The organism is Hyphomicrobium sp. LHD-15 (assembly GCF_031157355.1).
Lineage (GTDB): Bacteria > Pseudomonadota > Alphaproteobacteria > Rhizobiales > Hyphomicrobiaceae > Hyphomicrobium_C.
On the sequence record NZ_JAVIFT010000006.1, the window covers coordinates 170,119 to 226,193 of the forward strand.

Consider the following 56,075-nt stretch of genomic DNA (forward strand, 5'->3'; position numbering starts at 1 on the left):
GTCGCCCGTTTCACCGCACCCGAGTTCACATCCCTCTGTCCCGTCACCGGGCAGCCGGATTTCGCGCATATCGTGATCGACTACGTGCCAGCCGATTGGCTTGTCGAGAGCAAGTCTCTGAAACTCTACCTGGCTTCGTTCCGCAACCACGGCGCCTTCCACGAGGATTGCACGGTAGCCATCGGCAAGCGTCTCGCCGCCTTGCTCGAACCGCGCTTTCTTCGCATCGGCGGCTATTGGTATCCGCGCGGCGGCATTCCAATCGACGTGTTCTGGCAGACTGGCGATCTTCCGAAAGACGTCTGGCTGCCGGACCAGGGCGTCCCGCCCTATCGCGGCCGCGGCTGAGCGCCACTCTGCGCGGTGTCATCCCGGCCAAGCGAGGCGAAAGCGGAGCGCAGAGCCGGGATCTAGCGAAAGCTTCTATCGCAAAGATTTGAGCGCCTTCGGCGCGCAGCATGCGCTGGATCCCGGAAAAGGCTTCGCCTTTCCGGGATGACACAGAAACGGCGCAAGCGCACAGCCTAAGCCCGACCCTGACCAGTTGCCGGCTCCGCGACCGTCATGTCGTTACCGCGCCAGGTGAAGCCGTCGCCGGTCCAGCCCTTGAGCCAGACGAACGGCAGCGCGAGATCCCGCACCAGCCACGCGACGGGCGAAATCGGGCTGCAATGCCAGCCCGCCCCGCGAGCCAGCAACGCCTCCGTGCCGAACCAGACCACCGCCAGCAGCGCCGCCGCAGACAAACCGTCGAGATCCAGGACCGGCGCCCCAACCGCGGCAGCCACCAGCGGCGCCACGCTGCCCGACAACAGCTCCGGCGCATAGCACAGCGGGAACGTCGCCCGCCGCAGCCGCGCCCAACGGATCTGCCGATCGAGAATTTGCGGCCGGCTCCGCGTCCCGAGCGGCTGCTCGAACGGCGCATCGACGAGACGCACGCGAAGACCTTCCGCGCGCACCACCTTGGTCGCCGCGGCGTCCTCGGCGATCTCGACGCCAAGCGCCCGAATACCGCCAGCGCCGTCGAGAAGATCCTTCCGCCACAGCATCGACTTGCCCTGCGCGAACCCGAACCCGATCGTATCCGCGGCCAGTTGCCAGCGCGCCTGGTAGGTGTTGAGGAACGCGCACTCGACCTCGGCCCAGAAGCCGGACGGCCGACTGCCGATCGGCGGCGAGCAGACGAGGCCGGTATCGCGCCGCATCGCACTGAAAAGCCGGCTCACGTAGTCGCGCGGCATCAGCACGTTGCTGTCGGCGATGACGACCCAGCCGTGCTTGGCTTGCGACCAGCCCTTGATGATGTTGTTGAGCTTCGGATTGGGCGTGCTCTTGTCGTCGCCGATCAGAAGCCGCGCATCGATGTGCGGATACTCGGCGATGAGCTTGCGAACCAGCGGAACCGCTGCATCGCGTTCACGGGCCGAGCAGAACAAAAGCTCCACGTGCGGGTGCGCGAGTTCGAAGGTCGTGCGAAGCGTCAATTCATCGAACGGATCGAGACCGCAAACCGGCCGAAGGATCGTGACCGGGGGATGCGCGCTAAGAGGAGCGGGAGCGGAGCTGGCGCGCCGCACGCGCCGAAACGACATCAGCGCCGAAACGATATGCACCAGCGTTGCCACCGCTGCGAACACCAGGGCGGTCCATTCGATCACGGGCTTGCGCGCTCCCCTTGATTTGGCGTCTCGGCGATTGTGGGGATTCAAGTGACAAGCCGATGACGCCGCCGTGACGGTTCGATGACGGACGATCGCGGCGGAGCACCCGCGGCGCGGATAAAAAAAAGGGGACGCTCCGTAAGCGTCCCCTTCCAAGTCCGTGGGAGAAGTTTGCCCAAAGCGTCGAGTGACAAGCAAAGGACGGATTTATCTATCCGCGCAGCATTAACCCCCGTCAACGAAAGACGTTTCCGGCGCGCGGCGCCATTTCGCCGCGCACGCCTGTCACACATCCGCAATATTGGAAACCGTGCTCAAGAAGCGGTCACAGCATGCCCCTTCTCTCGCCCGGAAGTCGCCAAAAAACTGAGACGAACAGCGACTATGTTCGCCCTCACTGACGGATTCGCAAAATGAGGAGCGACAGCATGTCAGCGAACTTCGACGGTCTCGATACCGGCGACATTCTCGAGATCAAATACCGCGTCTGGCGACCGTCCGGCGCGGGTGAGGACGTTATGGAGCGCTGGGTAAGCGCAGCGATCATCGCCAACGAGCACGGCACCTGGCCTCTCGCACGTCTCGCCGACGGCCAAGTGACAGAGATCCGCCCGTTCATGACATGGCGCCGCGTTTTCACCGCCAAGCGCCGCGGCGTCGCCGCCTGAAAACGCCACGAGGTGGCGGCACCCTCTCGACGTTCAATCAGACAATCATTGCGTAGCGGTTCGAGGCGCTGACACTGGCGCCTCGGCCGGCGCCACGAGAACGGGGCGCTTCGGCGCCGCGCTGGCCTTTTGCGCGCGGCCCTTTGCCTTCGGCGCCACCTTGGCAGCGCTCCGTTTCGGCCGCGCACGGGCTTTGCTCGCCGGCGAAAGCGCGCCTATCTGCGTGGCCAATGCGGCCTGCTGCTTGCCGAGGGATTTGATCTCGCCCTTGAGTTTCGCAATCTCGGCAAGGATGAGATTGAGCTGTTCGCGTTTACCCAGCTTGTCGGACTTGCTCGCTTTTTTGCCCATCGCACGGTCCTCCAACCAACGAGAGAGGCCGCGAGCCTCGCATACTTTCCCCCCTAAAACGAGGCCGGACGGCAGGCGCACACTGAATAGGCAGCAAAACACCGGCGCTTCCCATGCAACGAAATCCATTCATGCTGCGTTCAACCGGCGGTCTTTAAATCTGTCACCTAAGGCTTTCCGACCGACGGAGGTGTCATGTCTGCTTCGTTATGGATTGGAGAGAGCGGCGGGGCTTGGAGCCCCGCGACGAGGGAGCCGGCCGGCCTGTTTCGGGTCCGGACGGAAGGAAAGATGATCGCGGCGATACCTGACGAGTTGATCATGGCCTATGCCGATGGCGAACTGGACGCCTCCCATGCAGCAAGCGTGCAGGAAGCGGTCCGCAACGACGAAGCCCTCCGCCGCCAGTACGAGATCTTCCGCGCGACACGCGCGATACTCGCGACGGCCTTTAACGATATCCTGGACGAGCCGGTTCCCGAAACGCTGAAGGCCGCCGTCACCGGAGCACGCCGCCCAAAATCGTCGCCGTAATCTGTCAAACGCCCACGGCTGACCAGAACCGGACGATGGCGTCGGCCGCTTCCTTGGGCCGTTCGACCTGCCACCAGTGTCCGCAATCGAGCCGGACCACCTGAGCTCCCGTCGCCTCCGCAATTCTGTCGGCATAAGCCGGGCCTGCGTAGGCGTCGCTCTCCCCCCACAGCGCCAGCCCCGGTACGTCGTGAACGTCGCGCCCGGAAAGATCCGGCGCCCATTCGCAGAACACGTCCCGCCCCGACCGATAGAGCGCCAGGATGGAGGCTTTCATGCGCGCGTCGATATCCTGCGCGGCAGCCTGCGCCTCGATCTCCGGCACGCCGGCCCGCTTCAGCATCTCGACCGCGAGTTCGGGCGTGAGCCGATCCATTGCCTTCTCTCCCGCGCCGGGCGTCTGCCAGAGGCGCGCCGTTGGGTGCCATGTGTAGTCGGCCGAATAGGGCGCGCCACCTCCGACCCAGCTGCGGATCAGATCCGGGCGGAGCGACAGCACCCGCAGCATCAGGATCGAGCCCCAGTCGTGTGCGATCACATCGCGCGGGGCCGGGATCGCTTCGAGCGCCGCGATCAGCCAATCGGCATACTCTTCCTTCGTGCCCTGAAAGCCGGGAGGCACCGCGCACCCGAAGCCGGGCAGCGACAGCGAGACCGCCTCACGTTCCGGCAGCAACGGCGTAAGACGCGACCACACGCGCGCCGTGTCCGGCACGCCGTGAATGAGTACTGTGGTCATCGTGGCTCCTTTGATCCCCCGTCGCGCCGATCCGGCAAGCAGCCCGCCCGAAGCTCAATACACGGAAAGTTAGGCGCGCTCATCCACACTGTCTCGATCGGAAAATCGGCTTCGATCTGAAAGCGCGGTGGGGACAAACGTGGACACGAGCCCCGAGCCCGTCCAAAATGCAACGAGCGAGGCCCGCCATGGCATCGTGGTGCTCACGGCACAAGGCTCCCTGAGCCGTATTGTCGTCAATGGCCTCACCGCGAGGCTCGGGCCACTGACGGTCATCGCCGAGGAACCTGAAAGCAGGTCGGCTGTCATCCGTCGCCGGATGCGCCTGCTGGGCCCGATCCACGCCGCCGGCCAGGTCGCACTAGGTTTTGCGCTACGTCTCGATCCCCGCCGCAGGCAGCGGCTCGACCGCGTGCTTGAGGAGCACGCTCTCGATACCAGCCCCGATCCGCTCGTCACGGTGCTGGCCGTTCCATCGGTCAACTCCGATCTCTGCCGCGCGCATCTGGCGAAGCTCGCACCGGCCGTTGTCGCGGTTTACGGAACGCGCCTCCTGAAACGCGAAACACTCGCAGCCGTCGCCGCGCCGTTCATCAACTATCACGCCGGCATCACGCCCAAGTACCGCGGCCAAGATCCAGCCTATTGGGCGCTCGCGACCGGCGATGCCGAGAATGCCGGCGTCACTATCCATCTCGTAGATGAAGGCGTGGACACCGGCGCGGTGCTCTATCAGGCGTCCGTGCGCTTCGCTCCAAGCGACACCATCGCCACCTATCAGTACGTCCAGGCCGCCGCCGCGCTGCCTCTCTTCGCGCGCGCCATTGAAGACGCCCTCGCCGACCGCCTCGCCCCGAGAACGATCGATCTTCCATCCCAAAAATGGTTTCCGCCAACGCTCTGGGGCTACCTCGCGACTGGCCTCACACGCGGCGTTTGGTAGGCCGCGCACCGGGCCCTCGCTCCCGCCTCTCGGCAACGTTTGCTCACGGTCAAAGCGCCCCATGGGCGGCGCCCCTATAGCATTGGACTTTCGCCAAATCCGTTCCGCGCACCTGGTGCCGACGGTTGCAGAGACACTGAGCCGGATGACCCTATGAATACTGTCCCGCGCAAAGAGCTTGCCGAGCAGGTCTATGAGGACATGCGCACCCTTTACGGGCTCGATCACTATCGCCCGTGGTCCGAGCTGGGACCCCTCACGCGCAGCCGGTTTTTGATGCTTGTGACCGAAATGGAGATCATCGGCCTGATCGATCCACAATATCCGGAGCACAATCCGTAAGTTAGCTTGCGCGCGATCAGCCGCACAGCCCGCCAAACCCGTAAATCTCAGGTTGCATTTAAATCTCGCGATCGCCTTTGCGAGGCCCAACGCCGCGCTTGCCTTTTTGTAGTAGCGCCCACTACAGTGCTCACTACATTGTAGTAGCGCGGTCGGGAACATTCGGCATGGCGGATCTTGGCACCAGCAAGAAGCCGGGCGACCGGCTCGGCGAACGCATTCGCACCCGACGAGACAGCCTGACCCCGACGCTCGCGCGCGTCGCTAATTTTCTGGAAGCAAATCGGATCGAGGCGCTGACGAAGTCGGCCGTCGAGCTCGCCGCCATAATCGGAACGTCCGATGCCACCGTGATCCGCGCCGTCCAGGCGCTGGGGTTCGAAGGCTTGAAGGACCTCAAGCAGGAACTCGCTATCTCGTTTGGACAGGGGCAGTCCGCCGCCGACAACATGGCACGGACCTTCTCCCGGATCGGCGACGAGCGGGATGCCGCCCTCGACCGCGTCTTCCAAGACCATCGCGAAGCTTTCGAGACCCTGACCTCGCCGGAAACGCGCCTGCAGCTGCTGCATGCTGTCGACGTCCTGGCACCGGCACGCAAGATCGGCGTGTTCGGCCTCGGGCCATCGTCTTATCTTGCAAACTATTTCGCACTGTTGGTGTCGCGCAGCGGCCGTCCTGCACGTGCGTACGATGGCAGCGGCGCGCCCTTTCCCGATCAGATCCTCGATCTGACCGATCGCGACGCGTTGGTGATGCTCGCCTATGGCCGCCCCTACAAGGAAGCGACCACTTTCATCGATGAAGCCCGTGCGCTCGGCAAACCCATCGTGCTGGTGACCGACACGCCTGGAACCGGCCTCACCAGATACGCTTCCGCCGTTGTAACGGTCCCGCGCGGACACACCGGGCTCGTCTCGCTTCACGGCGCAACGTTCGTGTGCCTCGAAGCGATCATGCTGACACTGGCGTCACTCGATCGGCCGCGCGCCATTCAAACCCTCGAGCGGCTGAACCATTTGCGCCGGTCGGTCGGCAAGACACCGCAATGAGCCGCAATCACCGACCCGCCGAAGTGTTTGAACGACGTATGTAACAAACTGTGTCGAATAGGCCTCAGCCTTCGTGCAATGCGGCAAAAGCCGCCTGGCTTTATTTACTACTACAGTACGCAAATCAAGCTGCCCCCCAAGCAAGTGCGCAAGCCAGTAAGCCGAGACGGCCTCAGCCAGCAAGCTTGTCGATCGTCGATGCCGCGGGACGCTGAGTTCCGCGGCATCGTCCGCGCCATTCAGGTTTGGGGGATTTTTTATGCGTCGCATCAAAGGCCGCAGGGCGGCCGCCATCGCAATAACGACAGTCGTTTCCGGAAGTTTCAGCGTTGCATCGAGCGTACTGGCACAGGAGCAGCCCAAGGAGTTGCCGCCTATCGAGGTGACAGCCCAGGCAAAGAAGAAAACCACCGTCGCGAAGAAAAAGGCCCCGACATCACCGGTGCCGCAGGCTCCCGCGGCCGCACCTGCGCCCGCCGAGACCGCAGCGAAAGAAGACCAGAATGGCGCCCTTAGCTCGAACGGTGGCGTCGACGGCTATCTCGCGACAAAATCTTCGACTGCCACGAAAACCAATACCCCGCTGATCGACATCCCCCAATCCATCACCGTCGTGACCAAGGAGCAGGCCAAGGACCAGGGCTCACGCGACCTGAACAAGGCTCTGACTTACGTGCCCGGTATCGTGATGGGACAGGGCGAAGGCCACCGAGACGCACCGACCATCCGCGGCGTCAGCACGACTGCGGACTTTTTCGTCGACGGCGTCCGCGACGACGTCCAGTATTTCCGCGACCTGTACAATATCGATCGCGTCGAAGTGCTGAAGGGTCCGAACGCCATGATCTTCGGCCGCGGCGGCGGCGGCGGCGTCATCAACCGCGTGACCAAGAAAGCCGACGGCGAGCGCATTTACGAAGCGACCACGACTTACGGCTCGTTCGACACCAAGCGCGTCGAAGTCGATGCTGGGCAGGCGGTGACGAACGACTTCGCCGTACGCATCAACGGCATGTACGAGGATTCCGGAAGCTACCGCGACTTCGTCGATCTGGAACGCTACGGCATCAATCCAACGGTCACATTCAAGCCCGCCGACAACACCAAGGTTCGCCTCGCCTACGAATACTTCAGCGAGGACCGCACGGTTGATCGCGGAATTCCGTCGAATTTTCTGACCGGCAAGCCCGCCAAGACCAATGAATCGACGTTCTTCGGCAACCCCGACGAAAGCTACATGTACTTCAACTCCCACGTCGCGACCGCGATCGTGGAGCACAAATTCGATAACGGCATCCAGATCAAGAACCATACCCAGTATGGCCACTACGACAAATTCTATCAGAACGTCTTCGCCAACAGCGCTCTGAACCAGCCGACGTCGATCGGGGGTGGCTATCCGACATCGAGCTTCATCCAGCTGGGAGCGTATAACCAGCTCACCGAACGCGAGAGCGTGTTCAATCAAACCGACGTCACCACGAAAATCGATATGGGCAGCGCCATTCGCCACACCCTCCTGGCGGGTGTCGAGGTCGGCTCTCAAACCTCCGACAACCAGCGGCATCCGGCGTCAGGCAACTATGGCGCACCGAGCTTCCCCAACTCGGAGCGAAACGTCCCGTTCGATAACCCGACAACAAGCGCCGGACCCGATTGGTCACTCGATCCAGGCCCCCGCCAGCACTCCGAACTCAACGTCGCTGGCGTATACGTTCAGGATCAGATCGAAATCACCAGGTATTTCGACGTGATTGGCGGTATCCGCTTCGATCGTTTCGACATGGACTACACCAACCAGACGACCGGCGACGGATTTGATCGCGTCGATGAGGTCTGGTCGCCACGTGTTGGTATTGTGTTCAAGCCGATCGAGGCCGTGTCACTCTATGCCAGCTACTCGAAGTCGTTCCTGCCGCAATCGGGCGAGCAGTTCGGGAGTCTGACGGCAACCACCAAGAACTTCGCGCCTGAGGAATTTGAGAACAAGGAAATCGGCTTCAAGTGGGAAGTCGCACCTCGCTTGCTGCTCACCGGTGCAATCTTCCAACTCGACCGCAAAAACCAGAGCGTCGCGATCGCACCCGGCGTTAATGAGATCATCGGCAAAAGCCGGTCAGAAGGCGGCGAACTTGCACTCACGGGATACCTGACCGACAAGTGGGAAGTTGTCGCCGGCTACGGCTACCAGGAAGCCGAAGTGGTCCAAGGGACACTGACCACCCCATCGACCACCGGAAACGAGATCGCGCTGGTTCCTCGCCACACGTTCTCGCTCTGGAACAAGTATCAATTCCTGCCGAACTGGGGTGCAGGCCTCGGTGTAATCTCGCGCAGCGACATGTTTTCGTCCACGGCAACCAATGCCGTCACACTCCCCGGCTTCGCACGCGTCGACGCCGCGCTGTTCTGGGACATCAACGAAAACTTCAAGGCCCAGCTCAACGTCGAGAACGTTTTCGATATCGACTACTACTCGACCGCGCACAGCGACAACAACATCACGCCCGGCTCACCCAGAGCCGCGTACTTCACTCTGACCAGCAAGTTCTAGATCACGCGGCGCGGCGACGAAAAAATCGCCGCGCCGTTATTTTGAGGCGTATAGCCCGGGACAGGTATCAGATGCTCGTCGTCTCTCGAACGTTTGTTGCGATCAATATCCTGACCTACGTCAGCAGCTGCCCCGATTGGACAGCCACCAATCACAGCATCGCCGAAGAGCTGGAGATCCCACATCCCTATCAGCGCAAGATTGCCCATCAGCTCGTCCAGGCCGGTTTCCTGGTTGGCCTGCGAGGGCGCACCGGCGGCCTCAAACTGGCGCGCCCGCCACAAGAGATCCGCGTCGGCGACGTCGTGACCGCCATCGAAGAGTCGAGAAGTCCTAGAGCAGGCACAAAAGGCGCCTATGACCTGACGGTGCTCATGGATGACGCAAACCGGAAATTCATCGAGATCCTGAACGAGCACAGCGTTGCCGATCTCGCCCGCGCCCGTCCGCAGAAAAAGCGCGTGTCCAAAGAGGCCGCGCGGCCGTCCTGGAAACGATCCGCCAAGCCACAGCAGGCCGGCGCACAGCTTGGCAGCAAGCGCTAAGCGGGATCGCTTCGAACCACATCAGAGAGATCGCATAACCGATCGAGCTCACACCGAGGGTGGCGAATGGGCTTTATTTCAACGCTCCAGGCTCTGGACTGACGTTCCATAGCGCCATGTTTGCTGCAGCCCCCTCAGCATGGAGTTTCCAGAACGCGTTAAGCCGCGCCGCGTCGTGATACTCCTCGATCCGAGATATTCGAGTGCGTCCATATGAGATGATTTGCCGGTAGCTCGCCTCGAGAGTGGCGCCGCTTGTGAGGCTTTGCATTTGTATGCTGGCTCTCGCATGCGCGAGCTTTCCATCAAACCTGAAAGAAATCAGTTGTGATTGGGAACGTGTCGTACGCAGCACTGCTTCTAGACTCTGGCGAAAAGCACCTTTTCCCTTGAACTCAATTGGTCCGCCATCGAGATTTCCGGCATTGCACCAGAACTCGATAGAATCGGCGAACTGATCAAGCATTCCATCGAGATTTCCGTTGCTCCACTCGCGATGAGCATTGGCGATGAGGGCGTGCGCTTCTTCGTCAGTTAGCATACACTTCCGTCCATCCTTGAGCCGCACCGGGACATGCGCGTCGGGGCAAATATTCAATGACTCGGCACGTCAGTGGTCGGACATAAGTTCGCAGCAAGGCGAAAGCAGGCGAGGGTAGCGTTCCGCCATATGGATCACGATCGCACCCGGCTCCAACGGAAGTGAGATCGCCCTCCTCATGCGTTGGTATCTGACCGAGAGAATGAAGCGCTAGATGTCGGAGTTCCTACGCGATCAGTGAGGCGGCAGCTGTCAGCACCGCGAAACTCCGGACTCCCGCTGTGTCTCGCTTGCTTCCCCGAAGCGTGCGCTATGGCACGAGAACCTAATGGTGATCGACTGCCGAACGCATTTGCCGGCAACGCCGAAATGCAGAATGGCGAAGCCAAAACCGGCTGACCCATTGAAGACACTGGTCGGAGCGGGGAGATTCGAACTCCCGACCCCTTGCTCCCGAAGCAAGTGCGCTACCAGGCTGCGCTACGCTCCGCCCGACCTTCGTGTCCAAGGCCTAAAACCACGCCAAACCGATCCGGCTCGACGGGCTCCATATGGCCTAAACTCATGATGTAGATCGTGTTTTATGTTTTTGATTGAAACAACCAAAAACGATCACGCTCTAGACGAGGCATGAGACCGCGCCGCGGCACCCACAGGGAAAACCGAAGCGCGAGGCGGCTTTATAGCGACAGGTCCGGGCCAGGGCAAGCTCATCTCGCACCTAGCCGGCAACTCCTTTGAGATACCGGAAAGCTGAGGAGGCAATGCGGTAGAGCGCATGCTTTGGGAGCAGGAAGTCGGAAGATCACAATTCCGCCGACGGATAGAGGCGAAGCCGTCCATTTCGCCGACCATCCGGCCCGAGCGCCGAGGCCGGCGCAATCGCGCGCCATTCAGCCGGGCGCAGTCCCTTGTGTGAACCGTACCAGCACCTTGCGAGCACCCTCGGAGCAGTGTACAGGGTCGCCTCATTGGGACGTAGCCAAGTGGTAAGGCAGCGGATTTTGATTCCGCCATTCGGAGGTTCGAACCCTCCCGTCCCAGCCAAACTTTCAATGACTTAGGCTTTGCATTCCACGCGACGAAGCCGGCCGTTTCCGCGCCGACCACCCGCAATACGCGCGCCCTCGCTTACGTCCGCTTTCTCAGCGCAACGTCGCAGTACAGGTTCTCGTGCAGACAGTACGCGACGATCTCCCACCCTTCGTTGACGCACATCTCGTTCACGGTCTGAACCACGCCGTAGGCGAAGCCCTCGTGGTGCGACCAGATGATGTAGTCGTTGAAGATGATGAGCCCGCCCGGCTTGACCTTGCGAGCCGCCGCGCTCGCGTCCGCCCGGACGTTTTCATAGAGATGGCCGGCATCGATGTAGATCCAGTCGAAATGGCCGTCCGGGAAGCTTTTGAGGGTCTCCGCGGAATCGCCCTCGTGCAGCACCACGGCAGGGTTCTCGCGCACGGCCGGGTTGCGCAGCTTGGCGAAGGTCAAATCGATGAGATGGATCTTCTCCGGCTTGACCGTCTCCAAGAGGAACGCCGAGAACTTCCCGTTCTGGACGCCCACTTCCGTGCAGATGCCGCCCTTCGGCAGGGTCGCGATGTAGTCGTAGCGCGACGCGAACACCTTGGCGGATGCGACGTGCTCGCTCCGGAGTGCGAGGGGCTTTTCCGGTCTCTTGCGGTCCAGGCGGCCACTTACCTTTCCAAAGGTCCCTGTCGCGCGCCGGACCCACCTGGAGACGTCGCGCGGAAGATACTGCCAGTCCATCGTAAATGCCCCTTGGATACACGCGGGAACGCCCCAGCCGCCGCAACGTAGGTCGCTCCAACTGGGCGAGCAAGCTATATCCGCCGCCCCCGATCGGGCTTGGATAGTCTGGGCAACTCCACACGGCAGCACCGCATTTTTTGCAGACGATCCGACGTCATCCAGCCTTGGTAGCCTGCGGCATAATTCAGCTCCCCCTAGCCATTTCTGCGCGGTTTTGCATCGCAGGTTCACGACATTTGCGGATCTGCCGTAAACGTATTGATGCTATAATCGACGCAAGCAGTCCTCTATCGGGCAAATGATGGACGATCCCGAAAAACGGCGTGCAGCAAGAAAACGGACGCTCAAGGGCGCATTGATCATCTTCAATGGCCGCACCTCGACGCTGTCGGCCACGCTTCGCGACATCTCCGACACCGGCGCGCGCCTCAGGGTTTCAAAGGACGTCGCGATGCCCGAAACATTCGACCTCGCGATCGACACGGATGGCCTCGAAGTCCCCTGCACGTTGGCTTGGCGCAAGGGCGAGGAGATCGGCGTCAGATTCACCGGCCCAGCCGTCAAGGTTGCGCCGAAACGCGCGCAGGTGGTGACCGCCCTGAAGCAAGGCGGCCAGCAGCAGCAGCCCACCTCGCTGCTCCGGCGCAAGCCGATTTCGTAAGCCGATCCGGCTCGCAAACCCGGGCAGCCCGGACAAAAAAAGCCGGGCAGCCAAAGCCGCCCGGCCCGAATTCCGCGTGAGAGGTGTTTACCTCTTTTGCAGCCCCTGCATGGCTTCGGCAACCAACCGGCCAATTTCCTGCGCCTGGAGCGCGTAGGCCTGCATCTGCGCCTGCGCGAAACGGCTCTGATGGGCCAATACCTCTTGAACGTCCTTTGCGCTGGCGAGGTCGCTCGCGAGCGCGAATGCGGCCTCCGCGTTCTGCTTGGCGAACTTCGTTGCACGATCCTGCACCGCGCGGAATCCGGCCGAAGCTTCGTTGGCTGGCAGCGACTTGGTCCAGAAACCCATCGCCTGCGTCATCGCATCCATGAACTGCCCATAGGCCGCGCGGGCCTGATCGACGTTCTTCTCAGCCAGGTCACGCATCTGCTGAGGGATTTCGAAGGGATTCTGTGACATGAAGTTTCTCCGGCTTGGGGGCTGTATTCTTAAATATGAGCTTGGGGCTGTCACTATATTGGTAGCGCCGATCGCGCGTCCCGCATACTGGCATCTTTTGACCCACGGCGTGAGACAACCGGGAACAAACTACTCCGGCAGCGCGATAAACTCTTCCCCGTCGCTGGGAACGGGCGCAAAACGCCGCGCTTTCCAATCCGCCTTGGCCGCATCGATCCGGTCCTTGGAAGACGAAACGAAATTCCACCAGATGTGGCGAGGACCGTCCATTGGCTCGCCTCCGATGAGCATAACGCGGGACATGGCGGTGGCCAGGATCGAAATTCGGTCCCCGGGCCGGAACACGAGCAGCCGCCCGGCCCCGAACGTTTGGCCCGCGATGTCGACCTCCCCGGCCGCCACATAGATCGCCCGCTCGTCGTAGTCGGGGTCGAGCGGTAGTATGGCGCCCGGCGCCAGCACGGCTTCGGCATAAAAGCAGTCGTGCGGAAATTCTGCCGGCGACCGTGCCCCGTAGAGGCTGCCCATGATCAGTCGCACCGTCTTGCCTTCACCCGTGATGCGCGGCAGCGATGCCGCCTCGTAGTGGGCGAACGTTGGCGCGGTCTCCTCGTGCGATTTCGGCAGCGCCGCCCAGGCCTGGATGCCGAACAGCCGCGGACCCTTCGCGCGCTCTTCCGGGCTGGTTCGCTCCGAATGCACGATCCCGCTCCCCGCCGACATCAAGTTGAGTTCGCCCGGCCGGATGGCCAGCTCCGTTCCGAGGCTATCGCGATGCATGATCTCGCCGTCGAAGAGATAAGTGACGGTCGCGAGACCGATATGCGGATGCGGGCGCACGTCGATGCCGGTGCCGATCAGAAACTCTGCCGGCCCCATCTGATCGAAGAAAATGAACGGCCCCACCATCTGCTTGGCGGCTGCCGGAAGCGCACGCCTGACCTCGAACCCGCCGAGATCTCGAACCCGCGGCACGATAATGTGCTCGATCGCATCGCAGGACATCGCATCACCCGGCTTGGGATCCTCGCAAGGCTGCCAGCTCATCACGTCCTCCTGCCTTCGGGGGCGAGCGCCGCGCGACCGGAACCCTGTCGCTGCTCTCTGGAAAAGATAAGAACTTTCCTCCCGAGATCACAAGACAAATGGCGCGATCACCTCGAGCCGGCTCCACCAGCCCCCGATCGCGCCCAAAGCGCCCCATTTCACTCGCTTACACCTGCTTCGAAGGCGTCCGTGTGACACGGCGCACATTGCGCAGGCTCGGAGAGGCGGGAGCGCCAAACGTGCGTCGGAATTCGCGCGCGAAGTGAGCCTGGTCCGAAAAGCCGGCCGCATGCGCTGCAGCGGTGAACGTGCTTCCCGCTGCCACCTCGCCGATCGCTGCACGCAATCGCTGCCAGATTCGGAAACGGCGAAATGGAACGCCGATCTCCTCGGCGAAGAGATGCTGAAACCGTGACGACGAAAGCCCCACCTTGCGGGCTGCTTCCGCCGCCGGAACTCCGTCCGACGCATTCGCCGAAAGGCTCGCCACCGCAAGTGAGATCCTGGGATCGAGCACGCGCCGCGCGCGCCTCTTGCCATAGCCGAGCAGACTATCGAGCGCGGTGCCGACATGACCCGCGCCATCGCGCGCTTCATAGAGCTCGCGGATCAGCGCGATCTCGCCCGCCTGCCCCACCAGCACACCGGCCTCCTCGTGTCCGTCGCGAACCAACGGCAGAAGCGCGCCCACTCCCGCTTCGGAAGGTTCGAGATAAAGGACGGCGAGCGGACTTCCACCGATATCGAGCTCGTAGCAGACGCCCGCGGGCAGAACGGCGCTCCGGCACCAGTGCCACGCACCACCCGCGATGCGGATCCGGAATGAGTCGTAAACCCCGGCCAGATAAACCGGCACGCTGTGCGCATGCGGAGCGTTGTAGGTCAGCGGCCCGACAAAAAGCCCACGCCCCGCATCGAGATGCCAGATCGGCAGAACAGGGCCGGAAGCGGCTGTAGCACGTTCGTACAAGCGCGGTGCTCCCGTGAAAGCTAGCGTCTCCTCAAACGCGCATAGCAATTCGAGGAGACGACCTCAATGTCCAACAGAGATTTCGCGATCGACCGCCGCAGGATGCTGGCCTCCGCGGCAGCACTGACGGCCGCGCCCCTCCTTGTCGGCGCCGGCCTCGCCACGCCAGCCCGCGCCGCAGAAGCGAAGCTCGGCGCCTGGCAGCCCCGCCATTGGCGCTATAAAGTGGGCGGCTTCGAGATGACGGTAATCGCCGATTCCGAAGTGTTCATCGATGGCCCCTACCCGATCATCGGCAAGAATGCCGAGGAGGCCGACGTCCGCAAGCTGATGCGCGACAATCTCCTGCCGGAAGCAAAGTACCAGCCGGGCTTTTCGCCAACCGTCATCAATACCGGCCGAGAGCTGGTGCTGTTTGACACCGGTAACGGCGAGAACGGCTTCGTGCCGCGCCCGAACGGCGGATGGCTGGCGGCAGGTCTCGCGCCCGCCGGCATCAAGCCCGAGGACATCGACGTCGTCGTGCTGAGCCACGGCCACCCCGATCATGTCGGTGGGATGATCGAAGCCGGAAAGCCCCTCTTCCCGAACGCCCGCTACGTGATCGGACAGGTCGAATACGATTTCTGGGCACCGGAAGGAAAGCACACAGGCGATATCGAAAAGTTCGCCGCAGTCTTCCGCGCCAACACCAAGGCGCTCGCCGACAAGTTCACCTTCTTGAAACCGGGCGACGAGGTCGTGCCCGGCATCCGCGCGCTCGAAGCTTTCGGACACACGCCCGGGCACTTGAATTTCCACATCGAGAGCGAAGGTCAGGCGATCTACTTCTGGGGCGACTGCGCCCACCATCAGGTTGCCTCGCTCATGCGCCCCGACTGGCACTGCGTGTTCGACGCCGACAAGGAGCAAGCGGCCACCACCCGCAAGCGCGTTTTCGACATGCTCGCCACCGACCGCATTCCGGTGATCGGCTATCACATGCCGTTCCCGTCGGTCGGCTACATCGAGCGCAAAGGGCCCGGCGCCTACGGCTGGCTCGCGCACACCTATCAGCTCAATCTCTAGAACAAAGGCCGCAAGCGGAAACGCGTAGAAGCGGCAGCGAGAGTTGCGCGAGCAGTCTCCCACGCTAAGGTGTGAGTTCGGAATATTCCCCGAACTCACAGCCCAAGCCGCGCTCGCAACGAAGCGAACCGCGGCATGGGCCTGTCCGGAAAAGGACGCTGCCTGGCCCTCATGATCGCCGCAACGATTCCACTCGCCGCCGTATCAATGATCGTATTTCCGATCGTCTTGGTGTGGTGGCTCACGCGCCGTCTCTCGATGCCGCTGAGCCTTGCACTGTGCGGTGCCGGCACGTTCCTCGTCGCTCAAGCGCTTCGCTTTCCGCTGCTGCAGGGCCTGACCTCGCTGTTCGAGACTGGCGCACTGCCGGCGCCACCGGCTGCCTATCTCCTTGTCTTCAACATTGCCGTGTTGTCGCTCACCGCCGGGCTCTTCGAGGAAGGCGCACGCTACGGCGCCTATCGCTACGCGATCCCCGAAGCACGCTCGTGGAATGCGGCGGTCACCTTCGGCGCCGGCCATGGCGCGATGGAAGCGGTCATCCTCGGCGGACTGATGGGCGTCGAATTCTTCGGGATGCTCGCTCTTGGAACGCCGGAAGCCACGCAAGGTGTCGACCCGGCTACCCACGCGCAGCTCGCCGAACAGACCGAACGCTATTGGGCACTGCCGGCGTACATGCCGCTGATCGGCGCCCTCGAGCGTGCATTCGCCATCGGCTTTCACATCGCGATGGCGGTCTTCGTTCTGCAGGCCGTTGTCCGCCGCAGCTGGACTTGGCTCGCGGCCGCCATTGCCGCACATGCCCTCGCCAACGCAGCAGGAGCCGTCGCCCTCGTACGATCTGGGCCGGTAGCCGCAGAAATCGTCGTCGCGATTTTTGCAGGCGCGGCACTCTACATCGCGTTCCGCCTTCGCAGGCCCGCAAACATTAGGTCCGACGCAGCCTGACCGGCCCTATTTCCAGACGCCGAACAAGCGACCGGGCGCCGCCTAGGCACCGCTTCCGGGATCGACTAACCTCCCGCCCGAAGCAAAGCCCGGGTTCCGATGTCCCACGAGTTGCAGTTCAAGACGTCCATGGTGTTCGAGTACGACCAACCGGCTCCGGTAAGCCCCGGCATCGTGCGCATCGTCGCCAACAATCCGAGCCCGTTAACCTTCAAGGGAACCAACACCTACCTCGTCGGCATGACCGAGCTTGCCGTGATCGATCCCGGGCCGCTCGATCCCGACCACCTCTCCGCAATTTTGAATGCGGCAGGCGGACGACCTATCCGCCAGATCCTGATCACGCATGCTCACCGCGATCACGTGGATGGCGCCAACGCCCTCAAGGAAGAAACCGGCGCGCCGATCATGGGCTTCGGACGCGACGAGATTCCAGCCGAAGGTCCCTCCGTCAATCCGCAAGGCTCCGAGTTCATCGACTACGTTTTCACCCCCGACGTGAAGATCGCCCACGGCGACGTCATCGCGGAAAAGGATTGGCGCTTCGAAGCCATTCACACGCCCGGCCACGCGCCCGATCATCTCTGCTTCGCCTTGCTTGGCCGCAACATCCTGTTTTCGGGCGATCACGTGATGGCCTGGAACACGACGCTCGTTGCCCCGCCGGAAGGCTCGATGGCCGACTACGTCTCCTCGCTGCAGATTTTGCTGGAACGGCCCGAGAGCCTCTATCTCCCCGGCCACGGCGGACGCCTCGACGAGCCCCAGCGCTCCGTCAAAGCCTATCTGCTGCATCGGCGCTGGCGCGAACAGTCGATCCTCGAAGCCATTCGCGGCGGCGTCGGCACCATTCAATCGATCGTGCCTGTGATCTATCCGACGATCGACCAGAAGCTGACGCGAGCCGCCGCACTGTCCGTGCAAGCCCACGTCGAGCATCTCATTGCCCGCGGTCTCGTGACCTGCGACGGTTCTCCGACTTGGGACCGTCCGCTTTCTCCTGCTTAGCGCGCTTACCGGCCTGGCGCGCATCCTGGGCGGTCGGAACCGTGGAATCGAGACGCGCCTGAATTTCCTTCATCAGCTCGCGCACCCGCTCCGCGTTGCGCCCCATGTCGCCGCGGCCGAACCGCGAGGCCGAACGGATATCGATCCGCGAAACGTCTCCCTCTTCGCCGACACGGATCGCCACGTCGTCGTAGAAACCCATGATCAGCGTGCGGTCGACGGCTTCGATCATGCCGGGCGTTCCAGCGCTGCCGTCCGGCGCATCCTCGCGCTCGATTTCCATGTGCAGCCGCTTCACCGCATCGATCACCAGCGCATAGACCTCCTCGGTCGAGCGCGAGATCACCATCGGCTTGATGTCGGGATAGGCGCGTGCCTGCTCGTCGGCAAACTTGCGGGGATAGGTGAGTGAATTGCTACCGGGCCCGCGCAGACGGGCGACCGCTGAGAATACGGGCGGGTTGTTGAAGTCGGTGGTGACGTCACTGACCTTGGGATAGTCGCGGAGCCAGACCAGGAACAAGAGCGGCGCGGCAAGGATCACCACGCTGAGGCACACCGCGAACATGACGCGCGCCGTCCCCGGCCGTCCCGTGTGCCAGATCACGGCCCCTGCCACCAGCGCGCACACGATCGAGAGCACGGCGACCGCAAGCCCAACGACAAACAGATTGAACGCGATCGGCGTCGGCATCCCGATGACGCGATGCAGGAACGCGGCGGTCAGGATGAGGCCGAACGAGAACAGCGCCGCGCGGCTGGCCCAGCGGCTGGCGGATGGCTCTCTCTCGGGGATTGCAAGCATGGGTGTTGGAAACCTTGCCAGTTCGGCGGACTCGCCCGAGGATAGCCTCGGAATCGGACGAAATGTAGCATCGCTCTTACGCCAGGACCGTTTGTTCCGACAGGGGGCGTCCGTGCTCGTGCGGCACACACTCAAACCTCAGAAAAAATTGCGCGATCGTCTTCTCCGAGAACGAGCCCCTGCACGCATCGGCCTTGCCGCCGTATTCGCCGGGGTCGCGTCCCTGTCCGCGACCGGAGCGGAAGTTTCGAGCCGTCCGCCACTCGGATTGACCGTCGCGATCCTCGATCTCGCCGAAGCGCCCGACTTGACACCCGCCGCCCCGCCCGAGCCGCCGGCCCCAGCCTGGCGCACGACGTTCGGATCCGAGCGCCAGACCCTGCCCGAACCCAAGAAGGTGTCCGACAACGGCCTGCTCGCTGCGCTGGCCGATAGCGACGCTGTGTTGATCCAGGGGGTCAAGGCCCCAGCCAGCCTTCGCAAACTCTTTCCACCGCGCACCTGGCGTTTGATCGTATCGCGCCGGATCGCCGCCTCCGAAAGCGTCACCGAGGGAGAAGCCGACCCGGCAAACGCCGATGCCGTCAGTGCCGAGCTCCCGGCTGCGACCGCCATCGCTGTAAAAGTGCGCGCTTCCCTGCGCGTGACAGCCCGCGCGCTGGCCTTGCGCACAAACGAACCGATGCCCGAGGAAGCCCCCGTTGCCAATCCGCCGCCCGCGCCGCAGGTGGCCGCGACCGCCGTTCGGCTCGTCGATCGCGGCCGGGCGCTCTGGGTCGCTTCCGTTGCTCTTCCACCATCGTGTGGCGCCGGCACGCCCGAACCGTGCCCCGCATGGGCGGAGCTCGATGCCTGGCGCGCCGCCAAACGCGGGGCCGGCGAAACCACCGTGATCGGCGGCCGCCTGACCGCAAAAAACCCGGCGGCTTTGGCGGCCGAAACGCCGCAGGCCTGCCTCTCGCACCGCATCGAGTCGGACCTCCAGTCGCAAATTATGCCGCCTACAGAACCAATTCCGTTGTCACAAACCGGAACCGGTTGCCTCTCCATCGTCCGCGTCGGCAGTTAGCCATTTTTGCCTATACGCGATGGAAATATCTTGCCGATACAGGCTATTATCCAGGAAAATAAAACGCTCACAACGCGGCGCAATTCCATGGCTTTCCGCTTCAAGCTCGACGAACCCATCGCGCAAAACTTTCATCGCATCGGCCTCGAGCAGATCCAGCGGGCGAGGAAACAGCTCGACGCCAACGTCGCGCCGGAAACCGAGATTCACGAAGCGCGCAAAAGCATCAAGCGCATCCGCGCCCTGCTCAGGCTTGCACGCGAAGGCCTCGGCGATCGCGTGTTCCGTGCCGAGAACGCGCGCTTCCGCACCATTGCGGCCCGCTTGGCACCTGCACGCGACGATCACGTCATCCTGCAGACAATTCTCTTGCTGGAAGCGCACGCCGACGGCGAAGCACGCGCCGCGCTCACGCGTCTCAGGACGGCAGTGATCGCGCACGGAAATGGATCGCTTCAGGAACGCGGCCAGGGTATCGCCGAAGCCAACACCGCGCTCGAGCGCGCCGCCCGCCGCTTCCGCCGCCTCGCCATCGAGCCCGACGATTTCGCAACCTTGGCGAAAGGGCTGACGCGCAGCTATCGCCGCGGCCTCAAATGGTTTGCGCAGGCCTACGCCGAGAACAACGATGAAGCTTTCCACGAATGGCGCAAGTGTGTGCAGGCTCATTGGCGGCATATGTCGCTGTTGTCCAAGGTCTGGCCCGCCGTGTTCGAAGCCCGCGTTGAGGCCGCTCGTGACTTGTCCCAGATCCTGGGCGAGGACCATGACCTCGCGATTCTGAAGGCCCGCCTTCCGATGCTGCCTGCCGGGACGTTGTCCGACGAGGAGGCTCGCGTCATCGAGCAGATGGTGCTCGTGCGTCAGCACGCTCTCCGCCGCGCGGCAGCACCGCGGGGGCAATTGCTCTACGCGGAAAAGGCCAAGGCCCACGGTCGCTGGATCCTGGCCCTCTGGGAAGCGGCCACCGCTCTCCGGCGCGGGGATACCGAGCCCGAAAGCGAGCAAACGTCGCCCCGCCTGGAAAACGGCTTCCCGCCCACTGCTCGCGCCTGAGCGGCAAAAAAATATCATCCATTCCGCCCCGGACCGCGTAGAAGAGAGGCCGAAATATCTGACGCGGGAGCCGAAAGCGGGAATGCCGCCCAAAATTGAAAACTCGATCGGGGAGAACCAAAGCCCCCTGCCGGACAAGCATCCGAAGGTTCGATACGGACGTATCGGCGTTCTGCTCCTGAACCTCGGCACGCCCGACGGGACGGACTATTGGTCCATGCGCCGTTACCTCAAGGAGTTCCTGTCCGACGAACGCGTCATCGAGGAACCGCGCTGGAAGTGGTGGCCGATCCTCAACCTCATCATTCTGACCGTTCGTCCCGGCCGCAAGGGTCGCGATTACGCAACGATCTGGAACAACGAGCTGAACGAGGGCCCACTCAAGACCATCTCGCGCAATCAAGCGGAAAAGCTCGCCAAGCGTCTCGCAGCCCATCCCAACGTGGTCGTCGACTGGGCCATGCGCTACGCCAACCCGACAACGGAAAGCCGGATCGAAGCGCTGCTCGCGCAAGGCTGCGACCGCATCCTGCTGTTGCCGCTCTATCCGCAGTACGCCGCCGCCACCACCGCAACCGCAGCCGACCAGGCCTTCCGCGCGTTGATGAAACTGCGCCGCCAGCCCGCCGTCCGCGTTGCCCCCTCCTATCACGACGATCCGGCCTACATCGCGAGCCTCGCCGCCTCGATGAAGACAAGCCTCGGTAAGCTCGACTTTGAGCCCGAACGCATCATCGCGACCTTCCACGGCATGCCGGAGAAGTATTTCGAGAAGGGCGATCCGTACCACTGCCACTGCCAGAAGACGTCACGCCTGTTGCGCGAGGCGTTGGGCTGGCCCGAGGAGCGCTGGCTCACCACGTTCCAGTCGCGCTTCGGCAACGATCCCTGGCTGCAGCCTTACACCGACAAGACCGTCGAACGCCTCGCCAATGAAGGCATCAAGCGGCTCGCGCTCGTCGCTCCGGGTTTCTCTGCCGATTGCCTGGAGACGCTCGAGGAGCTGGACGGCGAGAACCGCCACATCTTCGAAGGCGCAGGCGGCGAGAAGTTCGCCTATTTGCCCGCCCTGAACGACAGCGAGGAAGGCGTCGACGTGATCGAAGCCGTCGTGCGCCGCGAACTTTCGGGCTGGCTCTGACGCCCGCGGGCTTTTCCTTACTCGCCAGCCCGCCAAGGCGTGAGCGCCCAAGGTTGTATTTCCCTCAATCGACATCGAACGGCATCTTCAGCGCTGTCTGTTCCCTACGCGACTGCGCCGGGTAAGGATCAATTTACCTGTTCGCTGACGGCGCCCTCAAACGCCCATAGATTGGTAATACGTGGGCGCTAGAGCATTTTCCGACGAAGCCTGTCCCGGACACGATCCGGGATGGCCTCCGGTTCGTCGAAAGAAAATGCGACCCAACAAGAAGCTAGAGCGCGAATGCGCTCTAGGGCTGAACAATTAGTTTGATCGACGCGAAAGGGTTTTTGAGATGTATGGCGGCGGATTTGAGGTTTTTGGCCTCCTGTTGATCGTGCTGGCAGCGGCCGTGCTGTGGTCGACGGTCAAGGTCGTGCCCCAGGGCTTCAACTACACCGTCGAGAGCTTCGGGCGCTTCACGCGCACCCTGATGCCGGGCCTGCACTTCCTGGTGCCGATCGTCGAACGCGTCGGCCACCACGTGAACGTTAAGGAGCAGGTGATCGACATCCCGAGCCAGGACGTCATCACCCGCGACAACGCCATGGTGCGCGTCGACGGCGTCGCCTTCTTCCAGGTGCTGAACGCGGCCAAGTCGGCCTACGAGGTCGACAACCTCGAACACGCGATCGTCAACCTGACGATGACCAACATCCGAACCGTGATGGGCTCGATGGACCTCGACGAGCTCCTGTCCAATCGCGACAAGATCAACGCCCAGTTGCTCCATGTCGTGGATGCCGCCACCGAATCCTGGGGCGTCAAGGTCACCCGCATCGAGATCAAGGACATCGCACCGCCTCGCGATTTGATCGACAGCATGGCCCGCCAGATGAAGGCCGAGCGCGAGAAGCGCGCGCAGATTCTCGAAAGCGAGGGCCTCCGCGCCGCCGCGATCCTGAAAGCCGAAGGCGCCAAGCAGGCCGTGGTGCTCGAAGCCGAGGGCCGGCGGGAAGCCGCCTTCAAGGACGCCGAAGCGCGCGAGCGTGCGGCCGAAGCCGAAGCGACCGCGACGACGCTGGTCTCCAACGCCATTGCCGGCGGCAACGTCCAGGCCATCAACTACTTCGTCGCCAACAACTACGTGAAGGCGCTCGAAGCGCTCGCCTCGGCACCGAACCAGAAGGTGATCCTGATGCCGCTCGAGGCGTCGTCGGTGATCGGCTCGCTTGCCGGCCTCGCACAGATCACCGGCGAAGCTTTCGGATCCAAGGAGACGCCGCCGCCCGCCGCGCCCGCACGTGGCAGTGTTCCTTCGTCCAAATCGTAATCTGAGCTACAATTGCCGCGATCGGAGCCTAGGTTCCGATCGCAACACGACGGGCGCGACCGGACCGTAAGGCCCCGCGCCCCTCTTCAACCTCGGGATCCCGTCCATGTCCGCCCTGATCAGCCTCTTCGCCGACCTCGGCCCCTGGAACTGGTTCATCGCCGGCGTTCTGCTGATGGCGTTGGAAACGCTGATCCCGGGCGTGCATTTCCTTTGGTTCGGCCTCTCCGCCGTCGTTGTCGGTGTGCTTCTCTTCCTGCTCACGGCAGCCGGCCTCGGCGAGGCCCTGAGCCTGCCCTGGCAGCTCGTATTGTTCGCCGTCATCTCGGTCGCAACCGTGTTCTGGGTTCGCCGCTTCGCCAACGCGCAAGACGTTGAAAGCGAAGACAAGGACCTCAATCAGCGCAGCGCGCAGTATTTCGGCCGGGTCGTCGTTGTCGAAGATGCCATCAGCGGCGGCCGTGGACGCGTGCGCGTCGGCGATACCCTGTGGGCTGCGTCCGGCGCCGATGCCGAAAAGGGCACGCGCGTCCGCATCACCGGCGCCAACGGCACCGTCTTCACAGTCGAGCCGGCCTAGCGAACGCCCCGCAAACCTTAAGCCCTCCTTAACTGCCGCTCCCTACTGTCGCCCTAAGCAGTGTGCGTCGAATGCGGTCCTTTTCCTCATGAGGGCGCCACGCGTGGCTGTGGTTTGGCGGCTTGGCTTGATCCTGTTCGGCTTCGCAGCGGCAACGCTCGTGGCTGCGTTTTCGTATGCGCCCCCGGCCGATGCACAGGAACGCACGCGGATCGCGCGCCCCATCGCCGATGAGCCCGCCGCCGACTATGAAACGCCGCCGCAGCGGCTGCGCGATTTCAACTCCGATCCTGACGCCGCCGATCCCGAGGGCAACCCGGCGCCGGCTGACTCCTTCGGTGACCAGGACGACAGCCCCCGCCCTCCATCCGACAACAGCGCTGAAGGCGAACCCGCCGCCCCCGCCGATGGCGCGCCGACCTCCGACGGCCTGATCGACCTCTCCGAACCTCAGCCCCCCGAAGACGGCGCTGATCCGACCCGCGACACCCGTCCGCCGGAAGACGCTGCGGTATTCGAAAACCCACCGGCCGGCCCCGACCCGCTGCTGTTCCAGATCGAGGACGTCGATCCGGTCCAGACCGATCGCCGCCCGGCGCGTCTCGCACGCTTCGAGCCCTACGATCCGATCGGCATTCGCATCGGGAGCTTCGTGTTCTTTCCCGAAGCGGAAATCGCAGGCGTCTGGACCGACAACGTGTTGAGCTCACCTGACGCCCACTCCGACATCGCCGCCGAGATCCAGACCAAGTCGCGCCTCGTCTCGAACTGGTCGACGCACGCGGTCGAGCTTCGGGGTACCAGCCTTTCGAGCTTCTACGAAGACTTCCCATCCGAGGATGATCGCGCCTGGGGCATCGAAGCGCGCGGCCGGCTCGACATCACGCGGCGTACCAACCTGCAGGCAATCGCAAGCCACAACGTGAGCCAGGAATCCCGCTCGGCGATCGACGCCAACCAGGCCGGCGAACGCGCGGATGTGAAAACCGAACTAGCCCAGCTCGCGCTCAACCATCGTTTCAACCGCCTCTCCCTCCAGCTCCGCGGATCGGTGAGCGACACCACGTATTCGGAGACTGACAACCAGGACAACGCTGATCGCGACACGCTTGAAACCAAACAGGCCGTGCGCGCGAGCTGGCAATTCAAGCCGACGTTCTCCGTGTTCGCCGAAGAGGAGCTGAACCAGCGCAACAAGGAGGATCCACCAGCCGACGGAATTCCGCGCGATTCCACTGGAACGCGCACGCGCGTCGGTCTCGACTTCGGGGCAACCGGCGCGATCCTGCGTGGTGAAGCCAGCATCGGCTATGGCCGCCAGACACCCGACGACAACCGTCTCTCGGCCGTCAACGCGTTTCTGTTCGACGCAAATCTCGCCTGGCGACCGACCGAAATCACGTCGTTCCTGCTCACCGCCCAGAGCGATATTTACGACACGACAACGACGGACTCGGGCGGAGTGGTCTCGCACACCATCGGCCTCGAAGCGCGCCACGCGCTGCGCCGCTACGTGATCGCCTCGGCGGGCATCGTCTACACGCACTACGACTACAGCAAATCGCCCATCGAGGAGAGCGCGCTCACGTCCTTCATCGGCGGCGAATATTACGCGAGCCCGGAGCTGGTGCTGTTCACGCGCTACCAGCACCTTAGCTACGCCTCAAATCAGATCGATGCTGATTACGAGAGCGACGAGATTCGCGTCGGCGTGCGAGTCCGCAAGTAGCGCCCTTCCGCGCGAAGCTTGAGCCAGCCTCTCTTATGCTCAGCCGGAGCGTTGCGCCGCATTCCTCGCGGCTTATCTTGATCACTCGACTGATTCGCTTCGGGATTTGAGCCCATGTCGCAAGCTGAACGCAGGGAGCCAGCCATGTCAGACCGTACCCAATTCGCTGTCGGCCGCCACAAAGTTGCGATGCCGCGCCCCATGAAGCGATCGCTCCAGGTCGCATCCGCCGCGCTGCTGACAGCCGCAGTGGTTCTGTTCGTCATGATGATCAATGGATTTCTCGTCGGCCGTGGCGGCACGCTCGCAGGCGTCGACGTCTGGCTCGCCTTCATCAAGCGTAGCGACATCATCGGCACCATCATCCTCACCGCGCTGGTAACGACGGCATTCCTGTACTGGCAGCGCGATAAGGAGCGCCGCTAGGCGCACCTTTTTTCCAGACAAACAGCAAGGACGAATAGGATGAGCGGCAGCCTGCGGGCTGCCCTCATCTCGCACCAATTATCTCACACGACAGGCGGCGAACCGCCCGGCCCCGCAATGAGCGGCTCCGGGACCAGTGCCTCCGCCCGGCGCGGCGCATTCGCCAGACGCTCCTTCGCGAGCGCAAGCGACGCCACATAGTCGGGCTTGCCGCTGCCGAGCAACGGAACGCTCGGCACGACCAGGATATCCGCCGGCACCATCAGCTCGTTGGCACCTTTTTGGCGTGCAAAGCGTGCAAACGCGTCGCGCGTGACCGACGCATCCGTCGTCATCAGCACCAGCCGTTCACCCTTGCGCGCATCCGGCAACGAGACGACGACGCTGATCAGCGCCGGCCACAGCTCCGCCGCCAAAGCCTCGACCGCCGACAGCGACACCATCTCGCCCGCGATCTTGGCGAAGCGCTTTGCACGGCCCTTGATCGCGATGAAACCCTGATCGTCGATGGCAACAATATCGCCGGTGTCATGCCAGCCGTCCGCCGGCGGCTCGAGCACACCGGGGTTCTCTGCGCGCATGTAGCCGAGCATGACGTTGGGGCCACGCACGTAGAGGCGCCCTGCCCCTTCGATGCCTGGCACCGGCTCCAAACGCGCTTCCATCAGTGGTGACAGCCGCCCGACGGTGCCCGACTTGTTGGCCAGCGGTGTATTGATCGCGAGCACCGGCGCCGTTTCCGTCACGCCGTAGCCTTCGAGAATACGAACGCCGAACTTCTCCATGTAGATCTGCCGCGTGCGCTCTTTGACGGCTTCCGCGCCCGCGAGGATCAACCGCACGCGTGCGAAATCGTATGGGTGCGCCGTCCGCGCGTAACCGTTGAGGAAGGTATCGGTGCCGAACAGGATCGTCGCGTTGGAGCCATACACGAGCTCCGGCACAATGCGGTAATGCAGCGGCGTCGGATAGAGATAGACCGGCACACCGGCCACGAGCGGCATCACCAGCCCGGCGGTGAGGCCGAACGAATGAAACACCGGTAGCACGTTGAACACCTTGTCCTGCCCGTTGACCGCGACGCGCGTCAAACTCTGCATGGCGTTCGCCAGCATGTTCCGGTGCGAGAGCACGACGCCCTTCGGCAAACCTTCCGAACCCGATGTGAACAAGATCGCCGCCGGATCGTTCGGCCCCCGTGCTACCTGCTCCCGGCTACCGACGAGCAAGCCGCGCACCTTGTCGGCGAACGTGATGGTGGCGCGAACGTCTTCGAGATAGACGATGCGCCGCGTTTCCGCGAGCTTCGCCACCACCGTTTCGAGATGCGCTTTCTCGACGAACGCGCGGCTTGTCAGCACGACGTCCACTTTAGCCGCCGTGCACGCCGCATCCACGTTCTGGGGACCAGCGGTGAAGTTGAGCATCGCCGGCACGCGCCCGATCGTCTGCAGCGCGAAGAAGGTCACGGCCACACCCGCCGAGTTCGGCAGCATCACGCCGACTGCAGCGCCTTCCGGGGCGAACGCTGACAGTTTCGCGCCGAGCACCTGCGCACTCGTGATCAGCTTCCCGTAGCCGAGCTGCGTGCCGAGCGGATCTTCGATGGCGGGCTTGCCGGTGTCGCGCGTCGCCTTCGCTTCGACGAGCGCGGAAAACAGCGTCTGATCGAGGTTCGCGGTCTTGACCGCGGTTTCGACCATGATGTCCTGCAGCGCCATGCCAGCCGCCTGGCGTCGCGCCTTGCCGCGCAATCCGTTTGCAACGGAGAGCTTCACCGGCGGCAGGATCGTCACCGTCGTTTTCGGAAACAGCGCCTTCTTGGCCTGGAAGCGGTTGAGATAGCCGAAATAGCTGCGCTCCGGCCCATCGATGCGCACCGGAACGATCACCGCATCAGCCTTGTCGGCGATCATCGCTGTGCCGTCGTAGACCTTCATCAGACCACCGGTCACCGTGAGGCGTCCTTCCGGGAAGATCACCAGCGTCTCGCCGGCCTTCACCGCCTGGATAAGGTGGCGCGTACCAAGCGGCTTGGTCGGATCGATCGCATGCGCGTTGACGAGCTTGAGGAACGGCTTGATCCAACTCTTCTGCGCCATGCCGGTGTCGATCGCGAACGCGGCATGCGACGGCAGGATCGAATGCATGATCGGCGCGTCGAGCAGGCTCACGTGATTGGGCGCGATGATGGTGCGCGTGCCCTCGGGCGGCAGGTTTTCGTAACCCTTCACCTCGAGACCCATGAACGTCTTGAACAGGAACACGCCGACATCCTGGATGCCTTGCTTGCCCCAGGCCATGAGGATCAGAACCATGGCGGCAAGGTTGCCGATGCCGAGCAGCACCAGCAGAAAGCCGAGGCTCGCCCCCTGCCACTGCAGAAGCGCGACGCCGAGACTGCCCACGGTCATGAACAACGCCGACATCACGTTGCAGGCGCCGATGGTACGGGCGCGCTCATCGACAGGCGCCCATAGCTGCACCGCCGCGAAGGCCGGAACGATGAACAGGCCGCCCGCGATCGCAAGCCCCGCAAGGTCGATCAGAACGCGCCAGCCGGTCACGCCGCTGACCATCCCGGAAATCGTCAAAACCTCTGGCGACTTGACGATCCCGGCAGTCGTCCAGGCGAGATCGAGTGAGAACAGGCCCATCAACAGCGCGCCGATCGGAACCAGCGCCAGATTGGGACGCGTCTTGCTGGCCCGCGCAGCCAACGCCGAGCCGATCGCGATGCCGATCGTGAACACGACGAGCGCAAGAATGGTGATGCTTTCGCCGCCGCCCATGACATCCTTGATCAGCACCGGCAACAGCGATAGCACCACCGTGCCGACGAGCCAGAACCACGCGGTGATGAGACCGCCGACCCACAGACGCCTGTCGCTTCTCAAATGGCTGATGAGAGCGGCCGTCGACGTGATCGGATTGAAATCGATGGCGAGGTCTGGCGCCGCCGCCCCCATCTTGGGGATGAGCGAGGCCGAGAACCAGCACAGCACCGCGAGCCCGATGACGAGCGCGGCCAACACCCAAACGCCATTGGCGTCGGACGCGGCGAGCCCGCCGCCGATGGTGCCGATCAGGATGGCGGCGAAGGTCGCGCTTTCGACGAACGCGTTACCCGCCGGCAGCTCGCGCGGGGCAAGCAGGGCCGGCAGAATGCCGTACTTGATGGGGCCGAACAGCGCCGCGATCACGCCGTAGAGGCCGAGCGCCACGAACAGCACCGGCACCGAATGGGTGACAAACCCGAACGCAGCGATGACCGCGACCGGGATTTCCCAGCGCTTGAGCCGCTCCGCCACCACCGCCTTGTCGTAGCGGTCCGCCAGTTCGCCGCCGATGCCCGACAGAATGAAGAACGGCGCGACCAGGACCGCGCCCGCGAGCGCGACCAGCGCCCCGCCCGACTGCGAACCGATCTTGAAGAGGATCAGGATGACGAGCGCGTTCTTGACGAAGTTGTCGTTCAAAGCCGACAGAAACTGGCACCAGAACAGCGGCGCGAAACGGCGGCTTGTGATCAACGCATTGAACATGGACGCACTCTGAATACGGCCTGCGGGCCAAGGTGTAACACTGTGTAACAAACAGAGCGGAACCTAGGGGCCTGATCATGGTCAAACAACGACACTTTGTGGCCGGCCTCGGCCAGGTTGCATCGTCTTACTCAGGAATCCCCGACTAAGGTCGCCCGCATCTGAACACGCAACCCTGTCAAATCACTGATAAAGTCGCGTTAATTGACAGTCCGCCGCGGCGGGCGCCATGCTCTTCGTTTGCAGAACCGGGCCCGAAAGACTAAGTGAGCCCCGAAACCAGAAATACGACCGCCAGCTCATGACACCGGACACCACACGCCTTCGCGACATCGTCTTAAACGGCCGCCCACTGTCGACCGGCGCCGAGACGCTGGCTGAGTTGGTCACCGAGCAGGGCTTCGCGGGCGTCAAGGTTGCAACGGCCATCAACGGGGAGTTCGTCGCGGAGCGGACGCGCGCCGGGACCGGCCTCAGCGAAGGCGACCGCATCGAGATCCTTTCCGTCCGTCAAGGCGGCTGATCCTCATGAACCAGACCCAGCCTCTCCACCCGCCAGGCCCAGCCGCTCCGCCCCCGCTCACCTTCTACGGTGTGCCCGTCGCCTCGCGCCTGCTGCTCGGCACGGCGCTCTACCCCTCGCCCCATATCATGAGTGAGGCCGTCCGGGCCGCCCGCGCCGGCATCGTCACCGTCTCGCTCAGGCGCGAGCAAGCGCGCGGCCGCACTGGCGAGCGCTTCCTGGACCTGATCCGCGCCCTGCCCGTGCGCCTGCTGCCGAACACTGCCGGCTGCCGCACAGCCAAGGAGGCGATCACCACCGCCGAGATGGCACGCGAGCTTCTGGATACCGACTGGATCAAGCTCGAGGTCATCGCCAACGACGACACGCTCCAGCCAGACCTTTTCGGGCTCGTTGCCGCCGCCGAAGAACTGGTGAAGCGCGGCTTCAGGGTGTTTCCCTACACCACCGAGGATCTCTCCGCCGCCGACCGCCTCGTCGCCGCCGGCTGCCGCGTTCTGATGCCGTGGGGGTCCCCGATCGGCACCGGCCGCGGGCTCGCCAACCCGCAGGCCCTCAAGACCATGCGCGCCTATTTCCCCGATCTGCCGCTCGTCGTCGATGCCGGCATCGGCGCGCCTTCACACGCCGCCGCAGCGATGGAACTCGGCTATGACGCGGTACTGTTGAATACTGCCGTCGCCAGGGCGCAGGACCCGGTTCGCATGGCCGCCGCCTTCGCCGCTGCCATCGACGCCGGCCGCACGGCCTTCGAGGCAGGCCTGATCGAGCCGAGCGACCGGGCACACCCGTCCACTCCGGTCGCCGGAACGCCATTCTTCGATCTCGATCCGCCGAGATCCGGCCCAACTGATCGGTAGCCGTCCATGAAAGGTGCAGCCGCTCCGGACGTGTTCTATCCGATCGTGCCGAACGCCGCTTGGCTCGAGCGCATCGCCCACCTCGGCGTGCGCACCGCCCAGCTGCGTCTCAAGGACAAGACGCCCGAGGAGATCCGCGAGGAAATCCGCACCGCTTCGGTGATCGCCAAAAAAACCGGCTGCCGCCTCATCGTGAACGACTATTGGCAGGCCGCCATCGATCTCGGCGTCAGCGAGTTGCATCTCGGACAGGAAGACCTCGCGGAAGCCGACCTCCCCGCCATCAGGCGTGCCGGAATCGCGATCGGCGTTTCGACCCACAGCGAAGAGGAGCTGGAAGCGGCTCTGGCGGCCGATCCCGCCTACGTCGCCCTCGGCCCCATCTACGAAACCAAGCTCAAGGTCATGAAATGGGAGCCGCAGGGCCTGGAACGCATCGGCGCTTGGAAAAAGCGCATCGGCGCTCTCCCGCTCATCGCCATCGGCGGCATCACGCCGGAGCGCGCCGGCCCCGTGCTCGCGGCCGGCGCCGATAGTGTTGCCGTCATCACCGATTTCATAACCTCTCCCCACCCAGAAGCCCGCGTCCGCCTGTGGCTCGACTGGGCGAGCACAGTGCGAACGTAGCAGGCTTACGGCTTGCGCTTGGCACGCTCCCGGGCAAGTTCCGTTTCGAGCACGCCGATCCGGTCTTGAAGACCGCGCACGATGTCCTCGATCTCCTCGACGGCGAGCAGATGCGGAATATGCTGCGGGCAGTTGCGATCCCACGCTTCGATTTCGAACACGATGCATCGCTCGGCGACACTTGCGCCCAGAGACGGACGCAAGCGCGACAACAGCGCGTCATCGTTCTCGACGACACGCGCCCGTCCCCACAGCTTGACGCGCCGGCGCCGCGCATAATCCATAACGAAGATGAAGGCGCGCGGGTTTTCGGCCAGGTTGCCGACGGTGATATACTGGCGATTGCCGGCAAGATCCGCAAACGCGAGCGTCCGCTCGTCGATCACGGCGAGAAAGCCCGGCGGACCACCGCGATGCTGAATGTAAGGCTGCCCCTCAGCGTTCGCGGTTCCGAGATAGAAAGAACGCGTAGCGGCAAGCTGTGCGGCGAGATCCGCCGTCACAACGCTGCCCCATCCTCTACCTTTCTCCATCCGCTCGTATTGCGTGCGCGATCCTCGGCGCGCCTGCTCGGCCTTGACCGCCGGCGTGAAGGCAATGTCGGAAACGGGACGTGTCATGTTCACTCCTCCGCACTGCTGACATTCGGGCGCTCAGAGGCCCGGCATGCCGATAAAGCCCGGTAGACCCTTGACGCGCTGAACCCAGGCCAAAACCGCTGGGTAACCCTCGAGTGGCACGCCACCCTCATGGCCGAGCGCCACATAGGGCATGCACGCGATATCCGCGATGGTTGGACGCCCGAGCGCCAGCCACGAATGGCGTTGCAAGTGCGTGTCCATCAGCTCGAGAATGTGATGCGCTTTCTTCCGCGCGCGCTCGACGTCGAGCGCGTAGCCGAATTTGTCGTGCAAACGCGCGTCGTTCGGGCCCCGCGCAATCTCGTTCTCGGCAACCATCAGCCAAGCCGTGACCTGCGCCAGCCCGGCCGGATCCGAAGGAAGCCACGCCTCCCCGCCCCATTTGCGCGCGAGGTAGACGAGGATCGCTTGGCTGTCGCGGAGAACGGCGTCGCCATCCACGAAGATCGGAATCTCCCCGAACGGATTGAGATCCAGAAGCGGCGCCTTCTTGTGGTCGCCAGCCAGGAAATCGACCGGAATGACCTCCAGCGGAGCACCGAGAAGCGCAGCGAGCAGGCGGACTTTGTAGCAGTTTCCCGAAAGTTCTAGGTCGTAGAGCTTGGCCACCATGGCGATGCCTTTTCGGCTGAGGTTCTGAATAGCCGAGAAGGTGGCGCTCCAGGCGTTCTGGCGGTAGATAGACAAATAGACAAAGATATTCTCATTTATTGGAAGAATGAGATGGACCGTTTCAGGGCTATGAGGACCTTCATCGCGGTGGCCGAAGCCGGAAGCCTATCGGCGGCCGCGCGAAATCTCGGCCAGCCGTTGGCAAACGTCAGTCGCCTGCTGTCGCAACTGGAAAGCCAGATCGGCGCGCCTCTAATCGAGCGCACCACGCGCCGGATGGCCCTGACCGACGCCGGACGCGACTATTTGCAAGCCTGTCGCCAGGCGTTCGAAATGCTCGACAGCGCCGAGAACCGAATCGCGGGTCAGGCCGAGGATCTGTCGGGAGAGATCGCAGTCACCGCGCCGGTCAGCTTCGGCCGGCTGCACGTGCTCCCGATCATCACCGAGTATCTCAGCGCCTATCCGCGGATCGATACGCGCCTTCTGCTCATGGATCGTATCGTCGATCTCGTGGAAGAGGATATCGATGTCGCCATTCGCGTCGGCGAGCTGCCCGACTCCGGGCTGCTTGCCAAGCGCGTCGGAACCCTGAAGCTGGTCGCGTGCGCGTCGCCTGACTTCCTCGAACGCAGCGGGCCAATTTCAGCACCCGCCGGACTTGCCGATTTGGACTGCGTGACATTCATCGGTATGACCGGTCAGAACCGCTGGATCTTCAAAAGCAAGCGATACGGCCGCAAAACCGTGAGAGTACGTCAGCGCCTTTCGGTCAACACGGCCGAGACCGCCGTTGCGGCGGCAATCGCCGGTGTCGGCATCACACGCGTGCTCTCTTACCAGGCAGAGGCCGCGATCCAGTCCGGACAACTGAAGCCGATCCTCGAACGCTTCGAGGATACCGAGATCCCAGTGCATCTCGTCTACCGTCCGACGCGCTCGAACAACCCGCGCGTGCGAGAGTTTGTGCGGCTCGCCACCGAACGGCTTCGCGCCCACACCGGGCGATAACGTCCCGTGCTGACGCCATAGCCATCATCCTGCAGTTGCACGCTTCGCGCCGCACTCTTCGTCGCCACCCGAGACACGTGCGGCAGCCGATTCAGGATTCAATGGCACTTACACCGTCCACAGACTAATGTGCAGCATTCTTCATTCATACCTGCTTCACCGCTCCATTCTGAACATTTCAAACAATGAATTTGTGGGAGCTTCTCAATGAGCGTCGAGATCGCCAAATCGTACCGCCCCCTTGTCCACGCCAAGCCGATCGGCCCTTTCACCGCAACCGCGCTCGTCGGAACCCACTCGGCCATCATCGGCTGGGACATCGATCCAGATGCGGACCGCGAAGGTTTGCTCGGCTTCGCAATCCGGCGCCTCGATTACGATCCAAAAACCGAGAAACTGTTGAGCGCCACGTGGCTGAATGGCCAGAAGCGCTTCAAGTGCGACAGGGACGCGGGCGTCGACGTGAAATCAAAGGACGCGCCGTTCCAGCGTTTTCATTGGAACGACTACACGTTGGATAGCGAAAAGTCCTACGTCTACGAAGTCTATCCGGCGTTTGGTGAACCTTGCGACTTGAAGCTCGAGCCGCCGCTCAAGCTGCCTTTTCGGCCCGCAGCCGAAACCGTCGACGACATCGGCATCTTTTTCAATCGCGGGGTGACATCGGCGCAGGCCTATCTGGACCGCTTCAAGGGAGCACGCCCCGATCAGGTTCCCGACGGCTCCGCATACACTTGGCTGTCACGCGGCCTCAAGGAGTCGCTCCTGGCCTTCATCGCCCGCGCCGAGCGCGGCGATACGCTCCACGTCGCGATCTATGAATTTCACGATCCCGAAATCGCGGCCGCGTTGAAACGGGCGATCACCAAGCAGAAAGCGAAGGTCGAGATCGTCGCCCACGCAACCGGAGACAAAGCCACCAAGCTCAATGTGGCGATGCTGAAGGAGCACGGCCTCGAAGCCCACGCCAAACTTCGCAAGAAGGCCGGCAACATAAGCCATAACAAGTTTGTCGTCCTGCTGACCGGAGACGAGCCGCACGCGGTCTGGACCGGCTCCTCCAACTTCAGTGAAAACGCGTTCTACTTTCAAACCAACAATGCGCTTGAGCTTCCATACCCGGAGATCGCGCAAATCTACGAAGACTATTTCCAGGTCTTGCGCGACGATCCGAAGCTCGCCAGGGCCAAGCAAGGCCAGGAATGGGCTCAAGACCAGGTCGAAGCGATAAACGCTCGCTTTGAAGCGCCCGCAACGTTCGACGCGCAGGTTCTATTTTCCCCCGTCCGAAGCGACCACGTGATCGACGCGACAATAGAGCTGCTGCGCTCGGCGCAGTCGGCTGTTTTCGTGAGTGCGCCGTTCGCCATGGAAAAGCCGATCGTCGAAGCGATCGGCAAGAACGAGACCCGAATTCTCGAGTACGGCCTTGTCAACGCCACGGCTAAAAAGAAGATCGACGGCTTGAAGCGCCGGTCGACGCGTTTCATCACGCCCTCGGTTCTCGAAACCTACATGGGACGCAAATGGGATGCGAAGGCTTTCGGCCAGCACAAGATCCACAGCAAGCTCGTGATCATCGATCCATGGGGAGAAAACCCGGCACTCCTGGTCGGCTCCTCGAACCACAGCGACGAGTCCTGCCGCAAGAACGATGAAAACAATCTGCTGATCCGCGGCGACCGGCGCATCATATCGGTCATGACCACCGAATTCATGCGCATGTTCGACCACTACAAGAGCCGTGATTTCATCAACAGTATTCAGAGCGGCACCGCTCCCGACGACGACAAGTATCTCAAGGAGACCGTAGAGGGCTGGGCGCGCACGTCGTTCGATCCCAACGCACGCAGCCACAAGTTTCGCGATCGTGAGGTCTTCGCCGGAAAGCTTTGATTGGATCGGTGCGCCTATCGCAACGGCTGCCAGCCCGGATGATCGAAGCGCGTGGCGTAGCGCGCCAACGCCTCGTCGATCGAAACGATGCCGTCGATCGCCTCCATCGACGAAGGTGAGCGTGCGATCGCCTCCGCGCCGACGAGAATATCGCGCGTCAGGTTTTCGAGCTCGTCGCGCACACCGCCGTCCAGTCCCGTCCCAGTCCGGAGCCGCTCGACCGCCGCTTTCACACGCTGATGAAACGTCTTCGCATCCACCGGCGGCATGCGCCGGTGCGTGACGAGCGTATGCGCATTGAGCGTGAGATCGCGAATAACCTTCATCTCGGTGCGCACGATCTCGTCGGTCGGCAGCTTGTCCTCCGCCCGCGCGCCCGTTGCGACAAAAACCGCCGAGACGAGCAATGCCAGAACAAGGAGTCCGCGACGCATCACCCGTTCGCCTTTTCCCGCACCACCGCACGCCACCCGATATCGCTGCGGCAGAACCCGCCCGGCCAGTCGATCTTCTTGATCGCTGCGTAGGCGCGCTCCTGCGCTTCGCCGACAGTGGCGCCCAGCGCCGTAACGTTCAGTACCCGGCCGCCATCGGCCAGGAGACGCCCATCGTCGGCACGCCGCGTGCCCGCATGAAAGATCTCGACGCCAGCGCTCTGCCGGGCCGCATCGAGCCCGCGGATTTCCGTGCCCTTCTCGGGCGTGCCGGGATACCCCTTCGCCGCCAGCACGACCGTCAAGGCCACGTCCGGCCGCCAGCTCAGCTCGAAATCGTCGAGCGCGCCATCGGCCGTCGCAACCATCGCCGACAGGAGATCAGACGTCAGCCGCATCATCAGCACCTGCGTTTCGGGATCTCCGAAGCGCACGTTGTATTCGATGAGCTGCGGACCACTCTTGGTGATCATGAGCCCGGCGAACAGCACGCCCTTGAACGGCGTGCCGCGCGCCGCCATCGCTGCGACCGTCGGCCGGATGATCTCCGCCATCGTGCGCTCGACGAGATCGGGCGTCATCACCGGCGCTGGCGAATAGGCGCCCATGCCGCCGGTGTTCGGCCCCGTGTCGTTATCGCCGACGCGCTTGTGATCCTGCGCCGTCGCAAGCGGAAGCGCGGTTTTCCCGTCGCACAAAGCGAAGAAGCTCGCCTCCTCGCCTTCGAGAAAGTCCTCGATCACGACCTCGGCGCCCGCCGCCCCGAACGCCCCCGTAAAGCACGCGTCGATGGCAGCTTCGGCCTCGGCCCGCGCCATCGCGACGACCACGCCCTTACCGGCCGCGAGCCCATCGGCCTTGACGACGATCGGCACCGGCTGCGTCGCGAGATAGGCATGCGCCGAGGCGGCATCCTTGAAGCGTCCATAGGCACCGGTCGGTATCCCGGCCTCCCGGCAAAGGTCCTTCGTAAACCCCTTCGAGCCTTCGAGCTGGCTTGCGGCTTTCGACGGTCCGAAATGCTTGATGCCCGCCGCAGCAAGCGCATCGCTCAAACCACCGACCAGCGGCGCCTCCGGGCCGATCACCACGAAATCGATCGCGTGCTCACGGATGAACGCCAGTACGGCCGCGTGATCGGCGGCATCGAGCTTGACGCACTTCGCCAGCTCCGCGATCCCGGCATTGCCTGGCGCGGCATAAAGCTTGGTCAGCAGCGGGCTGGCGCTCAAAGCCCAGGCCAGCGCGTGCTCGCGCCCGCCGCTGCCGATCAGGAGAACGTTCATGGTATCAGAGCCTTAGTAGTGGGCGATATTTTGCGAAAGCGATGCAATTTGGACGATCTTTCGTCCACCCTGTATCATCAATTGCGAAACAGACAACAGAGACGATTCGTTGGCCAATCCCTCCCCATCCGCATCGCCCACCGGCAACAACGTCGCCGAATTCACGGTTTCCGAGCTCTCCAACGCGGTCAAGCGCGCGCTGGAGGAAGGCTTCGGTCACGTGCGGCTGCGCGGCGAGGTTTCCGGTTATCGCGGCCCCCATGCCTCGGGCCATTGCTATTTTTCCTTGAAGGACGACAAGGCCAAAATCGACGCCGTCGTCTGGCGGGGCGCCTGGAGCAAGCTGCGCTTCAAGCCCGAGGAAGGCATGGAGGTCATCGCCACCGGCAAGATCTCGTCGTTCCCCGGCTCGTCCAAATATCAGATCGTGATCGAAAGCCTGGAGCCCGCCGGCCTCGGCGCTCTGATGGCCCAGCTCGAAGAACGCAAACGCCGTTTCGCCGCCGAAGGCCTGTTCGCCGACGAGCGCAAGCGGCCGCTCCCGTTCCTGCCCAAGGTCGTCGGCATCGTGACGAGCCCGACAGGCGCCGTCATCCGCGACATGCTGCACGGCTTCCGCGAGCGCTTCCCGACCCGCGTCGTCGTCTGGCCGGTCCGCGTCCAGGGCGAAGGCAGTGCGGCCGAGGTTGCGGCCGCCATTCGCGGCTTCAACGCGATTGCGCCAGGCGCCGCCATACCCCGCCCGGACGTGCTGATCGTCGCGCGCGGCGGCGGCAGCCTCGAAGATCTCTGGGGTTTCAACGACGAAGCCGTCGTCCGCGCAGTCGCGGCAAGCACCATCCCCGTCATCTCCGCAGTTGGCCACGAGACCGACTGGACATTGATCGACCTCGTTGCCGATGCGCGTGCGCCGACCCCCACCAAGGCCGCCGAATGGGCTGTGCCGAAGCATTCGGATCTGCTCGCCGAAACCGGCAAGCTGACGCTTCGACTACAGGTTTCCGTCCGCCGTGTGCTGGAGGCCCTGCGCCGCGATCTCAAATCGGCAGCACGCGGCCTGCCTCGCGCCGAGGATCTTGCCGCGCTCCCGCGCCAGCGCCTCGACACCATCGCCCATCGCCTTGAAGGCGCGCTGAAGGCCCGCGTTCAGCGCTGCCACACGCGCTTCGCCCAGGTTGCAGGAAGATTGCCGAGCCCGCGCACGCTCGTGACGCATCACCGCCAGCGCATCGACGCGACGGCCATCCGCCTCGGCCGCGCGTTGTCCGCCAACACGCAGGCGCATCACACGCGCCATGTCCGCATCGCCTCGCGCCTCGCCCCTCGCCTGCTCGATATCCGACTGACGCGCGCGAGCGACCGCCTCGAAGCGCTCGAACGGCGCGCCCGCGACGGTCTCGGCCGCACCGCTGCCGTGCGCCGTGCACGCCTCGAACGCGCGTCCGGCCGCCTCCAACCCGCACCGATCCGCCATCGCGTCGAGCGTTGCGCCGAACGGCTCGATACGTTGACGCGCCGCATCGAGCGGGCGCTCGCCGGCAGCCTCGGGCAGCATCGCCGCGCCCTCGACGGACAGGCCAAGCTGCTCGCCTCGCTTGGCTATCACAGCGTGCTCGCACGCGGGTTCGCGCTCGTGCGCGACGCCGACGGCGCCATGGTGCGCTCGGCCCATGCCGTAGCGGCCGGACAAAACCTCGAAATCGAGTTCGCGGATGGCCGTGTCTCGGCCGAAGCCGTTAACAGCCCGGTGTCGCCGCCGGGCGGGTCCGCCCCCCGGAGCGAACCGCGGAAGGCCCCAGAAAAAGCGGCCTCCAGCGCGTCGAAACGCCCCGCCAAGGACCAAGGCACGCTTTTCTGATAACAATTTCGCGTCTCGCGCCTTGACGCCGCCCCTCCGATTGGCAATTTCAACGGTCAAATCAGTCCTGCGGACGGCGTCCGAGGCATCCAGGATCGTAGAGCAGAGGTTTCATGAACCGCTTCGACAAGCTGTTTGGCATTCGGGGCGAAGCCCAGGTGCGCTACCTCGACGGCGAATTCCAGGTCGTTTCGCCGGGTGATTTCGTGCGCTGCGCCGTTACCGGAGAGAAGATCGACCTCGCGGATCTGCGCTACTGGAGCGTCGAGCTGCAGGAAGCCTACGCGTCGTCGGAAATCTCGCTCGCCCGCTATCTCGAAGCCGTCGGCAAGCGCAAGGCGGGCACCGCAACCGGCTGATCGCCAGCTAATCCTTGCTGGGAACAGGAGCCGCCTTCAGCGCTCCGTCCACCAGTGCCCGCAGCCGCACCAGATCGCGCTCTTCGAAACGAACTTCTATCGGCAAAGTCCGCGATAGGCTTGCAAGCCTTGAACGCGCCCCTTTCGCGCCCGCGAGACGCGCCAAATCCTTCTCCGTCGTCACCAACTGAGCGCCTGTCCGCTCGGCCTCCGCAACAAGCTGAGCCGCCTCCGCTTCCGAGAACGCATGATGATCGGGAAACGCTCGTTCCACGATGGAAGCCGCACCGAGGCTTTCGACAAGGCGGAAGAAGCGTCCCGGATTGGCGATTCCCGCATAGGCAAGCACGGGTTGTCCCGCGATCCATCCGGCATCGCCAGATGGCGAGACCGCGCCGCGCAGCACAGGGCCCGGAAAGCGCTTCTTGAGCGTTTCGAAAATTGGCGATGGACCGCTCGGCGGATCGGCGCCCATGACAACGATGCAATCGACGAGACCGAGCTGAAAATCGAACCGCGCCCGCAACGGCCCCGCCGGGATCACTCGCCCGTTGCCGAAGCCGCGCGTGGCATCGACGACAGCGATCGACATCGCCTTGGCGAGGCTCGGATTCTGCAATCCGTCGTCCATGATGACGGCGCCTGCACGCCCCTCATCCGCAATGGCTTTTAGCCCCGCCTTGCGGTCGCGCGCGACGACGACGCGGGCGGTGTTGGCGATCAGAAGCGGCTCGTCGCCGACCTCCTCCGCACTATGGGTGTTGGCATCGACCCAGACCGGCCCGGCCAGAGTTCCGCCGTAGCCGCGCGTCAGACACACCGGCTCGACGCCTTGTTCGGCAAGCAACCCGACGAGAAAGCGCGTCAGCGGCGTCTTACCGGTGCCGCCCGCTGTGAAGTTGCCGACGCAAATGACTGGGATATCGGAGCGATAGGGTTGCGCCGCCTTGAAGCGCCGCTCGACCACACGCCCATAAATCTCGCTGACGGGCCCCAGCAGTTTCTCCGCGAGCCGCGAGCCGCCCACATCATACCACCAGCGCGGCTCCTCAAGAGGCACGGCGCACACGCGACTGCGGCAGCATTTCGAGCAGCGCCGAAACCGTTCGATCGAGTGCGCCCGCCAAAGCCGAAAGCGCGAGCTTCGCCCCGCCTCGCATGCGCTGCAACTCGTCGTCCTGGGTCAGGATCTGCTCGGCAGCCTCGGCAAGCTCTTCCGCCGACGTGACCTCGCGGACGCCCTTGCGCCGGAGCAGCGCCCGGTAGAGATCGCGGAAGTTGGTCCAGTGCGGCCCCGTCAGCACCACCGCGCCGTGCCCGATGGCCTCGACCGGGTTCTGCCCGCCGTGCGCGATCAGCGAGCCGCCGACGAATGCCACCTTGGAGAGCGCATAGAAGGTTCCCAGTTCGCCGATGGTATCGGCGACGTAGATATCGGTCTCGCTGTCGGGAAGCTCGCCCGCCGACCGCAGCTTCACCTTGAACCCCTTCGCCGCGATCATGTCGGCGACGGCCTTGCCACGCTGCGGATGGCGCGGCGCGATGATCGTGCAGAACCCAGGCAGGCGCTTCGCGATGAGGCCGTGCGCCCGCGCGACGATCTCTTCCTCCGGATCGTGGGTGCTCGCCGCGACCAGCACCGGACGGTTCCCGAGAGCCTGCCTTAACCGATCCAGCTCGTCCGCATCCACCAGCGGCGGCGGCGCATCGATCTTGAGATTGCCGACCGCCTGCACGCCCCGCGCCCCGAGCCCCTTGAAGGAGCGGGCGAGAAGCTCGTTCTGGGCCAGCACAACGTCGAACCGCGAGAACAGCGGCAGCGAAATCCCTTTCAGACGCTTCCAGCGCCGCGCGCTCCGCCCCGACATGCGCGCGTTGACGAGGGCGATCGGAATCGAGCGGCGCGACGATTCAAGAATGAGGTTCGGCCAGATTTCGCTCTCGGCGAACACCGCGAGATCGGGCTTCCAATAGTCGAGAAACGTCCGGACGTACTCCGGCACGTCGAGCGCGATGTACTGATGAAACGCCCTCGGCCCGAGACGCCGTTTGGCGAGCGCCGCCGAGGTCAGCGTCCCGGTGGTCAGCAGCACCGAAAGATCTTCGCGCTCCGCCAGAAGCCGCTCGATGACCGGCAGCACCGCGTTGGTCTCGCCGACGCTCGCGGCGTGCACCCACACCAGCGGCCCATCAGGGCGCGGCAGCCCGGCCTTGCCGTAGCGCTCGCCGCGTCGCGACGAATCCTCCTTGCCTTGCCAGCTGCGGAGCGCAAGCAGCAGTGGCGCCGCGAAACCAAAAACCCGGGTACCGGCGCGATAGGTTTTGAGTGTCAGCCCCTCCTGGACCGGCTCGGTCGGCGGAGCGGACGCCGAAGGCGGCGTCACCCGCGCGACATCGGCGCCAACCAGCGAATAAGCGCGCTCCGTCACCCGATTGAGCGCAACCTCGACCTCCAGACGCCGCTCCTCGAGAACGGTCTCGTCTGCGTCCGCCGGAACCCAGATCGGATCACCAATGACATACGCAATCTTGGAGAACGGCAGGTTGATCGTCATCCGGCTCCACGTCGGCAACACGAAGAAGCGCGACGTGGCAACCGCGAATGGCACGATGGGGCGGCCGGCATAACGGGCGATCGTGACGATGCCGGTGCCGGCGATCCGCGCCGGTCCCGGCGGGATATCGGCCGTCATCGAGAACGTGCTGCCACCCTTCAGAAGGCGCACCGCTGTTCTGAGCGCCGTAGCCCCGCCCCGGTCCCGCTTGCGGCCCTGCGCGCCCGCGCCTTGCACGACATCGATATCGAACTCGCCGAGCAGCACGCGGATAAGCGTTGCATCGCCATGACGAGCCGCAATCGCCGATACCTTGAAGGCGCCCTCGTGCAGCGTCGGCTGCAGGATGAACTGCCCGTGCCACATGGCGAGAATGAAAGGATGAACGGCGAAGACGCGCTCTTTCGCGTCAGGCGGTTCGAGAACGACCGTCGACGAGGAGCGCACGAAACGCGTGTAGCGGGCCCCGAGCTTGCCGGCGAACCTGCCAAGTCTCGACTCTTGCCGTGGCGATTGTGCCATCGATCGGCCTCTCTCGCCTATCTTGCCCGAGCCGGGTCTATGTTGCGGAAGTCGCGCTTATATCGTGGAATGTGAGATCCCCCGCGCCAATCCCGCTCAATTTCCTATAGGGAATATAGGCTGCGTGCAACTGCAAGCCCCCGACCATGATCGCATCTGGCCCCGCGCCCGGAGCACGAATCACGGGGCCGATCAGAGGGCTACAACCTGATCGCGATTCAAACAAAGGCAATCGGACGCTCCAGTGTCAACAAGGCGTTCGACAGAGCGCGCAGGATAGTGCTAGGGAGCCCATGATCCGGGCTTTCCGCAGGCTAGACGCGCGCACTGCGGCCACCGGACGCGGCCACTCACGCTCTAGATCGCACGGGAATTTCAGAAGCAGATGTCATCCCTCACGAAACGGGCAAGGCGCGCACTTCGCCGCTCGGCGTGGGCAGGGGTGAGGGCCGTGAACGCGTCGCTTCCCACTTCCTGGCGCAAGCGCGCCGAGCCCTACGCCCGCTATCTCGACATGCTGCTGCTGGATCATCTGATCTTCCGGCTGTTTTTTCCGAACCGCCATCGCCTCTCACCCGAAGCCTGGCGCGCCGCCCAGCCGTTGCCGCATCAGATCCACGACATCGCGCGCCGCGGCGTGCGAACGGTCGTGAACCTCAGGGGCCAGCCGGGCTCCTCCACCTACGCCTACGAAAAAGCGGCCTGCCGCGAAGCCGGCCTCAACCTCGTCGATTTCCGCATTCGCTCGCGCGCGGCGCCGACCCGCGCCGAGGTGCTGGGCGCCCGCGATCTATTCGCGACACTGGAATATCCGGTGCTGTTCCATTGCAAATCCGGCGCCGACCGGGTGGGCATCATGAGCGCGCTCTATTTGCACACCCGGCACAACGTCCCGATAGAGAAGGCCCGCCACCAGCTCTCGCTCCGCTACGGGCATATCCGCCAAGCCGATACCGGCATCCTGGACCACGTCTTCGACGCCTACCTCGCGTACGCGGCAAAAACCCCGATCGCGTTCTACGATTGGATCGAAACCGTTTACGATCCAGCCGACATCACTCGGCAACTCCATTCGAACCGCTGGGCCAACCGGATCGTCGATAAGGTCTTCCGCCGCGAGTAGCGACACCAGGAGTAGCGACATCAGGCAAGCCGCGCCCCGCGCCGGCTTCCTGCCCGTTGCCGGCTGCCCGCTGCCTCTAATTCAACGCCACGCCGGGCGGCGGATTGTCGGCTTCGGGGTCCGAAAGCAGCTGAGCCCGGACCAGCCGCGCATAAGCGCCGCCCTGAGCGATGAGCCCCGCGTGCGTCCCCTGCTCGACGATCGTGCCGGCCTCCATCACGCAGATCAGGTCCGCGTTCTGCACCGTCGAAAGACGATGCGCGATCACGATCGTCGTGCGTCCCCGCGTGAAATCGGCCAGCGCCTGCTGCACCAAACGCTCTGACTGCGTGTCGAGCGCGCTCGTGGCTTCGTCGAGCAGCAGGAGCGGCGCATTCCTCAGGATTGCGGACGCGAGCGCAAGACGCTGACGCTGCCCGCCCGAAAGCCGCACGCCGCGATCGCCGATGATCGTGTCATAGCCCTGCGGCTGGGCGAGGATGAATTCGTGCGCCGCCGCCGACTTGGCCGCCGCGACGACCTCCTCGTCGGTCGCGCCGAGCCTCCCGAGCGCAATGTTGGCGCGGATCGTATCGTCGAAGAGCGTGACCTCCTGGCTCACCAGCGCGATGGAATCGCGCAGCGAGGCAATCGTCACCTCCCGGATGTCCTGCCCGTCGATGCGGATCGAGCCGCTCGTCACGTCGAACAGGCGCGGAACGAGATTGACGATAGTCGACTTGCCTGCCCCCGACCGCCCGACCAGCGCGACCGTCTTGCCGCCTTCGGCTTCGAGATTGAAATCCCGGACCGCGACGATCTGCTCGTCGCCGTAATGGAACGCGACATTTTCGAAGCTCACCGTTCCGCGGTCGAGCACCAGCGGCTTGGCACCGGGCAATTCCTTGATCGTCGGCTTATCGTCGAGAATTTCGTAGACGCTTTCGATCGCGGCGAGGCCTTCCTGAACCCGCGCCATCAGACCGCCGACGGCCCTCAGCGGCTGAGCCGCCATCAACAGAGCCGCCGTCAGCCCCATGAAATCGCCGACCGTCGAAGCCCCGCTCGATATCCGCCAATAGGCGACCCAGATCACGCCGGCCACCGCCGCCCCGCCCAGCGCTTCGAGCATCGATTCGAGACGCGCCTTCACCGACACGCCCTTGAGCCTCAGCCTGAACACGTCCTCGAAACTGCGATTGACGCGCTCGGAGGCATATTTCTCGAGCCCGAAGGTCTTGATTAGGCGTGTCGCGCCGAGCTTTTCCGCGAGCAACGACGTCATGCCGCCAAGCCCGGCCTGTGTGCGCGTCGCGTTACGCCGGACGCGCCGCGCAATGGTCACGATCGGCACCACCGCGAAGGGATAGACGCCCAGCACCACCAGCGAGATCAACCAGTCCAGATAGAACATCGAGCCGACCAGCGCGATGACCGAAAGGCTGTCGCGCATGAGCGAGTTCATCGACGCCAGCGTCGCCTGCTGGATGAACTGGATGTCGTTGGTGAGCTTCGACATCATCCGACCAGGCGTATCGCGCGTGAGGCGCGCGTAATCGGAATTGATCAGATGGGAGAACGTAGTGCTTTGCATGTCGGCCGTGAGCCGCAACACGATCCGCTGTGTCGCAACAGTCTGCAAGTAGAGCAGAACACTGCGAGCGAGCGTGATGATCACGATCGCACCGAGCACCCACGGCAGCCAGCCCACGTCGCCTTCGAGAAGATTGTCGAACGAGAACTTGATGACCATCGGATAGGCGCCGGTGGCCGCTGCGAGGCCCGCGGTCAGCGCCAGCGCGACGAGCAACTCCCGCCAGCGCGGCTTGATCCAGTCGGCGATAAAACGGGACAAGAGATCCCGCGAGCGCGCATCGAAGACCGCGTTCGATTTTTTCGAGCGGACCAGCGCCTTGTCCGGGCTCTCTCCTGTTGCGGTCGCCATAAGCTGCGAGGCTCCTGATCAAACGGGCGTTAGCGGTGCGTCGAACGCCGCCGGCCCGGCCCTCGCCTTTAAGCCAACGCCGCCTTGGGGGCAATCATGCTCTGTTCGAGGCCCCGCCGGTTCTAGGCGTCGCCTTCCGCCGGCTCCAGCAAGCGATGCATGTGGACGATGAAATAACGCATCGCTGCATTGTCCACCGACCTCTGCGACGCCGCCTTCCAGGCCACGAGCGCTTCGGCATAGTTCGGGAAAATACCGACGATATCGAGACCTGTCAGATCCCGGAACTCGACGCCATCGAGATCGGTAAGCTCGCCGCCAAATACGAGATGGAGAAGCTGCTTCGGTGCACTTTCGCCTTTGGCGCTCATTCGCTGGTGTCCTCTCCCCGTTCGCCGCGCCCCCGAGAGCGCATCCACCTTGATGTCCTGCCTCATCCATTCGGGACGTTCAAGACCGGCAAACCCCTGTCACGGCCGCGACTTTTTCGCATAATTCCGGCTCCGAGCACGCCCGAAACCGCAAATGGGGCAGAAAATTATCCGCTGTTAACGAGGTTTTTTAAGAGGATATGCAGCTTGGTATGTCAAATTGGATCTATGGCCGCTCAAGACGGCTGCTCAGAAGTTTACAGGGTCAAGCGGGGCCGGCGCGGGTAAAAGGGGGACCTTTCCGCGCCGTAACCTTTTGAGGAAACCGATCGACGCCCGCGAGCGGACCTGCATCTACGCGAGACGCCCTAGATGCCGCATGAAATGGCGGCTCAGAGCAGAGCCCAGGGCGCCATCATCAGCAGCACCGCAACCACCCACAACAGCAGGCTTTCGAGCTTCAGTTCCGTCATTGCCACCTCCCTTGCAAAGAGGACCTGACGACACCCCGGGATGGTACAACGCCGCGGACCCGTTTCAAGGCGCCAGCGACCGGACACACAGGCAAATTGCTCAAGTCTTTGGCAGGGGGCGACCCCACCCGGACAAGTGTCCAATACCGGGCGGATCGCCATTGCCGCCGCGAGCAGGCTTCGCTAGCGTTGGACAAATCCAACTGAAGCAAGAGCCGACAGCCTGATGAGCGACAATCCCTACGCAACCGGCCTCGACAAGAACCCGGCCAACTACCAGCCCCTTTCTCCCGTCGGTCTGCTCGAGCGCGCGGCCGCAGTCTACCCGAACCACACCGCGATCATCCACGGCGCGAAGCGGATCTCCTACGCGGAATTCTACGCGCGCGCCCGCCGCCTTGCGTCCGCGCTTCAAAGCCGCGGCATCGGACCGGGGGACACCGTCTCGGTGATGTTTGCAAACACCCCCGCCATGCTCGAAGCCCACTATGCCATACCGATGCTGGGTGCGGTTCTGCACTGCCTCAACACCCGCCTCGATGCGCCGATCGTCGCTTTCCAGCTCGACCACGCCAATTCGAAGCTTTTGATCACCGATCGCGAATTTTCTGCACTGGTGAAGGATTCACTTGCGATCGCGCGCGTGAAGCCTCTCATCATCGACTATTACGACACCGAGTTTCCGGCCTGCGCCGGCCCTGCTCTCTCGGACATCGATTACGAGGACGTCGTTCAGAGCGGCGATCCCGAGTTTCGCTGGCGCATCCCCGACGACGAATGGGAAGCGATCAGCCTCAACTACACGTCCGGCACCACCGGAAACCCGAAGGGCGTCGTCTATCATCACCGCGGCGCAGCCTTGATGTGCTACGGAAACACCATTGCAACCGGCATGGGCAAGCATCCCGTCTATCTGTGGACGCTGCCGATGTTCCACTGCAACGGCTGGTGCTTCCCGTGGAGCCTGTCGACGGTCGCCGGCACGCACGTCTGCCTGAGGTGGGTGCGCGCCAAGGCGATGTACGATGCCATCGTCGATCATCAGGTGACCCATCTCTCCGGCGCGCCCATCGTGATGTCGACGCTGCTCAACGCCGCGCCAGAGGAGCGCCGCGAGATCACCCATCGCGTCGCCTTCAATCACGCCGCCGCTCCGCCGCCGCAGGAGGTGATGGCCCGCATGAACGACGCGGGCTTTGCGCTGACCCACCTCTACGGTCTTACCGAGACTTACGGCCCGGCGACGCTGAACGAATGGCACAGCGCCTGGAACGACCTGCCAAAGCCCGAAAAGGACGAGCGCCGGTTGCGCCAGGGCGTACGCTATCCGGTGCTCGAAGGGCTGACGGTCATGGACCCGCTGACCATGATCCAGGTGCCGGCCGACGGCGAAACCATCGGCGAGGTCATGTTCCGCGGCAACATCGTCATGAAGGGCTATCTCAAGAATCCGGAAGCGACTGCCGAAGCCTTCGCGGGCGGCTGGTTCCACTCGGGAGATTTGGGTGTCCTGCACCCCGATGGTTACATCCAGCTCAAGGACCGCTCCAAGGATGTCATCATCTCCGGCGGTGAGAACATTTCATCGATCGAGGTCGAGGACGTGCTCTACAAGCACCCATCGGTCGCGGTTTGCGCGGTGGTCGCGAAGCCCGACGAAAAATGGGGCGAGACGCCATGTGCGTTCGTCGAGCTGAAGCCGGGCACCACCGCCGACGAGCCGGAGCTGATCGACTGGTGCCGCGAGCGCATGGCCCGCTTCAAGGCGCCGCGCCGCATCGTGTTCATCGAGGTTCCAAAAACCTCGACCGGAAAGGTTCAGAAGTTCAAGTTGCGGGAACTGGCAAAGGACGCCTGAGGCGGCCGCCAGCCTCGCTCAAAGCAATCTCGCCAAAGGATAGGCGCGCGCAGCTGCGTCCGAGGCATGGCCACGCTTGTGGCCGAGCGCTCGTCACGCGACGCGCAATCGTATTGCCCACGCGTTCTGACAACGAGAACACGGGGCAACCCGCGGCGCGATCCGCATCTGATCTCGCCATCCGACATTCGCCGCACACCTACAAAAAACGCAGGCACACGTACGTCATCAATCGCTCTGCGCAAGTGAACGGCAAGCGCGCGGCAGGCAATGCCGCAAACGCGACCATTCACTCACAACGAGTGAGGCGGAACATCGAATGACGCTATGTCGGGTTGGGAGATGCGAAAGCAGCTGTGCGACAGCTGCACTCGCAGCTCCGCTTGGGCGTCAGTGTCGGGTGGGTGATGTGCCGAGTCTGACGATTTCGTCCTTCAGTTTTAGTTTTTCTTGCTTGAGCCGGCGGATCGTCGTGTCGTCCGAACCGGGTCTTAACGCCTCCTCTTCAATCCGACGCTCGAGTTGCCGGTGCTTCTCTGAGAGTTCCTGAAGATGAGCCGATAGCGCCATCCTGACCTCCTTTTCAGAGTTGAAGACCAAAGCATTGTTACAGATATGCCACGCGATGTCCACGAGAACAGAAGGCTTAACAAAAAGTCCCTTGCCCGTTACCGAGCCTCTTAACGACTCACTAAGCATCGGTTTATCCAGCCATTTGTAAGGCGCGCTCACTGACTTGCTTGCACAGTGTAAGAAATGAGACGATAGTCCCGCCAGCTCTGCTCTGTGGGCAACCAACAGGATTGCGAGCCGGAGTTCGAACGAGCAACGACATGCAGCGGCAGAACGATAGGGAGCTTCGGGAGGAGTTGGTTAAACTTCGCTCCGAGCACCGCTTGCTCGACGACGAGATCCTGGCGCTCGAGATCGCCGGAGCTTCAGACCAGCTCACGATCCGCAGGCTGAAAAAGCGAAAGCTTTCTCTCAAGGATCAGATCACGAAGGTCGAAGATCAGCTCCTGCCCGACATCATCGCGTAAGCGAGCGCGGCCGCGCGGCATCCCCTTCGAAACAGCACCCCGCTCTCCCGTCCGCCTCCGGTGATGAAACCGTCCTCTGCGATCCGCATTTGCATTCATCCGTAGTGATGACGACGATGGCCTTTGCCGCGTCCCACATCCTGGCGGAGAGAGGATCTGCGCGAGATGCGCTCTGACGGAATTGATCGCTGGCTTTATCCGACCCCTCGCGGCCTCTACTGCGAGCCGGCCGACGCGTATATCGATCCCGCGTCCGCCGTCGATCGCGCCATCATCACCCACGGCCACAGCGATCATGCCCGCCCCGGCCACGGCGCCGTGCTTGCGACGGCCGAAACCGTTGCGATCATGAAGGTCCGCCTGGGCGAAGAGGCCGTTGGCCGCTTCGAGGCCGCGCCACTTGGCACAGTGCTCCACATCGGCGGGGTCTCCGTGCGTCTCGTGCCGGCGGGCCATATTCTGGGCTCCGCGCAAGTCGTGCTCGAATGGAACGGCCAGCGTGCCGTCGTGTCCGGCGACTACAAGCGCAGCGCCGATCCCACCTGCCTCCCCTTCGAACCGATCCTCTGCGATGTGTTCGTGACGGAAGCGACGTTCGCGTTGCCGGTGTTTCGCCATGAGCCCGCGGCGAGCGAGGTGGCACGCCTGCTGACTTCCCTCCGCCGCAACCCCGATCGCGCGCATCTCGTCGGCGCCTACGGCCTCGGCAAATGCCAGCGCGTGATCCGTCTCGCGCGCGATGCGGGCTACGACAAGCCGATTTATCTGCACGGCGCCCACATGGCCGTCACCGAGCTCTATCAGAACCATGGAATCGCCCTCGGCGAAATTCGCGCTGTCGCCGATACCAAGCCAGCGGATCTCGCAGGCGCTCTTGTCCTCTGCCCGCCATCGGCCGTTTCGGATCGCTGGTCGCGCCGCTTCCCCGATCCCGTAACCGCGTTCGCGTCGGGATGGATGCGCATCAAGGGCCGCGTCCGCCAGAGCGGAGTCGAGCTGCCGCTGGTGATCTCCGATCACGCGGATTGGCCGGAGCTGATCGACACCGTACTCGAAACCCAAGCCGAGGATGTCTGGGTCACGCACGGCCGTGACGATGCCCTCGTCTATGAGTTGACGCGCCGGGGCCTCAAGGCTCGCGCCCTCGCGCTCGTCGGCTTCGAAGACGAAGGCGAGTAGCGCTCATGCAAGCCTTCGCGCTCCTGCTCGACACGCTGACGACGACGCCCTCGCGCAAAGGCAAACTGACCCTGCTCGTCGATTACTTCCGCACGGCCCCCGATCCCGACCGTGGCTTTGCCCTCGCCGCGCTGACCGACGGATTGTTTCCCCGCCTTCCTCTCCGCCGAAGCTTAGCGACGCTGCTCGAAACCCGAGTCGATCCGGTCCTTTACGCGCTCTCCCGCGACTACGTCGGCGACACCGCCGAAACCGTCGCGCTGATGTGGCCAGCCCCGGCAATAAGCGCGCCCGCCGAGCGCGGACGCACACCCTCTCTCTCCGAGGTCGTGGCCAGCCTTGCCAACGCGCCACCAACCGAAGTAGCGCCCATCCTCGGCGACCTGCTGGATCGGCTCGACGTACGCGGACGCTGGGCATTGTTGAAACTCGTCGGCGGCGCTCCCCGCGTCGGCGTGTCTGCGCGCCTCGCCAAGACCGCACTCGCCGAGATGAGCGGCCATGCGGTGTCCGAGATCGAAGAGATCTGGCACGCGCTGGAACCGCCCTATAGCGATCTCTTCCTTTGGCTGACCGGGAACGGCCCGCGCCCCGATGCCGGCGGCAAACCGGTGTTTCGCCCGCTGATGCTCGCCCACGCCATCGAGGAACAGGATTGGTCGAGTTTTGCGCCGGAAGAATTCGCCGCCGAGTGGAAATGGGACGGCATCCGCGTGCAGATCGCGGCCCATGGCGAACACGTGCGCATTTTCTCGCGCACCGGTGACGACATCTCGCGCTCGTTCCCCGAGATCGTCTCCGCGTTCCTGGGTCGCGAGGTTCTCCTCGACGGCGAGCTGCTGGTTGCACGCGACGGCCTCGTCGCCCCCTTCAACGATCTGCAGCAGCGCCTCAACCGCAAAGCCGTGACCGGCCGCATGTTGAAGGATCATCCGGCCCATGTGCGGCTTTACGATCTCCTGATCGATGGCAGCGAAGACCTTCGAGAAATGAGTTTCCGCGACCGCCGCAAACGCCTCGAAGCCTGGTTCGCGGCCAAGCGTCCGCCGCTTGCCGATATCAGCCCGCTGGTTCCGTTCGCAACACGAGACGAGCTGGACGCGCTCTGGGGAGACGCGCGCGAAACCGGCATCGAAGGCCTGATGCTGAAGCGCTGGTCGAGCCCCTATCTCTCCGGTCGTCCGCGTGGCCATTGGTTCAAGTGGAAGCGCGCCGCACTCACCCTCGATTGCGTGCTGATGTATGCCCAGCGCGGCTCGGGCAAGCGCTCGTCGTACTATTCCGACTACACGTTTGGCGTCTGGCGCGAACTCGCGGAGCCCGCGCTTGAGGGTACACCGCGCGGCGACATCTACCCCGGTCACGAGCTGGTTCCGGTCGGCAAGGCCTATTCGGGCTTCACCGATGCGGAGCTTCTCGAAATCGACCGCTTCGTGCGGAACCATACTGTCGAACAGTTCGGGCCTGTGCGCGCCGTCGAGCCGCGCTTGGTGCTCGAAGTCGCCTTCGATGCGATCTTCGCGTCGTCGCGCCACAAGTCTGGGCTCGCCATGCGCTTCCCGCGCATTCATCGCATCCGCTGGGACAAGCCGCCCCAGGAGGCCGACACACTCGACACCGCCAAGCGCCTGATGGAGCAGCCTGCCGCCGAAAATGCCAAACAGGCGCCTTCGACGGACTAATACCCGCCGCCGAAGAACGAACCGAGGAAATCGTCGTTCGCGCTCTTGCCGCCGGTCGCAGCCTGCTTCACCGGCTTGTCTTCGAGGTGCGCCTTGTTCGGCACCACCGGCGCCAGATGATCGCGACCCTTGGCGATCTGCTGCCACTTGCCATCAAGCGCCTGCGTCACGCGCTTCTCGTGGCCGTAGATGTCGGAATAGGTCTTGAGCGCGCCGGCATCGTCGACCCACGCGGTAAAGTACGCGATGTGCATCGGGATCCGCTTCTCGATCAGCACCTCGTTGTTGAGCGAGCCGCTCTTGGCAAGCTCTTGCACCTTGGCCGCATCCCAGCCCTTGTCGTGCTCCAGCACCAGTTCGGCGACGCGCAGCGGATTGCGCAGTCTGAGGCAGCCGTGTGAAAGCGTGCGCTGCTTGGAGTTGAACATCCACTTGTCCGGCGTGTCGTGCATGAAGATCGTGTGCTGGCTCGGGAACGAGAACTTCACGACACCCATCGCACTGTTGCGCGTCGGCGGTTGCACCACCTCGTATTCGCGGATGTCGAGGGTGCGCCAATCCATTGTGCGCCAGTCGAGCCTCCGCCCGTCCTTGGTCTCCACTTCGAGCGCGTATTGGCGCATCAGTGCGCCGCCGCGCAGCAGGCTCGGCCACAGCTCGTTGACCTTGATGCTTTCTGGTACGCGCCACATCGGCCGGAAGGTGATGTCGCGAAGCCTACGCGTGAAGATCGAGCTTTGCTTGCCGATCTCGCCGACCACGACGCGTTCGGTGTGGATCGTCTCGCCTCCCTTGACCACCTCGATCATGTAGCTCGGAACATTGGCCATCAGGTAGAGATCGCCGAGATCGGCCCACATCCAGCGCCACATCTCCATGTTGGCGAGGATCTTCTTGGCCTCCGCGTTCGGTTTGCCGCCGCTCTTGGCAAGCGCCTCCGCGTATTTCCCCTTGAGCCGCTGGAACTGCGGATGCTGCGGATGCGTGCCGACGAGATAAGCGCCTTTGTCTGATGCCGACGCGAGCCCATCGAGCACTGAAGCAGGATCGAGAAGCTGCGGCTTGCGATCGAGATTGGAATTGAGCTGCTCCGACGGCCGCATGATGCGCCCGCCCCGCGCGAAGCGCGCGTATTTCAGAACCGCGCGCGACAGCTCGGCCTCCGCCGCGGCCTTCGCTTCGGCCGCAACCTCCACACCCTCGGCTGGGGCATCCAGCTTCGGAAATGCGAAATCGCGGCTGTCGAGCCCCCAAGGCGCGGCGGTGTTGAAGGCATCCTCGATGGCGCGCGCGTCGGCATTGAAACCCTTTGCCTCGACCCACAGCGGCACGTAGCCCCGTGCTCCGTAGAACGCGGCCAGCGCCGCGCGCTCCTTCTTCTCTTCCTCAGTGCCCTCGTCGGGCAGGGCCGCGAGGTGCGCCTTGAGCGCGGTCCCCACCGGCGTCGTCGGTTCGAGCATCGCCACGCTCGCTGCCGGAGGCGCGGCTCCCTCGGCCGGCGCCGCGTCTTTCGCGGCCTCAGCATTTGAGTCGGAAGCTGGCGTTGATTGAGAACCGGCGTCACTTTCCGGCGAAATCCCGGACGACACGGACGGTGTGGATTGCGAAGCAGCTGGCGGCACGGCCTGCGCCCAAGCCGGTCCCGCCGTCCCCAATATCAGCACCGACGCTATCGCGAGAAATTTAGAGCGAGCCATCGCACGCCTCCGATGTCTTGCCTAAGCAATAGAGCCATGCCCGGCCCGAAACTATGGCGTCCGCACCCGCGAGCCCACCTTGACGGCGCTCGTGTGCTTACGCCGCCGCAATGCTCAGACCCGGCAATACCGACGGCGCCGGCCCCGGCGGCACCGTCACGCCGAGCGTTTCGAGCATCGGCAGCCGCTTCTGAGCGAAATCCTGGCCCATCGTCGACAGCTCGCTGATGTTCTCGGCCGCCGTCTGCATCGGCTTGCCATCACGGATCAGGCGCTGCCCCTGCGCTTCCATCACCGGCCAGATGTCGAGCGCCCACTCCTGCGGCGTCCGCTTTCCGCGCGAAATCGCACGCAGGAACAACTGCTGGATGCGGCCGAGCGGCACGCCCGCGCCCATCACCGGGCTCGCCAGGAACGAAACTTCGTTCGAGAACACCGCGCGTTCGAGGATGTGCCGGTTGAGCGCCTGGGACGTTCCCCGCACCGCCGCGATCTGCTCGTCGTCCTGCGCCGCGCTCGCATAATTGAGCCCGGTCAGCACGAACAGCGCCTGTGCAAGCTGGTTTGCCGAAATGGACTTGAGCAACGGATGCGCCGAAAGCTCCCCGAAGCTCTTGGGCGCATGGGCACGCTCCGCCAGCGCTGCCGCAACCGGACGATAGACTTCGGCCTGAAGATGCGCCTCTCCCGCCGGCCCGTTCAGCTTGAGCGCGATATCGCCTTCTGCGGCCTGCAGCACGAACCGATGGCTTTGCAGCAACTCGATCTGGCGCTGAGGCGTCAGCCCGCGCGGCCCTTTGACGAACACGTCACGGCGGAATTGCTGGTTCTCGCAGTAGTCACGCACGGATTCGCGCAGCACCGGATGCGAGATCGAGGCGAGCAACTGCTGCTGTTGGGGCGTGAGGTGCAGCGTGTCGATATGCGAGACGAGGTTGGACGAAGCCGCGAACGACAGCTTCGCCTGCGCCAAGTATTCGGCCGCCTCCGAGAATGGCATCGGATGCCAATCTGCGTTGAAGAACTCGTGCGCGAGATAGTTCCGGTTGTGTCCCTTGATGGCCTTGAGCCGTTCGGCCACCGCCGGATTGGCGCGGAAATAGAGCGCGTTGGAATCGACGACCTGCTCCGCGAAATTCACCGCCGCATCGATACGCGAGCCGAGCCCCGTCGCTTCGCTCGTCGCGAGAGTCACATGCAGCGACATCAAATGGCGCAGCGGCATCGCCGCCGACCAGCCCGGCGTCGTGTTGTAGCTCACGTAGAAAATCCCGCCGACCGCGAGATGATTGCGCGCAAGATCGGCGATCACACGGCGGTTCTCGTCCGAGATCCAGCTCCAGATGCCGTGCAGTACGATAACGTCGAATTCCGGCAGATCGTCGCGATCGCGAAGCTCTTCGAATGATTGATCGAGCACTTTGAGGTTGGCGCCGGACGCGGCCGCCATCTCGCGCGCGTTAGCCGCCTGCGTCGGATTGAAATCCGTGCCCCAGAACTCGCCCTGCGTGGTCGCCGCGTGAATGTTGAGCGAGAGCCCCTGCCCGAAGCCGAGTTCCAGATAGCGGAGCGGGCGCTTGACGCTATGCGACTGCAGCCGCGACAGCATCGCGAGCTCCAGGTTGAGCGGGCTCATCTCGCGATAATAGCCGTGCGTGTAATCGAGCTCGGCAACATAGCCGGCAGTCCAGGAGGGAGAAGTCGATGTCATGTCTCAGCCACGTTCATGCCCGACGCCGCACAGAGCCCGCGTCGAAACACAGGCATCGGAACACTAGGCGATTCTCGCGCCACCGTGAAAATCCAGCCCCCTAAGGAGCACACCGTCCCAACCCCGCTCCGTACCTGCCCCTGCCCGTTGCCGGCTGCCTGCTGCCCGCAATTAATCATTCCACCGTGGGTTAGCTCACCAAATCCCGCCTTCCGCCTTGCAACCTGGGCCGGGCTCCTCTAAATGGCCCGTTTTCCCGGCGGGCAACGGCCATCCGGGCCTCAAAGCGGAAGT

The 56,075-nt window shown here is 63.6% G+C and carries 52 protein-coding genes, 2 tRNA genes and 1 pseudogene (1 of these 55 running past the window's edge); 32 read left to right on the top strand and 23 right to left on the bottom strand.

The genetic code is table 11. The annotated features are described in order from the left end of the window. A protein-coding gene (queF, locus tag RCO24_RS16960) for a preQ(1) synthase (RefSeq protein ID WP_308963786.1) crosses the window boundary here: on the top strand, positions 1–348 show its 3' portion. Its footprint begins 114 nt before the window's first position; only the last 348 of its 462 coding nucleotides appear in the window; the start codon falls outside the window, past its left edge; its stop codon occupies positions 346–348. A gap of 176 nt (positions 349–524) precedes the next feature. On the opposite strand, the gene RCO24_RS16965 is transcribed toward queF, so the two are convergent. Beyond that, positions 525–1,661, bottom strand: coding sequence for a ceramide glucosyltransferase (locus RCO24_RS16965; protein ID WP_308963788.1), 1,137 nt, complete (start codon positions 1,659–1,661; stop codon positions 525–527). Between the two features lie 431 nt (positions 1,662–2,092). On the opposite strand from RCO24_RS16965, the gene RCO24_RS16970 reads away from it, so the two are divergent. Further along, entirely contained in the window at positions 2,093–2,332 is a 240-nt protein-coding gene (locus tag RCO24_RS16970; protein WP_308963790.1) for a hypothetical protein, read from the top strand. A gap of 45 nt (positions 2,333–2,377) precedes the next feature. Here RCO24_RS16970 and RCO24_RS16975 read toward each other — a convergent pair whose 3' ends face one another. Then, positions 2,378–2,683 (bottom strand): hypothetical protein, encoded by a 306-nt coding sequence (locus RCO24_RS16975; RefSeq protein WP_308963791.1) that lies wholly within the window; start codon positions 2,681–2,683, stop codon positions 2,378–2,380. A 195-nt stretch (positions 2,684–2,878) separates the two neighbouring features. Between RCO24_RS16975 and RCO24_RS16980 the strand changes: the two genes are divergently transcribed. Further along, positions 2,879–3,217 carry a hypothetical protein gene (locus RCO24_RS16980; RefSeq protein ID WP_308963793.1) on the top strand — a complete coding sequence of 113 codons (339 nt, stop codon included), beginning with the start codon at positions 2,879–2,881 and terminating at the stop codon, positions 3,215–3,217. Between the two features lie 4 nt (positions 3,218–3,221). On the opposite strand, the gene RCO24_RS16985 is transcribed toward RCO24_RS16980, so the two are convergent. Further along, positions 3,222–3,956: an alpha/beta hydrolase gene (locus tag RCO24_RS16985; RefSeq protein WP_308963795.1), complete on the bottom strand. Its 735-nt coding sequence runs from the start codon at positions 3,954–3,956 to the stop codon at positions 3,222–3,224. A gap of 139 nt (positions 3,957–4,095) precedes the next feature. Between RCO24_RS16985 and RCO24_RS16990 the strand changes: the two genes are divergently transcribed. The 5 genes from RCO24_RS16990 to RCO24_RS17010 all read left to right on the top strand — a co-directional run bounded on the left by RCO24_RS16990 (position 4,096) and on the right by RCO24_RS17010 (position 9,392). Beyond that, positions 4,096–4,899, top strand: a complete 804-nt coding sequence (locus tag RCO24_RS16990) for a formyl transferase (RefSeq protein WP_308963797.1) — start codon at positions 4,096–4,098, stop codon at positions 4,897–4,899. 153 nt (positions 4,900–5,052) lie between these two features. Further along, positions 5,053–5,241 carry a hypothetical protein gene (locus RCO24_RS16995; RefSeq protein ID WP_308963798.1) on the top strand — a complete coding sequence of 63 codons (189 nt, stop codon included), beginning with the start codon at positions 5,053–5,055 and terminating at the stop codon, positions 5,239–5,241. Between the two features lie 167 nt (positions 5,242–5,408). Further along, on the top strand, positions 5,409–6,293 hold the full coding sequence (locus tag RCO24_RS17000) for a MurR/RpiR family transcriptional regulator (RefSeq protein WP_308963800.1): 885 nt from the start codon (positions 5,409–5,411) through the stop codon (positions 6,291–6,293). Between the two features lie 259 nt (positions 6,294–6,552). After that, positions 6,553–8,847 (top strand): TonB-dependent siderophore receptor, encoded by a 2,295-nt coding sequence (locus tag RCO24_RS17005; RefSeq protein ID WP_308963802.1) that lies wholly within the window; start codon positions 6,553–6,555, stop codon positions 8,845–8,847. 71 nt (positions 8,848–8,918) lie between these two features. Continuing rightward, positions 8,919–9,392 carry an Rrf2 family transcriptional regulator gene (locus RCO24_RS17010; RefSeq protein ID WP_308963803.1) on the top strand — a complete coding sequence of 158 codons (474 nt, stop codon included), beginning with the start codon at positions 8,919–8,921 and terminating at the stop codon, positions 9,390–9,392. 73 nt (positions 9,393–9,465) lie between these two features. On the opposite strand, the gene RCO24_RS17015 is transcribed toward RCO24_RS17010, so the two are convergent. From RCO24_RS17015 to RCO24_RS17020, 3 genes and pseudogenes are all read right to left on the bottom strand, one after another. Then, complete coding sequence (locus RCO24_RS17015; RefSeq protein ID WP_308963805.1) at positions 9,466–9,933, bottom strand: hypothetical protein; 468 nt, start codon at positions 9,931–9,933, stop codon at positions 9,466–9,468. A gap of 102 nt (positions 9,934–10,035) precedes the next feature. Further along, positions 10,036–10,159: pseudogene (locus RCO24_RS19285) on the bottom strand (glutathione S-transferase family protein); the annotation flags it as partial. A gap of 187 nt (positions 10,160–10,346) precedes the next feature. Beyond that, positions 10,347–10,423: transfer RNA gene (locus RCO24_RS17020), tRNA-Pro, on the bottom strand. 482 nt (positions 10,424–10,905) lie between these two features. Here RCO24_RS17020 and RCO24_RS17025 point away from each other — a divergent pair. Further along, a tRNA-Gln gene (locus RCO24_RS17025) sits at positions 10,906–10,980 on the top strand. An 84-nt stretch (positions 10,981–11,064) separates the two neighbouring features. On the opposite strand, the gene RCO24_RS17030 is transcribed toward RCO24_RS17025, so the two are convergent. After that, positions 11,065–11,703, bottom strand: coding sequence for a class I SAM-dependent methyltransferase (locus RCO24_RS17030; RefSeq protein WP_308963807.1), 639 nt, complete (start codon positions 11,701–11,703; stop codon positions 11,065–11,067). Positions 11,704–12,007: 304 nt separating this feature from the next. Here RCO24_RS17030 and RCO24_RS17035 point away from each other — a divergent pair, with 304 nt between their 5' ends. Then, positions 12,008–12,367 (top strand): PilZ domain-containing protein, encoded by a 360-nt coding sequence (locus RCO24_RS17035; protein WP_308963809.1) that lies wholly within the window; start codon positions 12,008–12,010, stop codon positions 12,365–12,367. An 87-nt stretch (positions 12,368–12,454) separates the two neighbouring features. Here the strand turns inward: RCO24_RS17035 and RCO24_RS17040 are convergent, their stop codons facing one another. From RCO24_RS17040 to RCO24_RS17050, 3 genes are all read right to left on the bottom strand, one after another. Continuing rightward, positions 12,455–12,829, bottom strand: a complete 375-nt coding sequence (locus RCO24_RS17040; RefSeq protein WP_308963811.1) for a phasin family protein — start codon at positions 12,827–12,829, stop codon at positions 12,455–12,457. Positions 12,830–12,958: 129 nt separating this feature from the next. Continuing rightward, entirely contained in the window at positions 12,959–13,876 is a 918-nt protein-coding gene (locus RCO24_RS17045) for a pirin family protein (protein WP_308963813.1), read from the bottom strand. Between the two features lie 166 nt (positions 13,877–14,042). Further along, positions 14,043–14,846, bottom strand: coding sequence for an AraC family transcriptional regulator (locus tag RCO24_RS17050; RefSeq protein WP_308963814.1), 804 nt, complete (start codon positions 14,844–14,846; stop codon positions 14,043–14,045). A gap of 66 nt (positions 14,847–14,912) precedes the next feature. On the opposite strand from RCO24_RS17050, the gene RCO24_RS17055 reads away from it, so the two are divergent. From RCO24_RS17055 to RCO24_RS17065, 3 genes are all read left to right on the top strand, one after another. After that, positions 14,913–15,914: an MBL fold metallo-hydrolase gene (locus RCO24_RS17055; protein ID WP_308963816.1), complete on the top strand. Its 1,002-nt coding sequence runs from the start codon at positions 14,913–14,915 to the stop codon at positions 15,912–15,914. A 171-nt stretch (positions 15,915–16,085) separates the two neighbouring features. After that, positions 16,086–16,865 carry a YhfC family glutamic-type intramembrane protease gene (locus RCO24_RS17060; RefSeq protein ID WP_308963817.1) on the top strand — a complete coding sequence of 260 codons (780 nt, stop codon included), beginning with the start codon at positions 16,086–16,088 and terminating at the stop codon, positions 16,863–16,865. A gap of 99 nt (positions 16,866–16,964) precedes the next feature. After that, a complete protein-coding gene (locus RCO24_RS17065; RefSeq protein WP_308963818.1) occupies positions 16,965–17,873 on the top strand; it encodes an MBL fold metallo-hydrolase in 909 nt (302 codons plus the stop codon). On the opposite strand, the gene RCO24_RS17070 is transcribed toward RCO24_RS17065, so the two are convergent. Further along, positions 17,806–18,678 carry a DUF1499 domain-containing protein gene (locus tag RCO24_RS17070; protein ID WP_308963819.1) on the bottom strand — a complete coding sequence of 291 codons (873 nt, stop codon included), beginning with the start codon at positions 18,676–18,678 and terminating at the stop codon, positions 17,806–17,808. The genes RCO24_RS17065 and RCO24_RS17070 overlap by 68 nt on opposite strands. Positions 18,679–18,790: 112 nt before the next feature. On the opposite strand from RCO24_RS17070, the gene RCO24_RS17075 reads away from it, so the two are divergent. The 7 genes from RCO24_RS17075 to RCO24_RS17105 all read left to right on the top strand — a co-directional run bounded on the left by RCO24_RS17075 (position 18,791) and on the right by RCO24_RS17105 (position 25,994). After that, positions 18,791–19,747, top strand: a complete 957-nt coding sequence (locus RCO24_RS17075) for a hypothetical protein (protein ID WP_308963821.1) — start codon at positions 18,791–18,793, stop codon at positions 19,745–19,747. Positions 19,748–19,834: 87 nt separating this feature from the next. Next, positions 19,835–20,803: a CHAD domain-containing protein gene (locus tag RCO24_RS17080; protein WP_308963822.1), complete on the top strand. Its 969-nt coding sequence runs from the start codon at positions 19,835–19,837 to the stop codon at positions 20,801–20,803. An 82-nt stretch (positions 20,804–20,885) separates the two neighbouring features. Continuing rightward, on the top strand, positions 20,886–21,944 hold the full coding sequence (gene hemH, locus RCO24_RS17085) for a ferrochelatase (RefSeq protein WP_308963823.1): 1,059 nt from the start codon (positions 20,886–20,888) through the stop codon (positions 21,942–21,944). 337 nt (positions 21,945–22,281) lie between these two features. Then, on the top strand, positions 22,282–23,259 hold the full coding sequence (locus tag RCO24_RS17090) for an SPFH domain-containing protein (protein WP_308963824.1): 978 nt from the start codon (positions 22,282–22,284) through the stop codon (positions 23,257–23,259). A 106-nt stretch (positions 23,260–23,365) separates the two neighbouring features. Further along, the gene (locus RCO24_RS17095) at positions 23,366–23,839 is read left to right on the top strand and encodes an NfeD family protein (protein WP_308963825.1); all 474 of its coding nucleotides are present in this window, start codon (positions 23,366–23,368) and stop codon (positions 23,837–23,839) included. 103 nt (positions 23,840–23,942) lie between these two features. Next, positions 23,943–25,568 (top strand): outer membrane beta-barrel protein, encoded by a 1,626-nt coding sequence (locus RCO24_RS17100; RefSeq protein WP_308963826.1) that lies wholly within the window; start codon positions 23,943–23,945, stop codon positions 25,566–25,568. 144 nt (positions 25,569–25,712) lie between these two features. Further along, complete coding sequence (locus RCO24_RS17105) at positions 25,713–25,994, top strand: hypothetical protein (RefSeq protein ID WP_308963827.1); 282 nt, start codon at positions 25,713–25,715, stop codon at positions 25,992–25,994. A gap of 83 nt (positions 25,995–26,077) precedes the next feature. Here the strand turns inward: RCO24_RS17105 and RCO24_RS17110 are convergent, their stop codons facing one another. After that, entirely contained in the window at positions 26,078–29,539 is a 3,462-nt protein-coding gene (locus RCO24_RS17110) for an acyl-[ACP]--phospholipid O-acyltransferase (RefSeq protein WP_308963828.1), read from the bottom strand. A gap of 301 nt (positions 29,540–29,840) precedes the next feature. On the opposite strand from RCO24_RS17110, the gene thiS reads away from it, so the two are divergent. Genes thiS through RCO24_RS17125 form a run of 3 tightly spaced genes read left to right on the top strand, consistent with a single transcriptional unit; the run spans position 29,841 to position 31,549 of the window. Further along, complete coding sequence (gene thiS / locus RCO24_RS17115; protein WP_308963829.1) at positions 29,841–30,062, top strand: sulfur carrier protein ThiS; 222 nt, start codon at positions 29,841–29,843, stop codon at positions 30,060–30,062. 5 nt (positions 30,063–30,067) lie between these two features. Beyond that, on the top strand, positions 30,068–30,922 hold the full coding sequence (locus tag RCO24_RS17120; protein ID WP_308963830.1) for a thiazole synthase: 855 nt from the start codon (positions 30,068–30,070) through the stop codon (positions 30,920–30,922). Between the two features lie 6 nt (positions 30,923–30,928). Beyond that, positions 30,929–31,549, top strand: a complete 621-nt coding sequence (locus RCO24_RS17125) for a thiamine phosphate synthase (protein ID WP_308963831.1) — start codon at positions 30,929–30,931, stop codon at positions 31,547–31,549. A gap of 5 nt (positions 31,550–31,554) precedes the next feature. Here the strand turns inward: RCO24_RS17125 and RCO24_RS17130 are convergent, their stop codons facing one another. After that, complete coding sequence (locus tag RCO24_RS17130; protein WP_308963832.1) at positions 31,555–32,169, bottom strand: pyridoxamine 5'-phosphate oxidase family protein; 615 nt, start codon at positions 32,167–32,169, stop codon at positions 31,555–31,557. Positions 32,170–32,202: 33 nt separating this feature from the next. Next, a complete protein-coding gene (locus RCO24_RS17135; protein WP_308963833.1) occupies positions 32,203–32,877 on the bottom strand; it encodes a glutathione S-transferase in 675 nt (224 codons plus the stop codon). Positions 32,878–32,913: 36 nt separating this feature from the next. Here RCO24_RS17135 and RCO24_RS17140 point away from each other — a divergent pair, with 36 nt between their 5' ends. Next, positions 32,914–33,813 (top strand): LysR family transcriptional regulator, encoded by a 900-nt coding sequence (locus RCO24_RS17140; RefSeq protein ID WP_308963834.1) that lies wholly within the window; start codon positions 32,914–32,916, stop codon positions 33,811–33,813. Positions 33,814–34,020: 207 nt separating this feature from the next. Continuing rightward, complete coding sequence (locus tag RCO24_RS17145) at positions 34,021–35,709, top strand: phospholipase D-like domain-containing protein (RefSeq protein ID WP_308963835.1); 1,689 nt, start codon at positions 34,021–34,023, stop codon at positions 35,707–35,709. A 14-nt stretch (positions 35,710–35,723) separates the two neighbouring features. Here the strand turns inward: RCO24_RS17145 and RCO24_RS17150 are convergent, their stop codons facing one another. Together RCO24_RS17150 and purD are read right to left on the bottom strand one after the other, a co-directional pair. Next, a complete protein-coding gene (locus RCO24_RS17150; RefSeq protein WP_308963837.1) occupies positions 35,724–36,143 on the bottom strand; it encodes a hypothetical protein in 420 nt (139 codons plus the stop codon). Further along, a complete protein-coding gene (gene purD, locus RCO24_RS17155) occupies positions 36,143–37,429 on the bottom strand; it encodes a phosphoribosylamine--glycine ligase (protein WP_308963839.1) in 1,287 nt (428 codons plus the stop codon). The genes RCO24_RS17150 and purD overlap by 1 nt, the downstream gene beginning before the upstream one ends. A 109-nt stretch (positions 37,430–37,538) precedes the next feature. Here purD and xseA point away from each other — a divergent pair, with 109 nt between their 5' ends. After that, positions 37,539–39,287, top strand: coding sequence for an exodeoxyribonuclease VII large subunit (gene xseA, locus RCO24_RS17160; protein WP_308963840.1), 1,749 nt, complete (start codon positions 37,539–37,541; stop codon positions 39,285–39,287). A 113-nt stretch (positions 39,288–39,400) separates the two neighbouring features. Continuing rightward, the gene (locus RCO24_RS17165) at positions 39,401–39,646 is read left to right on the top strand and encodes a DUF2093 domain-containing protein (protein ID WP_308963841.1); all 246 of its coding nucleotides are present in this window, start codon (positions 39,401–39,403) and stop codon (positions 39,644–39,646) included. Between the two features lie 7 nt (positions 39,647–39,653). Here the strand turns inward: RCO24_RS17165 and lpxK are convergent, their stop codons facing one another. Next, positions 39,654–40,706 (bottom strand): tetraacyldisaccharide 4'-kinase, encoded by a 1,053-nt coding sequence (gene lpxK, locus RCO24_RS17170; RefSeq protein ID WP_308963844.1) that lies wholly within the window; start codon positions 40,704–40,706, stop codon positions 39,654–39,656. Next, on the bottom strand, positions 40,696–42,723 hold the full coding sequence (locus RCO24_RS17175; protein WP_308963846.1) for a glycosyltransferase N-terminal domain-containing protein: 2,028 nt from the start codon (positions 42,721–42,723) through the stop codon (positions 40,696–40,698). The genes lpxK and RCO24_RS17175 overlap by 11 nt, the downstream gene beginning before the upstream one ends. Before the next feature lie 451 nt (positions 42,724–43,174). Here RCO24_RS17175 and RCO24_RS17180 point away from each other — a divergent pair, with 451 nt between their 5' ends. Beyond that, a complete protein-coding gene (locus RCO24_RS17180) occupies positions 43,175–43,846 on the top strand; it encodes a tyrosine-protein phosphatase (RefSeq protein ID WP_308963848.1) in 672 nt (223 codons plus the stop codon). A 76-nt stretch (positions 43,847–43,922) separates the two neighbouring features. Here the strand turns inward: RCO24_RS17180 and RCO24_RS17185 are convergent, their stop codons facing one another. Together RCO24_RS17185 and RCO24_RS17190 are read right to left on the bottom strand one after the other, a co-directional pair. After that, positions 43,923–45,770, bottom strand: coding sequence for an ABC transporter ATP-binding protein (locus RCO24_RS17185; RefSeq protein ID WP_308963850.1), 1,848 nt, complete (start codon positions 45,768–45,770; stop codon positions 43,923–43,925). 122 nt (positions 45,771–45,892) lie between these two features. After that, on the bottom strand, positions 45,893–46,141 hold the full coding sequence (locus RCO24_RS17190) for a DUF4170 domain-containing protein (RefSeq protein ID WP_308963853.1): 249 nt from the start codon (positions 46,139–46,141) through the stop codon (positions 45,893–45,895). A gap of 699 nt (positions 46,142–46,840) precedes the next feature. Here RCO24_RS17190 and RCO24_RS17195 point away from each other — a divergent pair. After that, positions 46,841–48,472, top strand: a complete 1,632-nt coding sequence (locus RCO24_RS17195; protein WP_308963854.1) for an acyl-CoA synthetase — start codon at positions 46,841–46,843, stop codon at positions 48,470–48,472. A gap of 390 nt (positions 48,473–48,862) precedes the next feature. On the opposite strand, the gene RCO24_RS17200 is transcribed toward RCO24_RS17195, so the two are convergent. After that, positions 48,863–49,171: a DUF465 domain-containing protein gene (locus RCO24_RS17200; protein WP_308963855.1), complete on the bottom strand. Its 309-nt coding sequence runs from the start codon at positions 49,169–49,171 to the stop codon at positions 48,863–48,865. 170 nt (positions 49,172–49,341) lie between these two features. On the opposite strand from RCO24_RS17200, the gene RCO24_RS17205 reads away from it, so the two are divergent. The 3 genes from RCO24_RS17205 (at position 49,342) to RCO24_RS17215 (ending at position 52,373) form a co-directional block, all read left to right on the top strand. Then, positions 49,342–49,512, top strand: coding sequence for a YdcH family protein (locus RCO24_RS17205; protein ID WP_374990975.1), 171 nt, complete (start codon positions 49,342–49,344; stop codon positions 49,510–49,512). 165 nt (positions 49,513–49,677) lie between these two features. Then, positions 49,678–50,691 carry a ligase-associated DNA damage response exonuclease gene (locus RCO24_RS17210; protein WP_308963859.1) on the top strand — a complete coding sequence of 338 codons (1,014 nt, stop codon included), beginning with the start codon at positions 49,678–49,680 and terminating at the stop codon, positions 50,689–50,691. A gap of 5 nt (positions 50,692–50,696) precedes the next feature. Continuing rightward, positions 50,697–52,373, top strand: a complete 1,677-nt coding sequence (locus RCO24_RS17215; protein WP_308963861.1) for a cisplatin damage response ATP-dependent DNA ligase — start codon at positions 50,697–50,699, stop codon at positions 52,371–52,373. Here RCO24_RS17215 and RCO24_RS17220 read toward each other — a convergent pair. Beyond that, entirely contained in the window at positions 52,370–53,833 is a 1,464-nt protein-coding gene (locus tag RCO24_RS17220) for a L,D-transpeptidase family protein (protein ID WP_308963863.1), read from the bottom strand. The two genes, RCO24_RS17215 and RCO24_RS17220, sit on opposite strands and share 4 nt — an antisense overlap. Positions 53,834–54,167: 334 nt before the next feature. Continuing rightward, entirely contained in the window at positions 54,168–55,781 is a 1,614-nt protein-coding gene (locus tag RCO24_RS17225) for a class I SAM-dependent methyltransferase (RefSeq protein ID WP_308963865.1), read from the bottom strand. Positions 55,782–56,075: the final 294 nt, after the last annotated feature.

What these genes read in the sequence shown, in the direction of transcription:
- RCO24_RS16970 (WP_308963790.1), top strand. Translation starts at nt 2,093, where the DNA reads ATGTCAGCGAACTTCGACGGTCTCGATACCGGCGACATTCTCGAGATC.
- RCO24_RS16975 (WP_308963791.1), bottom strand. Translation starts at nt 2,683, where the DNA reads ATGGGCAAAAAAGCGAGCAAGTCCGACAAGCTGGGTAAACGCGAACAG.
- RCO24_RS16980 (WP_308963793.1), top strand. Translation starts at nt 2,879, where the DNA reads ATGTCTGCTTCGTTATGGATTGGAGAGAGCGGCGGGGCTTGGAGCCCC.
- RCO24_RS16985 (WP_308963795.1), bottom strand. Translation starts at nt 3,956, where the DNA reads ATGACCACAGTACTCATTCACGGCGTGCCGGACACGGCGCGCGTGTGG.
- RCO24_RS16995 (WP_308963798.1), top strand. Translation starts at nt 5,053, where the DNA reads ATGAATACTGTCCCGCGCAAAGAGCTTGCCGAGCAGGTCTATGAGGAC.
- RCO24_RS17000 (WP_308963800.1), top strand. Translation starts at nt 5,409, where the DNA reads ATGGCGGATCTTGGCACCAGCAAGAAGCCGGGCGACCGGCTCGGCGAA.
- RCO24_RS17005 (WP_308963802.1), top strand. Translation starts at nt 6,553, where the DNA reads ATGCGTCGCATCAAAGGCCGCAGGGCGGCCGCCATCGCAATAACGACA.
- RCO24_RS17010 (WP_308963803.1), top strand. Translation starts at nt 8,919, where the DNA reads ATGCTCGTCGTCTCTCGAACGTTTGTTGCGATCAATATCCTGACCTAC.
- RCO24_RS17015 (WP_308963805.1), bottom strand. Translation starts at nt 9,933, where the DNA reads ATGCTAACTGACGAAGAAGCGCACGCCCTCATCGCCAATGCTCATCGC.
- RCO24_RS17030 (WP_308963807.1), bottom strand. Translation starts at nt 11,703, where the DNA reads ATGGACTGGCAGTATCTTCCGCGCGACGTCTCCAGGTGGGTCCGGCGC.
- RCO24_RS17035 (WP_308963809.1), top strand. Translation starts at nt 12,008, where the DNA reads ATGGACGATCCCGAAAAACGGCGTGCAGCAAGAAAACGGACGCTCAAG.
- RCO24_RS17040 (WP_308963811.1), bottom strand. Translation starts at nt 12,829, where the DNA reads ATGTCACAGAATCCCTTCGAAATCCCTCAGCAGATGCGTGACCTGGCT.
- RCO24_RS17045 (WP_308963813.1), bottom strand. Translation starts at nt 13,876, where the DNA reads ATGAGCTGGCAGCCTTGCGAGGATCCCAAGCCGGGTGATGCGATGTCC.
- RCO24_RS17055 (WP_308963816.1), top strand. Translation starts at nt 14,913, where the DNA reads ATGTCCAACAGAGATTTCGCGATCGACCGCCGCAGGATGCTGGCCTCC.
- RCO24_RS17060 (WP_308963817.1), top strand. Translation starts at nt 16,086, where the DNA reads ATGATCGCCGCAACGATTCCACTCGCCGCCGTATCAATGATCGTATTT.
- RCO24_RS17065 (WP_308963818.1), top strand. Translation starts at nt 16,965, where the DNA reads ATGTCCCACGAGTTGCAGTTCAAGACGTCCATGGTGTTCGAGTACGAC.
- RCO24_RS17070 (WP_308963819.1), bottom strand. Translation starts at nt 18,678, where the DNA reads ATGCTTGCAATCCCCGAGAGAGAGCCATCCGCCAGCCGCTGGGCCAGC.
- RCO24_RS17080 (WP_308963822.1), top strand. Translation starts at nt 19,835, where the DNA reads ATGGCTTTCCGCTTCAAGCTCGACGAACCCATCGCGCAAAACTTTCAT.
- hemH (WP_308963823.1), top strand. Translation starts at nt 20,886, where the DNA reads ATGCCGCCCAAAATTGAAAACTCGATCGGGGAGAACCAAAGCCCCCTG.
- RCO24_RS17090 (WP_308963824.1), top strand. Translation starts at nt 22,282, where the DNA reads ATGTATGGCGGCGGATTTGAGGTTTTTGGCCTCCTGTTGATCGTGCTG.
- RCO24_RS17095 (WP_308963825.1), top strand. Translation starts at nt 23,366, where the DNA reads ATGTCCGCCCTGATCAGCCTCTTCGCCGACCTCGGCCCCTGGAACTGG.
- RCO24_RS17105 (WP_308963827.1), top strand. Translation starts at nt 25,713, where the DNA reads ATGTCAGACCGTACCCAATTCGCTGTCGGCCGCCACAAAGTTGCGATG.
- RCO24_RS17110 (WP_308963828.1), bottom strand. Translation starts at nt 29,539, where the DNA reads ATGTTCAATGCGTTGATCACAAGCCGCCGTTTCGCGCCGCTGTTCTGG.
- thiS (WP_308963829.1), top strand. Translation starts at nt 29,841, where the DNA reads ATGACACCGGACACCACACGCCTTCGCGACATCGTCTTAAACGGCCGC.
- RCO24_RS17120 (WP_308963830.1), top strand. Translation starts at nt 30,068, where the DNA reads ATGAACCAGACCCAGCCTCTCCACCCGCCAGGCCCAGCCGCTCCGCCC.
- RCO24_RS17125 (WP_308963831.1), top strand. Translation starts at nt 30,929, where the DNA reads ATGAAAGGTGCAGCCGCTCCGGACGTGTTCTATCCGATCGTGCCGAAC.
- RCO24_RS17130 (WP_308963832.1), bottom strand. Translation starts at nt 32,169, where the DNA reads ATGACACGTCCCGTTTCCGACATTGCCTTCACGCCGGCGGTCAAGGCC.
- RCO24_RS17140 (WP_308963834.1), top strand. Translation starts at nt 32,914, where the DNA reads ATGGACCGTTTCAGGGCTATGAGGACCTTCATCGCGGTGGCCGAAGCC.
- RCO24_RS17145 (WP_308963835.1), top strand. Translation starts at nt 34,021, where the DNA reads ATGAGCGTCGAGATCGCCAAATCGTACCGCCCCCTTGTCCACGCCAAG.
- RCO24_RS17150 (WP_308963837.1), bottom strand. Translation starts at nt 36,143, where the DNA reads ATGCGTCGCGGACTCCTTGTTCTGGCATTGCTCGTCTCGGCGGTTTTT.
- purD (WP_308963839.1), bottom strand. Translation starts at nt 37,429, where the DNA reads ATGAACGTTCTCCTGATCGGCAGCGGCGGGCGCGAGCACGCGCTGGCC.
- RCO24_RS17165 (WP_308963841.1), top strand. Translation starts at nt 39,401, where the DNA reads ATGAACCGCTTCGACAAGCTGTTTGGCATTCGGGGCGAAGCCCAGGTG.
- RCO24_RS17175 (WP_308963846.1), bottom strand. Translation starts at nt 42,723, where the DNA reads ATGGCACAATCGCCACGGCAAGAGTCGAGACTTGGCAGGTTCGCCGGC.
- RCO24_RS17185 (WP_308963850.1), bottom strand. Translation starts at nt 45,770, where the DNA reads ATGGCGACCGCAACAGGAGAGAGCCCGGACAAGGCGCTGGTCCGCTCG.
- RCO24_RS17190 (WP_308963853.1), bottom strand. Translation starts at nt 46,141, where the DNA reads ATGAGCGCCAAAGGCGAAAGTGCACCGAAGCAGCTTCTCCATCTCGTA.
- RCO24_RS17195 (WP_308963854.1), top strand. Translation starts at nt 46,841, where the DNA reads ATGAGCGACAATCCCTACGCAACCGGCCTCGACAAGAACCCGGCCAAC.
- RCO24_RS17200 (WP_308963855.1), bottom strand. Translation starts at nt 49,171, where the DNA reads ATGCTTAGTGAGTCGTTAAGAGGCTCGGTAACGGGCAAGGGACTTTTT.
- RCO24_RS17210 (WP_308963859.1), top strand. Translation starts at nt 49,678, where the DNA reads ATGCGCTCTGACGGAATTGATCGCTGGCTTTATCCGACCCCTCGCGGC.
- RCO24_RS17215 (WP_308963861.1), top strand. Translation starts at nt 50,697, where the DNA reads ATGCAAGCCTTCGCGCTCCTGCTCGACACGCTGACGACGACGCCCTCG.
- RCO24_RS17220 (WP_308963863.1), bottom strand. Translation starts at nt 53,833, where the DNA reads ATGCTCGAACCGACGACGCCGGTGGGGACCGCGCTCAAGGCGCACCTC.
- RCO24_RS17225 (WP_308963865.1), bottom strand. Translation starts at nt 55,781, where the DNA reads ATGACATCGACTTCTCCCTCCTGGACTGCCGGCTATGTTGCCGAGCTC.